Origin of the sequence: Paenibacillus lentus (genome assembly GCF_042714055.1) — a bacterium.
GTDB lineage: Bacteria > Bacillota > Bacilli > Paenibacillales > Paenibacillaceae > Fontibacillus > Fontibacillus lentus_A.
Genome location: NZ_JBHGVC010000007.1, coordinates 113,237 through 170,907 on the forward strand (window position 1 = coordinate 113,237; position 57,671 = coordinate 170,907).

Below are 57,671 nucleotides of genomic sequence, written 5' to 3' on the forward strand. Positions count from 1 at the left end.
AGAACAAAGAGGGAACGATCATCTACGTCGGCAAGGCCAAAGTGTTGAAAAACCGCGTGCGTTCTTATTTTACAGGCAGCCATGACGGCAAAACCCAGCGGCTCGTCTCGGAAATCCGCGATTTTGAATATATCGTTACCGCCAGCAATATGGAAGCACTTATTCTGGAATGTAATTTAATCAAAACGCATCATCCGCGATACAACGTCCTGCTCAAAGACGACAAAACGTTTCCTTATTTGAAAATTACGAACGAGCCCCATCCAAGGCTGGAGGTTACCCGGCGGGTGCTTAAGGATAAGGCGAAGTATTTCGGCCCTTATCCGAACAGTTATGCGGCCCAGCAGACCAAAAAGCTGCTTGATCGCATGTATCCATTGCGTAAGTGCAATGTTATGCCGAAAGAGGTCTGCCTGTATTATCACATGGGCCAATGCATGGCTCCCTGCGTGCAGGAGATTCCCCAGGCGAAATACGATGAAATTACGCAAGAGATCCATTCGTTTCTCAGTGGCGGCCACGAAGAGATCAAGAAAGAGCTGCAGCGCAAAATGCAGGAAGCGGCCGAGGAGCTGTATTTCGAGCGAGCCAAAGAGCTGCGCGACCAAATTATGAATATCGATGCGCTCATGGAGAAGCAGAAAATTACGATGGCCGACGCCAAGGATCGCGACGTATTCGGGTACACGGTCGATAAGGGCTGGATGTGCGTACAGATCTTGTATATGCGCCAAGGGAAAATGATCGAAAGACATGCGTCTGTCTTTCCGTTCTACGGGGAGGCTTATCAGGACTTCCTGTCGTATGTGACCCAATACTATAGCGACAATCCGGCCTTGCCCCAAGAAATATTGCTTCCGGCAGAACCGTCGGGCAAAGGGGCGGAAGCAAACACTGCGGAAGCTGATTCGAAGGATGCGGCGGACGCGATTAACGGTGCGGCGGAGCTCCAGCAGTGGCTGGGGGTTAAAACGCTCGTGCCACAGCGCGGGCTGAAGCGGCAAATGGTTGCAATGGCCGTGGAGAATGCGAGAGTCTCTCTGGAGGAGAAGTTCCGGCTCATTGAGCGGGATGAAGAGCGTACCTCGAAAGCGGCGGAGAACTTGGGTATGGCGATTGGCTTAGAGTCGCTATCGCGCATCGAGGCTTTCGATAACTCGAACATTCAAGGGACCAACCCGGTATCGGCTATGGTCGTGTTTATCGATGGAAAGCCGGCTAAGAAAGAATATCGGAAGTATAAGGTGCGCACCGTCGAGGGGCCGGACGATTACGAGACGATGCGGGAGGTTATCCGCCGCCGATATGAGCGGGTACTGAAGGAGAATTTGCCGCAGCCGGATCTGATCGTCGTGGATGGCGGGAAAGGGCAAATCTCGGCAGCGGTCGACGTGCTGGAGAATGAGCTTGGCCTGTTCATTCCCGTATGCGGGCTCGTGAAGGATGACAAGCATAAGACTGCCCAGCTTATGGTGGGCGATCCGCCCGAGCCCGTTCATCTGCCGCGCGACAGCCAGGAGTTCTACCTCCTGCAGCGGATTCAGGATGAGGTTCACCGCTTTGCAATTACGTTCCACCGTGAACAACGGGCCAAATCTATGGTCACCTCGCGTCTGGATGCGATACCAGGCATCGGGGAGAAGCGGCGCAAGCTGCTGCTGAAGCATTTCGGCTCGCTCAAAAAAATAAAAGAGGCCTCCGTCGAAGACTTTCGGCCTCTGTCGATCGGCGATAAGCTCGCCAATCAAATTATAAATGCCCTTCGGGATGAGGAGACGTGAGCAGCGGCTCCTCTTCTCTTTTGTGTACCGGTGGAATGCTCCTCGGACGGCCCGGCGGGTTGAATAAATAGATAACGAACGCTACGATGGCTGGAAGCACGATATAGAATATACCGGCAGACCAGTTCAGTGCTCCGCCCATCAGCATGAGACTCAGCGACATCAGGATACTGTTGAAGATGACATGCGTGAACATGGCGGTGATATAACCATAGCGCAGGAAAACGAAGCTGAACATCAATCCGATGATCGTCAGCTCGATCGGGCGTGAATAGACAGGATAAATCGGATATAAGGAATGTCCGAACGCCCAGATAATCGCCGATATTAAGCTGGCAATGAACGTGCTGCGGAAAATTTTCTTCAGCATCGGAATGCCGAACAGGCGATATACCGCCTCCTCACCGATTCCCGCCACCCAGGCAAGCAGAGGGAACAGGACGGGATAAAGCATGTTGTAGGCGGACTGCGATGCGTCGGTCGTTGACCAGGTGCCGAATACCCGCTCCAGGATGAAGAAGATAACCGATTGCGTTCCGAGCAGAATCAATGCCCACAAATAGCCGTTTTGCATGGAGGACAAGACATGCCGCCCATATTCCGGTTCTTTGGCGCGGGACCACAGGTTGATCCCTTGCTTGCGCCACAGGCCGTCTCCTCCAACCAGAGAAAAATAGATCGATGCGGCTATAAGCAGGGTGACCACGCCTTGGACTACAAAGCCGACGATCAGGAAGACTGCCTCCAACCCATCCTTCTGCAATAGGGGAAGCATATTTAGCGCTCCTACCATCGAGAATATAAAGTAAATGGAGGACAGAACCAGACCGCGGACAAAAGAAGAGAACGGGCGTGTTTTTACACTATAGACGATGGCTAAAATCCCAAGCACGAAGCTGAAAAGAGCGTAGCCCGCCCATGTGAACCAGTTGGCCAGCTTCTTCTGGCCTTTTACATAATCCGTGTGAGCTGCAGGGACATCGAAGTAAGACTCCATGGAGGATGTTTCTCCATTTTCATAATTGAATTGGATAAGCCCGCGTGACTGGCCAACTTCATAGCCGGTTACTTCGTAGATCAGACCTGGCTTGTTAGCCGTGCTGTCCGGTTTGAGCTTCGCGGGATCAAAGCCAAATGCTTTAAGGTAAGGCTCAGCCAGGCGTTCCTTGTCCTCAAGCGACAAGTTTCCTTCCAATGCTTGCAAGCTCTCGCTGCTCTCTATCCCTTGTTTCTTAAGCATTTCTTTGGTGGTGTTGTTATAGGTTAGGATGCGCTCGAATCCGACGACTCGGCCTCCATACAGATTGACATCTACCGTTAAGGCGTTAAGCACGTCATCAGGCTGCTCGAAACGAACGCGAAACACCTCTAGCGGAAACTGCTCCTCATAGGTTTTGGCGTAAGCTTCCATTAAGTCTTCCCGCGATAAATAGCCATATATGTCTGATCGAGTTTCGTATGTAACTAGAGCATCGTCCGAGGGTACGGGCATTCCCAGCGTGGAACCGGCAAATTCGGCAGCTAATTCTACTGCCTGCTGTTTCGTGATTGTCTTTTTAATTTGCTCTAACGAATCCGGTGTGGCCATCGGCAGAATCTGCATGATAAGAAAAACGAGGAGACCTACGGCGGCTAGCACTCGAACGGTGTTGCGCTTAGGCATTCGTCCTTGGGACGAAAAGACAGAGAACATTCAAAAACCCCTTTGCAATAATGTAAATGGATATCAATGTAAAGATACCATAAGCCTCAAGCAATCGCCAGAATGGGACGGGCGCAGGTCAGAAAATACGCAATAACCCAGTAAAAATACAGCATGGCTCAGAGAATGAAGGATGGCTAGCTCTGTTTCAGGCAGCAAAGGTGATTTTCATCGTATTTCGGGGAAATCAAACTTTGTGGTGAGCGTTAATTAAGCTTATAATCCAATTCATAGAGATGGAATGAAAATGAAATGAAAGAATTGAAAAGAATATCGGCCGAATTTCCACGGGAAAACGGGGGAACCAATTTTTAGGGGTGAATTTCAATTTCTTTGCGGCGGCAAGTCGGGCAAAGGAAGCGAATAGGGCTGTGTGCAGGCCCGAATCCGTCAGCTAACCTCGTAGGCGTTGTTGCGACAGGAACCATAACCGAAAGGCACTCTGGATTTCCAGTGCTTTTTTCTTTTGCCAAAGTGTCCATAATAATGGGGTAAAAAACGTTGAGGGAATGCTGAAGGAAGACGAGGTGAACATGATGTTATCCGGGTGGTTTAAATTATCTCCCCCGCGTATTTTGGTGCTCGGTTTTGCGGCCATTATACTGACCGGGTCGCTGCTGCTTATGACGCCGCTGGCCAATACGACCGGGGAGCCGCTTCCTTTCGTCGATGCTTTGTTTACGGCTACCTCAGCTACCTGCGTGACGGGTCTCGTTGTTCGGGATACGGGTATTTACTTTACGACATTTGGCCAAATCGTGATTATGACGTTGATTCAGGTCGGGGGCCTCGGCTTCATGACGATGGCAACCCTATTCTCTCTTGTATTCAAACGGCGGATTTCGCTGCGGGATCGTCTTCTGCTGCAGGAGGCGATGAATCAAAATTCAATGGAAGGCATCGTGCGTCTTATTCGGAAGGTACTAATGTACTCTTTAATCATTGAGGCTAGTGCAGCGGTATTGTTTACGATTCGCTGGGCTTTCGATATGCCTCTCGGACGTGCGTCTTATTACGGGATTTTCCATGCCGTTTCCCTGTTCAATAATGCGGGGTTCGATTTATTTGGGGAATATCGCAGTCTAACGGGATATGTAGACGATCCGCTCGTTAATTTCGTAGCGATGTTTCTGATCGTATCGGGAGGGCTAGGCTTTATCGTTCTGTCCGAGCTTGTAGATTTCCGCCGCAGCCGCAAGCTGTCACTGCATTCCAAAGTGGTGTTATCTATGACGAGCGCCCTCATCGTCGTTGGGGCTGTAGTTATTTTTGTATTTGAATTTACAAATGCAAAGACGATGGGATCGTTGGATTGGAGCGGAAAAATATGGGGCTCGTTCTTTCAATCGGTGACGTCGAGAACCGCAGGGGCGAATTCGGTGGACATTGGCGCGCTTCGCCAAGCCTCGCAGTTTTTTATCATCATCTTGATGTTCATCGGGGCATCTCCCGGCTCGACCGGCGGCGGGATCAAGACAACGACGTTTATGATTCTCGTGGGGGCGGTCATCTCCATGATTCGCGGACGCAATGACTTGGTATTGTTTCGTTATCGTCTGACCCAGGAGCGGATATTCAAAGCGGTGACGATTACGATGCTTGCTTTATTCCTCATCATTGCGGTGGCGATGGTGCTTGCAACGACCGAAGATGCCAGCTTCCTGAGCATTTTGTTCGAGACGACTTCCGCCTTTGCCACGGTAGGTTTATCGATGGGGCTGACGATGGATTTGACCGATATCGGCAAGGTCATATTATGCTTCATGATGTTTACCGGCCGGCTCGGCCTTTTAACGTTGGCTTATGCGCTTGGGCCGAAAAAGGGTAAGGAGCTGTATCGCCATCCCGAAGGGAAAATGATTATAGGATAGGAGATTGACCATTCCATGAAAATGCAGCAGTTTGTGGTGATAGGCTTAGGACGCTTCGGCTCCAGCCTGGCCCTGGAATTAATGGATTTGGGGTACGAGGTGCTTGGCGTCGACCTGAACGAAGAATTGGTGGACGACATGAGCGCCTATTTAACCCATGCCGTCGTGGCCGATGCTACGGATGAAGAGACGCTAAAGTCCCTGGGCATCCGTAACTTCGACTGCGGGATCGTAGCGATCGGCAGCGATATTCAGATGAGTATCTTGACGGCGATTCTGCTCAAGGATTTGGGCATCAAGACAGTGGTCGCCAAGGCGATCTCCGTGCTGCACGGTCGCGCGCTGGAGAAGCTTGGCGTGGATCGGGTTATTTTTCCAGAGAGGGATATGGGAGTTCGCGTGGCGCATCAGCTTGTTACGCCGAATCTTCTCGATTATATCGAGCTGTCGAAGGAATACAGCATTGTCGAGTTAAGGGTGCCGGGCTGCTTAGCCGGAAAAACGTTAGGGGAGATTAATCCGCGGGTCAATTACAACTGCAGCGTTGTCGCGATTCATAAGCATACGGGAGTCATTGTTGCACCTACCGCGATGGACGCGCTGGATGCCGGTGATATTATGGTACTGATTGGGTCTAATGACAGCATAGATAAATTTGAAGCTGTGATTAACGAGAGCGAGTGACAGTGAATAGGAGGACGCTGCAGAACGCCGCGGTGGTATTATCCCCTCATGGTAGACAGTGAAAAAAGAGTCCATGGATTATGGATTTAAAACTGTTGATCGGAGGGGATTTTTCTATGCCACCAAAGAAAGGCCAGAAGTTCATCCAATACACTAAAAAGATAAAGACTGAGGCCGTTCGTCTTCGTGTCGAGGAAAGATGGTCATATTCAATGATTCCAAACTTATCCATGCTTACGTTGCATATTCCTAATTATGAATGTTAATACTTTAGGCAATGGAATTTTGGTGACATCCAACGCGGTTCCGACACTGTGATAGACTAAATGTCGGCCTTAAGTCAGGTTGTTTGCCTAGCAACTATGCTGGATCAACCACTTCGAGCGAAGGTAGCTGGTTTACAAGTTACGATGTTTTCACCTCGTTAGACTTTTTTTGATGCAGCAAGAGCGTGCCGACAATTTTATTATGCGAAGAAAGAGAATGCATAATGACGTGCTTTATATTGATAAGAAAAGAGGCTTTAAAAGGAATCCATTCTTTTAAAGCTCTCTTTTTTGCCAATTACTACTTGGAGGTTCTCAATATGGATTATATTTCCATAAAAACTAACGTTTATTTAGGAGAGGGCGCGTTGGACCACCTGCTGGAATGGCAGAACAAACGAATTTTTATCGTCACAGATCCGTTTATGATCAAGTCCGGAATGATTAATATGCTGTTTGAACGGCTGCATGCAAGCAATGAGCAATACGTCTTTAGCAATATCGTTCCTGATCCGCCGATCGAGATTGTAACAGAAGGCGTTGAGGCGCTCGGATCTTTCCAGGCTGATCTGATCATCGCGATTGGCGGAGGATCGGCAATCGATGCGGCTAAGGCGATGAAGATGTTTGCCAAAAGAATATTTGATCAGCATGATATTCCGTTCGTAGCTATTCCGACAACGAGCGGAACGGGATCAGAAGTCACGTCTTTCTCTGTTATTAGTGATAAGAACAAGAACGTCAAATACCCGCTTGTGTCCGATGAAATGCTGCCGGAAGAGGCGATATTGGATCCAGTATTAGTGAAAAGTGTACCGGATTTCATTACCGCTGATACGGGAATGGACGTTTTGACCCATGCGATTGAAGCATATGTATCGACGAAAGCAAACGATATTTCCGACGCTTTGGCGGAGAAGGCGATCAAGCTCGTATTTGCTTATTTGCCAAGAGCCTATAAGGATGGAAATGATTTGGAGGCGCGCGAGAAAATGCATAACGCTTCATGCTTGGCAGGGATGTCGTTCAACATTGCTTCACTTGGACTAAATCACGGTATCGCGCATGTGGCCGGAGCGAAATTCAAGATCGCGCATGGGCGGATGAACTCGTTGCTGCTGCCCCATGTCATTGAATTCAATGCCGATTACAAGCCGGGTTACAGCAAAGATGGGGGCAATGAAACGGCTGCCAGATATGCTGAGATCGCCAAGCACTTGGGCCTGCCGGCTCCGAACGCCAGAAGCGGCGTACGCAGTCTTGTGCAGGCGATCAAGCATTTACAGAAACAATTAGGAATGCCGCAAACGCTGCAAGAATGTAACGTGGAGTTAAGCATACTGGAAAAGAGGAAAGAAGAGATTGCTGAAGGTGCGCTGAAAGATGGTTGCACGGTTACCAATCCACGTGTTCCATCCCCTAAGGATGTTGCTGGTATATTGGATAAAATGTTCCAGGCCTAACGTTCATTCAATAAAGGAGACGAAGCCGTTTCCTCTCGCTCTATTTCACCAGTTTTCTTTCAAAGAGATGGGATGATGGTATGGATCAACAACACAACGAAAAACAACGCGTAATTCAAGAATATGTTCCTGGAAAGCAGGTAACACTAGCTCATATAATTGCAAATCCTAACCCGGATATATACAAGAAGCTGGGACTGGGAAACGATGTGCAAGCTGCTATTGGCATTATGACCATTACGCCGAGTGAAGCATCTATCATTTCGGCCGACATAGCGACTAAAGCAGCTGGCGTCCAGATTGGCTTCGTTGATCGATTCAGCGGCTCGCTAGTCATCACGGGTGATGTATCCTCCGTAGAATCTGCCATAAATGAAGTGCTGTTGGGCTTGCAGAGCATTCTCGGATTTTCAGCTGCGAAGATAACGAGAACCTAGGAGACGGTGTTATGAGGAAAATTATTTTTGCCGGAAGCACCGGATCAGGCAAGACGACATTGTGTCAGCGATTGCATGGTCAGGAGATGGCCTATAAGAAAACGCAAGCCGTCGAAAATTTTGAACAAGCTATCGATACGCCGGGAGAATGTTTGGAGAACAGATATTTATACAAAATGCTTCTTGTTTCTAGCGTGGATGCCGATGTGATCGGGCTTGTACAAGACTGCACAAAGGAAGAAAGCTATTTCCCGCCAGGCTTTGCAACGATGTTCGCCAAACCGGTTATCGGAATTGTGACTAAAGTGGAGCTGGCTCAGTCAAATGAGGACATCGCGAAAGCGCGAGAACATCTGCAAGCTGCGGGAGCGGAACAAATTTTCGAGGTTTCGTCCATGGAAAATGTGGGTGTGGAAGAACTGCAAGCTTATTTGAAAACGTAAAAAGCTCGATGTCGATTAAGCTACCAGTGCTACTTTGTGTTAGATATAGAATTTATAAGTTTTCAGCGGAGCTGATGAAATTCTATATCGCAAGAAAACCTACCTTTGAATCGCGGTCGCTCATCTTAGAATTGGCCTCGATATAGGTTTTCTTATCAAAGGGGAACTTTTTAAACAACCTCTAAAAGAAGATTCGCAGCATACAAGCAAATCTAGACAGACTACGAGGTGTATGCATTTGAATGGAAAAATTGTAATAGCCGATGACGAACCTATTACAAGAATGGATATTCGTGGAATGCTGAAAGAGGCGAACTACAATGTAGTAGGCGAAGCCTCTGATGGTTTTGAGGCCATTGAGTTATGTAAAATGCATCAGCCTGATCTGGTCATTATGGATGTTCAACTGCCCATCCTGGACGGATTAAAGGCGGGTAAAAGAATCATAGCGGAGCAACTGACAGATGGAGTAATTTTCTTAACCCGCTTCAGTGATAAAAAAACGGTTAAAAAAGCATCCGCTATCGGTGCGCTTGGTTATTTAGTAAAACCGCTTGATGAGAAATCGTTCATTCCAACGTTAGAAGTAACGATTGCAAGAGGCAAGGAAATACGCAAGCTGGAACAAAATTTGTCGAAGCTGTCGCAAAAGTTCGAAGAGCGAAAAGTGATTGAGAAGGCCAAAGGCATTCTGATGAAGGAAAGCGGTTGTTCCGAAGAAGAGGCCTATCAAACTTTACGCAAACTTAGTATGGATCGACGGTGTCCGATGATGGAAATAGCAACAACAATCGTCATCTCCCATGATTGATTTTATAGATCAGCTGGCCTAGTGCTCGCCATTGCGTCAATTTATGTGACGGGACGACTGCTGCGTTTGCTTTTAAAATATGAATAGTCAGGCTACAAAGTCGTAGCCGTATAAGCAATGAGGCTTAAGGTTATTAATTCCCGCTATTTGCGAGTTGGAATAACTTTAAGCCTTTTTGTTTACATCTATGTTGAACCAAGAGATGGAGGTGAGAGAGTGAGCGAACAATTGTTGAGCGTAGGGATCGATATGGGAACATCCACGACGCAGCTTGTGCTGTCGAAGCTGCATATTCAGAACCTGGCATCCTCTTTTTCGGTGCCTCGCCTGGTTATTACGGATAAGGAAGTTGTTTATCGGAGCGATATTTGCTTTACGCCCGTGCTGGCGGATAACCGAATTGATGTGAAGCAAATTCAGGAGTTTGTACAAGAGCAGTACAGCAAAGCTGGGATTCACAAAGAAGAGATTCAGACTGGTGCCGTCATTATAACCGGTGAGACTGCCCGTAAAGAAAACGCCAACGAAGTGCTGTTGTCGTTAAGCGGCTTTGCCGGAGATTTCGTGGTTGCTACCGCAGGCCCGGACTTGGAAAGCATCATTGCTGCCAAAGGTGCGGGTGCACATACATACTCCAAGGAGCATTCCACTTCTATCGTCAATATTGATATTGGCGGAGGAACCAGCAATCTGGCGTTGTTCTCTGGTGGCGAGCTGCTAGACACGGGATGTCTCGATATTGGCGGGCGTTTGATTAGAGTCAATCCAGAGACGCTCGAGATTACTTATATTGCACCCAAGATCAAATCGCTCGCGGAGCGAAGGGGAATACAGTTGACCCTTGGCCAGCGAGCGACACCGACCATTCTGGCACCGATCATCGGGGAGATGGTCAAGCTGCTCGAAGAAAGCGTCGGTCTGCGTCCGCCAGACGATTTCTACGACACCATCCTTACGAACAAAGGGTTGAAGCTGGATCGGAATATTCCATGCATCTCCTTCTCAGGAGGGGTAGCTGACTGCATATATCAGGAAGTGGAGGGTGACGTGTTTCAGTATGGGGACATTGGGATCCTGCTCGGAAGGGCAATCGCCGATTCCCTGCTGACTCAGCGGATGACTGTAGCCAGACCAGCCGAGACGATTCGCGCCACCGTCGTGGGGGCTGGTTCACATACAACCGAGATTAGCGGCAGCACGATTACTTATACGGAAGAGAGCTTTCCAATTAAGAATATTCCGATTCTGAAGCTCGCAGCTATGGATGAATCGGGAAACGCTGAGGTGCTGGCGCAAGCTATTGCCGCCAAATTGAATTGGTTCAAGCTGAACAATGATCTGCAGCGGGTCGCGATTGCGTTGGAAGGGAAGAGCAATCCAAGCTTTCTTGACGTGCAGAAGTATGCTCATGGTCTGCATCAAGGAATGGCAGAGCTGTTGGAAAGGGAGTACCCGCTTATCGTAATTGTCCATCACGATATGGCGAAGGTGCTTGGTCAGACTCTTTATGCTCTGCTTGGTTACAAGAAGGATGTCGTATGTATCGACAGTATTCAAGTTGACAACGGAGACTATATTGACATTGGCAAGCCGATCGCAGGCGGGAAAGTATTGCCTGTCGTCGTAAAGACTCTCGTGTTTAACTAACCTTAAAAGGTAGTTCAAAAAGTCCGCTTTTGACCACGAAGTGAATCAGGATGTAACTCGGCATCGAATCTTGAATTCAGCCGGGCCTTCCGGTGCTCACGTACCCAAAACGTACGCTCCGCTCCTCAGGCCCTAGCTTCATCCAACCTTCTCGGTGCTGAAAACCGACCTTTTTGAACACGCACTTTAAGTTTTGAATTTGGAAGGAGGATCTTTTGTGATTTTGAAAACTAAACTGTTTGGTCATATATATCAATTCAAAACACTTATGGATGTCATGGCAAAAGCAAATGAGGAAAAATCGGGTGATAAGCTTGCCGGGTTAGGAGCTGATTCGGCAGAAGAGCGTGTTGCAGCGAAGGTAGTGCTGTCCCAAATTAAGTTGTCGGACCTCCGCAACAATCCCGCGGTTCCCTATGAACAGGATGAGGTTACCCGAATTATTCAAGATCAGGTCAATGAGCGCATTTACAGCGAAATTCAGAACTGGACCGTGGAAGAATTGCGGGAATGGATTTTAAGCGATAACACGACGGAAGCTGACATCAAGCGTGTATCTCGTGGACTTACAGCCGAGATGGTAGCAGCAGTTACCAAAATTATGTCCAATCTCGATCTAATATACGGGGCCAAAAAAATTCGGATTACAGCTCACGCCAATACGACGATTGGACGTTCAGGTACATTGTCTGCTCGTCTGCAGCCGAATCACCCTACGGATGATACCGATGGCATTATGGCTTCCTTAATGGAAGGTTTGACCTTTGGTATCGGTGATGCGGTACTTGGACTTAACCCGGTGGATGACTCCGTGGAGAGCGTCATGCGCAACTTGAAGCGTTTTGAAGAATTCAGGCAAAAGTGGGATATTCCTACGCAATCATGCGTGCTGGCACACGTAACGACGCAGATGGAGGCTGTAAGGCGCGGCGCGCCAACAGGCCTCATCTTCCAATCGATTGCAGGCTCGGAGAAGGGCAATACAGCATTTGGCTTCAATGCAGCAACGATTGATGAAGCACAGCAGCTTGCACTGCAGCAAGGCCAAGTGGTAGGGCCAAACGTCATGTATTTTGAGACGGGGCAAGGTTCTGAACTGTCTTCCGAAGCCCATCACGGGGTCGATCAAGTGACGATGGAAGCACGATGCTATGGTTTTGCCAAAAGATACAACCCTTTTCTCGTCAACACTGTGGTCGGTTTCATCGGTCCCGAATTTTTATATGACGCGAAGCAGGTCATCCGTGCTGGTCTGGAAGATCACTTCATGGGCAAACTTACTGGCATTTCGATGGGGTGCGACGCTTGTTATACGAACCATATGAAGGCGGATCAGAACGATCTGGAAAATCTGGCTGTCCTGTTGTCCACGGCTGGCTGCAATTTCTTTATGGGTATCCCGCATGGCGACGATGTCATGCTGAACTATCAGACAACCGGTTATCACGAGACTGCAACATTACGTGAACTGCTTGGGCTGCGTCCGATCCGTGAGTTTGAGCAATGGATGGAGAAGATGGGCTTTATCGAAAACGGCAAGCTGACTAAAAAAGCCGGAGACGCATCTGTGTTTCTTAAGTAGGAAAGGAGGAAGCTCTTATGAATGAAAAGGATCTGAAGTCGATGATTGAATCGATTCTGATGGAAATGGTAGGAGACAAGCCGGAGGAAGCCGCCAAGTCTGCCAGTACTAAGACCCCTACTCAACAGGCCTCGGTCAACCCGGTCTCTTCTGGACATTTGCAGAACAAAACAGCTGTAGATGAGCAAGAAGACATCGGAGAATGTCTGGACGATATTACGGAAATCAACCTTCGGAAGCTGCTTCTGGTACCAGAGCCAGCGGATCGGGAGGGATACCTCAAAATGAAAGAAAAAACACCCGCCCGCCTTGGAGTTTGGCGTGCAGGCCCGCGCTATAAAACGCTTACGTCTTTGCGATTTCGTGCTGACCATGCCGCTGCTCAAGACGCTGTGTTTTCCTACGTGTCCGAGGAGTTTGTGAAGGAAATGAACTTAGTCGCTGTCGAAACGCTGTGCCGGGACAAGGATGAGTATATTACTCGTCCGGATCTGGGCCGTCAGTTCTCTACAGAGACACTTGCCTATATTAGGCAGAATACAGCCCAACAGGCCAAGGTACAGTTAATGGTTGGAGACGGTCTGAGTTCGGCAGCGATTGAAGCGAACTTACGCGACATCATACCTGCCATCGCACAAGGGCTCAAGATGTATGGCATCGAAGTCGGCGACATATTGTTCGTCAAGCATTGCCGAGTTCCTGCCATGGATGTAGTCGGAGAAGTCACCGGAGCGGATGTAGTTTGTCTGCTCGTCGGCGAGCGGCCGGGGCTTGTAACGTCCGAATCGATGAGTGCATACATCGCTTATAGACCGACAATAGGTATGCCAGAAGCGAGACGCACTGTAATCTCGAACATTCACTCGGGAGGAACTCCAGCGGTAGAAGCTGGGGCGCATATCGCCGAATTGATTAAGACGATGATAGACAGACAAGCTTCGGGTATTGATTTGAAATTATAGCAATGCAAGGAGGCTCGTATGAGAAACGAACCCATTCATGCAAAAGTGTTGGGCTTGAAGCTCATTTCCAACGTAAGTCCTGATATGGCTGACAAACTGGAACTGAAATCTCATCACAAAAGTCTAGGGATCATTACTGCTGACATTGACGATGTCACTTATGCAGCGCTAGACGAAGCAACTAAAGCAGCTGATGTAGAGGTTGTATATGCAAAAAGCATGTATGCCGGCTCGGCCAATGCTTCCACGAAGCTGGCGGGCGAGGTCATCGGCATTCTGGCAGGTCCAAGCCCGGCAGAAGTACGAAGCGGCTTGAACGCCGCCGTTGAATTTATCGAGAGCGGCGCTTATTTCGTCGGCGCGAATGATGATAACAGCATCACTTATTTTGCCCATCTAGTCTCCCGTACAGGAACATATTTGTCCCAGACCGCAAATATTAAAGAAGGCGAAGCGCTGGCGTATTTGATCGCGCCTCCGATGGAAGCGATGTTTGCGCTTGATACGGCGCTTAAGGCAGCCGATGTATCGATTGCCGCCTTCTTCGGGCCGCCTTCCGAGACTAACTTTGGCGGTGCTCTGCTGACGGGCAGCCAATCTGCCTGCAAGGCGGCATGTGACGCTTTTGCAGAATCAGTACAATTCGTTGCAGACAACCCAACGAGTTATTAAGGAGCCGCCAATGAGATATAACGCGTTAGGTCTAGTTGAAGTGAAAGGGTATCTAGGAGCAATCGCAGCTGCAGATGCAGCTTTGAAAGCAGCAGGTGTCAACTGCATTGGCTTGGAAGTCATCAAGGGCAGTTTGGTGACGGTCAAGCTGAGCGGCGAGGTCGGTGCCGTACAGGCTGCGGTGGAAGCGGGAGCAGTGATAGCTGCTCAACTGGATGTGCTGTTGACAAGGCATGTCATTCCTAGGATCCATGAGGAAACAGCCGCTTTGGTTGTAAGTCCGGTTGATGCGAGTGGGAACACGGAGCAGCTTGTAGAAGGTATAACGGATCCGCTTGCCGATAATGTAAAACTGCCAGCCGTAGCGGCTACCTCGGAAGCTGGTGAAATCAAGCCCGATGCTGATGAAGGCAAGGCGACTGCCGAAACGATCAAGCAGGCAACCGATAGAAGCAAGCCTTCAGGCCGTAAACGCAACAAGCCCGAACCTGAGGCCAATACTGTTGTGGCTCTTGAGCAAGCAGAGACTCAGGCGGCAAGCCGGGATAAGGCGACACCTGCAGTAAAGCGCAGCAAGAATGCGAAGAAAGCCAGTTTGTAATAATACGTAATAGAGAGAAGGAATGTTGATGGAAACAATGGATAAAGACCTAAGATCCATTCAAGAAGCTCGTAACTTGATTAAGAAGGCCAAAGAGGCGCAAGCCAAGCTGGCTGTAATGACACAGGTACAGATTGACGCCATCGTAAAAGCAATTTCCGATGCTGGTTACAAACAAAGTGAGAAACTGGCGAAAATGGCAAGTGAAGAAACGGGCTTTGGTCGCTGGCAGGACAAGATTATAAAGAACAATTTTGCAGCCAAGCATGTGTATGAGTCGATTAAAAAAATGAAAACAGTGGGCATACTAAAGGAAGACAAAACAAATAAAGTGATGGAAGTAGCAGTACCGGTCGGCGTAGTGGCAGGATTGATTCCATCCACTAATCCGACATCGACTGTCATTTATAAAGCGTTGATTGCCATAAAAGCTGCCAACAGCATTGTGTTCTCACCTCATCCAAATGCGTTAAAGTGCATTATGGAGACGGTGCGTGTAGTCAACGAAGCAGCTATCGCAGCAGGATGCCCAGACGGAGCCATTAGTGTTATTAGTGTTCCAACGATACAGGGAACAGACGCATTGATGAAGCATAAAGATGTCAACTTGATACTCGCAACTGGCGGTACGGCTATGGTTAAAGCAGCGTATTCATCCGGAACGCCAGCTATCGGTGTCGGTCCAGGCAATGGTCCGGCTTTTATCGAGAAGAGCGCCAATATTCCGCTCGCGGTCAAACGCATCTTGGACTCCAAGACATTCGACAACGGTACGATCTGCGCGTCCGAACAATCGATCATTGTGGAAACTTGCAGTAAAGAAGCGGTTATGGCTGAGCTCAAGAAGCAAGGCGCATACTTCCTCTCCACTGAGGAAGCCGAACAACTGAGCAAATTTATTTTGCGTCCCAATGGTTCAATGAATCCACAAATTGTCGGCAGAAGCGTAGAACATATCGCAAAGTTGGCTAAATTGCAAGTTCCGGCTGGAATACGCGTACTTATCGCTGAAGAAACTCGTGTTGGAGAAAATGTTCCTTATTCCCGCGAAAAGCTGGGTCCAATCTTAGCCTTCTATACGGAAGAGGATTGGGAATCGGCATGTGAACGCTGCATCGAGATATTAAAATTGGAAGGCGCCGGACATACAATGATGATTCACTCAGAAAATGACGAGATCGTTCGTGAATTTGCTCTGAAGAAGCCAGTGTCCAGGCTATTAGTTAATACGCCAGGCGCACTTGGCGGAATTGGTGGAACGACCGCACTTCCTCCGGCACTTACGCTAGGATCTGGGGCTGTAGGGGGTAGCTCAACATCTGATAACATCAGCCCGCTTAATCTACTCAACATTCGTAGATTGGCTTACGGGGTGAAGGAGTTAGAAGATTTGATGGAGCCAGTACCGCAATCATACCCTGAAGGCTCTACAATAAATCTCGCCGATAAAGAGCAATTGATTGACATGATTGTAAAACGAATATTGTCAGAAAATGAAATTTCAGGTTTAAATTGTTCAATTGTGCGCTAATCCAAAAAAAACATACATCAAGGAGGAAATTTATCATGGCAAACACTAACGCATTGGGAATGGTTGAAACAAAAGGTTTGGTTGGAGCAATCGAAGCAGCGGATGCAATGGTTAAAGCTGCTAACGTAACATTAATCGGTAAAGAACAAATCGGAGCAGGCCTTGTGACAGTTATGGTTCGCGGCGACGTTGGTGCTGTTAAAGCAGCAACAGACGCTGGTGCTGCAGCGGCAGAACGTGTAGGTGAATTGTTGTCTGTACATGTTATTCCAAGACCACATTCTGAGGTGGACTCCATCTTGCCTAAGACGAAAACAGCAGAATTATAACGAATTCCGGACAGGCCTGACCATCTTGACAGAAGAAGGATGCGGATATCCCGTGTCCGTCTTCCCGCCTGTCGCAATCCTATCGCCAAGCGGCCCCTGATGCCCGAGTGTAAAAGGATGTGAAAATATGGCTGTTATTACGGAAAGCGAACTGCGCAAACACTTTCGAAATCAGAATTTGAAAGATGTTGCGATATACGAGGCTGCGGCTGGAACAATTTTAACACCTTCCGCCAAAAGTTTTTTGACAGATCATCAGATTGAACTTCGTTATGTCGGAGCGACTGAGACCGAAGCCTCTGCACCTAAGAAGGAAGTCAGGCTTCAAATTACTAAAAAACTGGACAGTCTACAAAACCCGGCAGAAGGAAAAAAACGCTTCCGTACCTTGTATGGCGGCTTTTTGGAAACAAAGCCGGAGCACATGACTCATTTGTATGGAAATATGCTTGTATTTAAAGATCACCCTCGGATTGTATTCCGCGGCAAACTGGATTCATTAGAAACGAAAATTTTGGAAGCACAAATTAGCTGCTTTAAGCTCAACATGACCAAGCTTGTCGATGATTTGGAAGAGATTTTACTATTTGTACGGCAAATTGTACGATGCGAAGTGCTGAGTGAAGGTATAGATGAGTTTCATTTGCTTGGGATGTCACCGAAGGAATTGCGTGAAATGTCCCATTTTCCCAAGAAATACTTTGGATTAGAACATTTTCAACCCAGCTATGATATGGGCGAAGCGGTTGTTGTCATAAATTCGTTGCGCACATTGACGAGGGAGACGGAACTGCAGGCTTACCAGGCCTTTAAAAGCGAACACGGGGCCGTAGAGCGCGAGGATATCATCCGGACATTGAACCGGCTGTCTTCGTTATTCTGGATCATGATGTTCCGAATTCGCGTAGGACAGTACAACTGATGAGGTGTGAATGGTGAATAATCAACTGGTAGAAGATATCATGAGTGAAGTAATCAAGCGAGTACAGGGACAAACCTGTATCGAAATCGAAGCATCCGGCAAGCATGTCCATTTGAATCGGGAAGCGATAGATGAGCTTTTCGGGAAAGGCTATCAATTGACGAAAGCACGCGACCTGTCCCAACCTGGACAATATGCTTGCAAAGAGCGTGTTACGCTAATTGGACCTAAAGGCGCTTTGTACAATGTCGTCGTGCTCGGTCCGGAACGTAAAGAATCACAAGTGGAAGTATCGCAAACGGATGCTGTCGTATTGGGGCTGTCTGTTCCCGTTAGAGAGAGCGGAAGGTTGGAAGGAACTCCCGGCATTGTAATTGCTGCTGGGACTAACATAATTCGACTAAAGCAGGGGCTGATTGCTGCCCAGCGCCATATCCATGTGAAAACGGAAGATGCAAAGAAATTCAATGTCCAGAATGGTGAAATCGTGCAGGTGAAAGTATATAGCAACCGTCCCCTCATATTTGACGATGTGCTGATACGAGTGAGTCCCAACTACGAAACATACATGCATATTGATTACGACGAAGCGAATTCATGCGGATTCACGAAAGGCACGAAGGGTCAAATTTTGAAGAAAGGCAACTAGAGGTTGTTTAAAAAGTCCCCCTTTGATCACGAAGCAACACTGGCAGCTTAATCGACATCGAATCTTGAATTCAGCCGGGCCTTCCGGTGCTCACGTACCAACTACGTACGCTCCGCTCCTCAGGCCCTAGCTTCATCCAACCTTCTCGGTGCTGAAAGTCTGACTTTTTAAACTCGCATTACAAGGATCAGGAGTGTGTGAACAAATGGACATTCAAGCTCTGAATCGGACAGCACTCATTGAAGCGGTAGCGGCTGAAGTGTTAAAGAGGCTGCAGCAGGTGCAGACGACCGAGCCGATTGCAAATAGTAAGAAAGCGATCCTTCTGTCCGTGGAGCCTGTTCCTGCGCTGGAGAGTATTCTGAATCCATACTACGAGGTGCGCTATTACGACGAATCGGTCAGAGATTGCGATCTTCTAATTATTCCGAAGATGTGCATTGGGCTGCTGTCTTATTTAGCTAATGGCATAAGCGCAGGTACACGTGAACGATTTGTACTGACTATGCTGCTAAAAGGAAAACAGGTTGTTGTTCTGGAGGAAGGGCTGCTCTACAGGAAATATAAGCAAACATCTCCTGTTATGCTGTACAAGCTGTATAACGGTTTTGCAAATAAACTCCAAAGCTATGGTATTACAACAGTACGGGAATCGGATCTGCTGAGCGCTTGTCTGGAAGATGAACGACTAACAGAGAATCAAGAAGAAGTACACAGCGAGGGTGCTCATGTTGACATGATTTCTCAATCAGAAGTACTAACAAGCAAAGTGATTACCGAAGCTGATGTGAAAAAATACCGCCTTCAAAACGTGAAAGAGATCGTAGTTGGCAGGCACAGTATAATTACACCGCTGGCGCAGGACTATTTGCATACGCATCAGATGCGTGTACGCAGAAGATAATGGGTGGGTGAAACGATGATTGTAGGAGAAGTTGTGGGCAGCTTATGGGCTACCCGAAAAGATAAGAAGCTGAATGGACTGACTTTCCTTGTAATCAAGCGGATTTCCTATGGTAATCCGGTTCAGCACGATTATTTTGTAGCTGCAGATAATGCTGGCGCAGGCATCGGCGACACCGTGCTAGTTACTAAGGGAGGCGCTGCCAGGACATCGCTAGCCACCCCAGACGTGCCAGTTGATGCGGTTATCGTAGGTATCGTCGATTCGGTGGAGCTCGCTCATAGATAAAATGAAAGGAGGATCAGCAATCATGGAAATTAATGAAATCATTATTTACTTAATGGTCATTTTCATGATTCTCGGTGCGCTAGACAAGAGTATCGGGAGTAAGTTTGGGTTAGGTCAGCAATTTGAAGAAGGTATTATGGCCATGGGATCTTTAACATTGGCAATGGTCGGGATCATATCACTGTCCCCCGTTTTGGCCAAACTGTTAAGCCCAATTGTCGTACCGCTATATACCGCGCTCGGTGCAGATCCCTCGATGTTTGCGACTACGCTGTTAGCGAATGATATGGGCGGATTCTCACTCGCTCTTGAACTGGCCCAGGATCCGCAGGCGGGCCTGTTTGCCGGAGCTATTCTGGGTGCAATGCTCGGGCCGACGATCGTGTTTACCATTCCGGTTGCGCTTGGCATAATCAGAAAGGAAGATCAGAAGTTTTTGGCTACCGGAATACTGGCTGGTATCGTGACGATTCCGCTTGGCTGCTTGGCAGGGGGGCTTGTTGCCGGTTTCTCTATCGGCATGATTCTATCCAACCTGGTTCCAATCATCCTTTTCGCAGTATTAATCGTACTTGGTCTTTGGAAAATTCCTAACGGTATGATTAAGGGCTTCACCATTTTCGGAACATTCATCGTCGTTGTAGCAACATTAGGCCTTGCATCCGCCATTGTACAGCAGCTAACAGGGATCACAATCATTCCTGGCCTTGCTCCTATTGGAGAAGGTATCCAGATCGTAGGTGATATTGCGATTGTACTGGCAGGCGCCTTTACGATGGTATTTGTAATTACAAAGTTGTTTAATAAGCCGTTAATGAAAATGGGAAAAATGTTAGGCATGAACGAGATTGCGGCAGCGGGTATGGTAGCAACGCTCGCCAATGTCATCCCGATGTTTAACATGATGAAGAATATGGATGATCGGGGCAAAGTCATTAATGTAGCCTTCGCTGTATCAGCTGCATTTGTATTTGGCGATCACCTTGGCTTTACAGCAGGAGTAGCTAGAGACATGATTTTTCCGATGATTGTCGGGAAGCTAGTGGGTGGTATTACGGCTCTTTTCGTTGCTGTATATATGTCGAAGAGAATGACGTTGAAACCGAAGGCAGATCAGTAGGAGGCCGTATAAGGCCCGTCTTGCTCTCAAACAGGCTTGTGCTGTTTATAATGGATCCGATTGCCGAGAAGAGAAAATAAGCCAATTTTCTATACAGGTTTAATAAAGGCCGCTTAATTGTGGCTTTTTATATTTTTAACGATAAAAGTTGCAATGGGTTGAACAAGAATCATAGGAGCAAGGTGCCCATCCTTCATATGACACTGTCATATCAAACTGCTGACTGCTGTGAATATCGCTTCCTTCTGTTCAAAGCTAAGATACAGATATGAACTGAACGGAAGGGTGATGGATGCATGAAGGGGAATGGCAGCAGATTGCGCTTGCTGGACATTTTAAGAGGCTTCGCCATTATGGGAACACTTGGGACGAATATTTGGATCTTTGCCCATTTGGGGGATCTAAACTATATTTTTACCTTTATTGAAAATGAATGGTGGGCCTCATTTCAGGATTTCATAAGAGTGTTTGTGCTGTTTTTGGTCAATGGCAAGCTGCTTGGCTTGTTGACGATCATGTTCGGGGTTGGGCTGGAGATGAAATACCAGCAGGCATTAAGAAGGGGCCGTCCTTGGCCTGGCCTTTATATATGGACATCTATTATTCTTATGGCAGAGGGCCTCATTCATTTCACGCTAGTGATGGAATATGATATTCTCATGAGCTATGGCTTCACCGCTATCATTACTGCTTTTATTGTAAAAGGCGGAGACCGTGCCATCCGCATGGCGATGAAGATCATAGGTGGTCTGCATGGAGCTATTATGCTGCTGATTTTGGGTTTGGGCATCTATCTCGGCGTAACAGGCGCTCATCTATCTTTAGGCGATATGCAAGGGACAGTGCTATTATATAAGGATGGGAGCTGGCTACAGCAGATAGCGTATCGGCTCGAGAATTTTGCAATGCTGCGGTCAGAGGTCATGTTTGTAATCCCCATGAACATTTTTCTGTTCCTGCAAGGCATACGTATGATGAGATCGGGTTTTTTTGCTTCGGATGAGAAGGGGAAGAAAAAACGAAAGAAGCTTTTACAAATTGGGCTTTCCGCAGGTATTCCGCTTAATCTGCTTATTTTTGTGCCCGGCGGGTACTTTGATTTACCAGTACGTTATTTATTTGCGCCCGTCCTTGCTCTTGGGTATATCGGGTTAATCGCTAAGCTGGTAGAGGCCAATGAGAAGCTATGGCTGTGGAGCAAGCTGGAGCAGGTAGGCAAAATGTCGCTTAGCTGCTATGTGATGCAAAATATCCTTTCTGCATTCATTTTTTATGGTTGGGGTCTCGGGTTAGGCGGCAAGGTGGATTCGGCAGCCATTGTATTTATCTGGTTGGCAATATGCTGTTTACAAATCATCTTTGCTTCTATATGGCTGAGAATATTCAAGTACGGCCCGATGGAATCAGTGCGAAGATTCACGTTAGATATCGTAACGAAATAATAGGATCGATGGTGAACGGATAAGGTGTATGAATGATGTTTAAAAAATGGTATCCTGCTGATCAAATTGAAAAATACTTCTTGATTGATGTGTTTGCAATCATGTTATTAATTTATCAAGTCTTCATTGTACACGGCACCGTCAATTTAGTCATGAAGCTTATGCTCGTCCTGCCGCTGCTCGTCTTCCATTATGTTGGATTATGGTACCGGGACTGGCGTCTCCTCACGGTCAGTCTCGCCGGGTGCTCGCTGCTTGTGGCCCTTGGTATTTATGTCACCAGCGCGATCTTGATGTATGGATTTATATTTGCAGATTTGCTTGGAAGAGCCAATAGGAAGGCGACGATGATTACGGGGATGGGCGGAATTATTGCTATGTTTATCCTATTCGGTTGGATAGATCAGGGAAGTCCGCTAGCTGTCTTTTCAACGGTGTATTTTCCAATAATGATTGCGCAGTTGGCAACACCGATCGTGGTTTATACGAGGGAAAGTGCAAATGTTTTGAAAGAAAAGCTGGATATCGCCAACGCCCAGTTGGAACGGTATATTCAAGAGGAGGAACGAAACCGGATTGCCAGAGATCTTCATGACACGCTCGGCCAGACGTTAACGATGATTAAACTGAAAAGCGAGCTGACGATGAGATTGGTGGAGAAAAATCCTGAGAAGGCAAAGCATGAGCTGCATGATATTCTGAACACCTCGAGGCATGCATTAAAGCAGGTAAGGGAACTCGTTACGGATATGAAATTTGTTTCCCTTCAGAAGGAAATGCAGCTATCAAAAGATATTTTGCAAAAGGCTGGCATTGATTTGGTTGTGAAGGATGAGGGAGCTATGACTCCCTTATCCAACTCGGCCGAAACGGTGGCAGCACTTTCCGTCAGAGAAGCGATTACCAATGTTATTAAACATAGCGAAGCCAATCAGTGTACGATTACACTATATATAGAGCCTGAATATTATTGTATTCAAGTGAGCGATAACGGCAATGGCAGCTTGAGATACGGAGAAGGAAACGGCCTGCAATCGATGAGAGAAAGAATGGCTATGATGCAGGGAGATATGCATATAACGGCAAGTCCGGACAACGGAACGAAGATTACATTTAAGGTTCCACTGACAAGCAGGAGGGAGGGTGCAGCAAGGTGATACGTATAGTTATCGCAGAAGATCAAAAATTGCTTCGTGGGACGTTATCAGCTTTATTATCCATGGAGGAGGACATCGAAGTCGTAGCGGAAGCAGAGAATGGGCATGCGGCTTGGGAGGCTATTGAGAAGTACGAGCCGGACGTTTGTTTGCTCGATATCGAAATCCCCTTCCTTTCAGGGCTTGAAATTGCAGAGAAGCTTAGGAAAGAAGGACGATCCTCAAAAATCATCATCGTAACCACCTTCGCTCGCCCCGGTTTTTTGCAAAAAGCCATGGAGCTAAAAGTAGAGGGCTACTTATTAAAGGATGAGCCGATCGAGCTGTTAATCGATTCCATACGCAAGGTGACGGCTGGTGAACGGGTGGTTAGCACTGACCTGGCAACGGTTCTTTTTCTTAGGCAGGAAAGTCCGCTGACCGATCGTGAAACGGACGTGTTGCGATTGTCCAGATCGGGGCTGTCAACCAAGGAAATTGCCAAGCAATTATTTCTAACGGAGGGGACAGTCCGGAACTATTTGTCTGTTGCGATTCAAAAGCTGGGCGTAGAGACCAGGCAGCAGGCGACTGAAGAGGCCTATGAACGCGGATGGATTCTATAAGCAGCGTGAAGAACGAACAGGATGAAGAACGAACCCTAGAATTGCTTCTAAGGTTCGTTCTTTTCGTTATGGAACTAAAAAAGCATCTATTTACTCATATTTTTCCGATATTCGCTCGGTGTAATGCCCTCCTTGCCCTTAAAAGCACGAATGAAGGTATTTCTGTTATTGAAGCCGACAGCTTCCCAGATGTCGCTGATTTTGCGGTCGGATTGGGTCAACAGCTCCTTGGCTTTACGAATTCTAAGATCCAGTAAATATTCCTGGAAGCCCATGCTAAGCTCTCTCTTTAGTAGACGGGACATATACTGCGCGGAGGTATTGTATTTCTGGGCCAGCATTTCTAAATGAATATCCTCGTAATAATGCTCATCGATAAAGGCTTTGAAGGAACCAACATCAAACTTGGACGTTTCGCCGCACAAGGTTGAAATATGATCGAAATAGGAGAAGATGGATTCCGTGATTTGATCGACGGACAAGGACTCGTTGGAAAGAATAAAGCTCGTATACAATTTGCCGGTCTCCTCATCCAATTCCTTATCTCGCTGCTTTAGAACTTGCAGTCCGATCATATAAAATCTCATGTATAGCTCCTTGAGCAGCGAAGGAGAAATGCGCGCGGACAGGTTGTGATCGAGAATTTCCTTTAGCAGGGCGTGCATTTCCTCCTTCTTGTCGGATAAGAGCAGGTTGAACAGCCGATTCTCGTCCGTCCTGCTAAGCAAATATCGCATCACGCCCGGCTCCTGGTCTCTGTCCGTATACGTATAAACCCGCTTTCCATCGAACGGGGAAATGCGCCAGAGCGCCTTCATCGCTTCAATATACGACTGCCGCATCCCTTTGTATCCATGGCTTACGCTTCCGATTCCGGCATGAACTCTTAAGAAGTCCTCATCCGTACGGAACAGCTCCACAATATCCTCGCCATACCGCTGATAGATCTCCTGAGTGGTTCCCTCTGGAACATTAGCGAGCAAGCAGAATAAATGGGCATCCATTTCCAGGAAGTAACAGGGATGGTCTGCGGGTAACAAGGCCTTTAACAGCTTTGTGAGCGTTCGCGAAGAGTCGCTCTGAAAGGATTCGCTGAAAGAATGATAGAAAGGCTTCCGGAAGCTGAATTGAAACAGCGTGATGATAAAATGGTCGTTTTCGAACGAAAAGCTGCCATTTTGTTGGTTGACGTCTATGCTGACATCATCATAAAGATAGTTGTATTTCAGCATTTTCACCAGAAATTGCTCATTCGCTAGCGGAAGCGCATAGGAAAGCTGTTGATTGAGCGATTGCACATTGTTCATAATACGGCCAATTTCATCGTTCAGGTATTTAAATTCATTGTTACGGGGGCCATTTAGCCGGTCTACAAGCGACTTAATCGGGGCATACAAGTTTTTGCTGAAAGCCACCGATAAAATCAAGGATAGGAACAAAGTAAATATCGTCGATAAGGTTCCTAGCTTTTCCAGTTTGCTTAGGCTGCTGCGAATGTCATTTTCCGGTACGGCAGCAATCATGACGACATCATTATAGAAAAAATTCGTATTGAGGGTGATCACCCTCATTTTTTGTTCTTTATAGACTTTCGGGTTCTTCGAGTTCGAGGTGTCGAGAAGGCTGGCCATGAAAGCCTGCAACTCCCGATTGCGAACGAAATCGGATTCAGAAGAGGAGAGCATCGTCCCTTCCTTATCAGCTATGAACAATATGCTGCCCGGTGTTAATTTGTAATTTTGCAGCAATCGGACAATGGATTGAGCATTCAGATTGATGACGTACAGATTATTGGACCAATATTCCGCAATCTTAGTCTGAACGATCGGGATAATGACCTTGTCTTCATGACGTTCTGACCCGCTGATCTGCGAGGGCGGCAAAATAGAGAACAGCTGGTTGCCGGAATGATGGGATTTCCAGAAAACGGCGGGATACTCCTGGAACCGGTACACCTTATCATAGAAGTAAGAGGCCGAGAAGGTTCCCTCGTTGCTAATGATAAGATCGTCTTTCTTTTTGTAAATATAAGCGCTATCAATAAATGAATCAATATATTTAATCCTTGCTAAGGATCTGACGCTTTGGCTAATATCGGCGTACTTAGCAGTGCCTTTGTTATCGTCTTCTTCCGAGAAAACACTCAGAATGCTCGGATCAAGCGCAAGCAAAAAGTTGGATTGATAGATTCCCTCGAACAGATGGTTAAGAGAAGAAGCCACGTTGGAGAGCGAGTTAACGTAGTTGGTCTCGATGTGGGTGTGCACATATTGCAAATACACATTGTAGGTTACGAAATTAATGATTTGAATAAGCAAGGATATGGAGACAAATAAAATGATGAACCGAAAGAAGATACTCTGGAAACCAACCTTCCACATGTTAGTCAGCCGCCCCATCCCCCAAACCCACCTTTCTTATCTTGCTGCATGACATCTGTCCTAAGTTATGCTGCTTAGACACAAAGAGTATTATGGATGCCCTTTCTTGTCAACAAGTCCAGCTGCCCACTAAGCAAATAGGTAGAAAAGTGTTACAAGATCGTTTTTTGTGACCGCAAGGAAGTAGATTCGTGTGACATTCAGCTTGTTTTGGCTGTAGTAAGCGGTTTTCGGATGTGTTTGGATAAAGGAAGATTACAACGAAGGAGGTTGGTATGCGGGTGAGTCCATACTTCAAACGCTACAAAGCTTATTACATCATGCTCATGCTGCCAATTATTTATTTCATTATTTTCAGATACGGGCCGATTGTCGGTAACGTGCTCGCCTTTAGAAAATATGTAGCGGGCGGGTCAATTTACGGAGAAGAATGGGCCGGTCTGCGGTACTTCAAAATGTTCTGGAATGATCCGACCTTCTGGAAGGCGTTTCAGAATACGATCCTCCTGAGCGTTATGAACTTGGCGATTACATTTACGCTCCCGATTCTGTTTGCGCTCCTGCTGAACGAAATTCTGAATAAGAAGGTCAAGACGATCATCCAGACGATCTCTTATTTCCCGAACTTTGTCGCGGTTGTCGTTGTTGTGGGCATGCTGAAGGAAATCCTGTCTCCCACGAGCGGGATCGTGAATGCCTTTCTAGGATATTTTGGGATCGACCCCATCTTTTTTGTGAACGAGCCCGGCTGGTTCCGGACGATCTACATTACATCCGACATCTGGCAGTTCATGGGCTGGAATGCCATCATCTATACGGCTGCTCTTGCCTCGGTGGATACGCAGTTATATGAAGCGGCAGAGATGGACGGCGCTGGAAGATGGCGTCAAACGTTAAGCGTAACCATTCCGCAGATTCTGCCGACGATCTCTGTCGTGTTGATTATCTCGCTTGGATCCATGCTGACGCTCGGATTTGAAAAGGTGTTGTTGCTGTATACGCCTAGCAACTCCATAACCAGTGACATTATCGATACCTTCGTCTTTCGTATGGGCTTGCAGAATAACAATTACAGCTACGCCACGGCTGTTGGCTTATTCGGCGGGTTAATTGGGCTCATGCTCGTCTCGGCGGGCAACTATATTTCAAGAAAAATATCCGGCTTTTCATTGTATTAGCAGGAAGGAGGACAACTGCGATGCTTTACCGGCGTTCACTCGGCTTCAAATGGTTCATGGTTATTAATTCAGTCATAATGCTCCTTCTTGTGGCCGCGATCTTAATCCCTTTTCTTCATCTTCTCTCCGTGTCATTAAGCAATTCCAGTGCTGTAGTGGGGGGTAAGGTGGGAATATGGCCTAAAGGCTTCAACCTTGACGCTTATGTTCGCGTTTTTCAGCACCCGAGTATTATCGTCGGATTCAAGAATTCTATTATTCAAACGGTGTTAGGAACGGCGATCGGTTTGTTCATGTTGACGATTTGTGCCTATCCCCTATCCAAAAGAATGCTTAAGGGCCGTAAGCTGCTCATTCTCTTCATAATGTTTACTATGTTTTTCAGTGGAGGCTTGATTCCGACATATATGCTGGTCAAAAGCTTAGGGCTGTTAGACAGCATTTGGGCCATCGTGCTTCCCTTCAGCATTACGCCTTATTATTTGCTGTTGATGATGACTTATTTCGGAGGGATTCCGGAGGAAATTGAAGAATCTGCGATGCTTGACGGGCTAGGCCCATTTCGTACGCTTGTAAAGATTGTGCTTCCGTTGTCTAAGCCGATTCTGGCCGCGATTACCTTGTTCCTCATCGTTTATTACTGGAACAACTGGTTCAATTCTATGATTTATTTGAATAACACGGATAAACATCCGGTCATGATGATTGTTCGCAATATTATTGCCGGATCAGATCTGGCGGGAAACGCCGGCTCAGTCGGCGACACGGGGAGCAGCATTTCTTCGGCATCTCTTAAGGCGGCTGCCATAATGTCAACTACACTTCCGATCATGCTCGTATTCCCTTTTACTCAAAAATATTTTGCCAAGGGAGTCATGCTCGGCTCCGTAAAGGGTTGATGGCAGTTCCACTCGCAGGCCCAGCCTGAACAGCTTTTTATGATAGATTTATACCAACAAAAGGGAGGCAGTTGCACAATGAAAGAGGTACAAGGCAGAACAACCAGCAAGTGGTTTGCCAAAGGAATCGCACTCATGCTGGCGATGTCGGTGATTTTATCCGCATGCTCCGGCTCCAACACGAAAGAGAATGGAGGTACCGCCACAGGAAAAGGCGAGGATGAGCCAGTCACGATTACGATGATGTACGACGATAATCCGTCTTATCCTTTCAATGCGTCTTGGCCTGTATTGCAACAATTTCAGAAGCTGGCGAATGTAAAGCTGGAAATCCAGCCGACGCCGGACGCTGATTACCAGAACAAGCTGAATATTGTACTCAGTTCAGGCTCAGCTCCTGATCTTGTCAGCTACGTCGAGCACCCTGTCTATATGAAATTCGCTCAAACCGGGGTGTTATTGCCGATCAGCGACTATATGGACAAGCTGCCAAACTTGAAGGAAAAACTAGAAAAGTACAATATTTCTGAGGAAATCGACAACTGGACATTGAAGGACGGCAAGCTGTACGGGCTTCCATTTATGTTCGAATCCGCGATGTACAACACAGCTCCGGTCATACGAGTTGATTTGCTCAAAAAATACAATCTGGAAGCTCCAACGACAATGGACGAGCTTTACACGGTGTTGAAGAAGCTGAAGGAGGCTGATCCTAAAAGCTATCCGGTGGCCAATCTCAACGGAGCTCTCGGTCTGATGAACTTGTCAGGGGCGGCATGGGGGATCGGTCCTGCCTATAACGGATTCTTGTTCAATTCCGAGACAAACCAGTTCGAATATGCATATACAAGTGAAAACTATAAACAATACGTGTCTTTCCTAAGCCGTTTAATGGAGGAAGGGTTGGCGGATCCGGAAATTTTCACCTCCAGCACGGATCAGTGGAAGCAGAAGATGGCGACAGGACAAAGCGTATTTACGTATACCTGGATTAGCGAGTTAGGCCAGATTAACGCGGACGGCAAGAAGAATGTATCACCGGACTTTGAGCTGGCTCCGCTCCCGCCGATTGCCGGGCCAGGCGGAATGAAGGGGCCTTCTGCGCAGCGCATTAACTTCGCTTATGTCATTCCGGCGAGCGCGGCCAATAAGCCAAACTTCGACAGGCTGCTGGAATACGTAAACTGGATGTACAGCGATGAGGCGATCAATTTAGGAACCTGGGGCATCGAGGGCGAAACGTTTGTGGAGAAGGACGGCAAGCGCGACTTCACCGATGCTGTGAAGGAAAGCGGCAGTATTCAGAAGGCATTATGGAATGTTGGTGCTTCTAACAACAACTTTACAACGGTATTTACGTATGAGTGGTTTTCTAAGGTGTTGAATAATCCGCTTGTCGAATCCTTAACGGCTGAAGCGAATCAGAAGAATTGGTTCCCTTCTGTCGCCAAAGTGCCGAAGTTAACGCCTGAAGACAAGGAAGAAGAGACGATGAGAAACACAACCGTCCATGACTACTTCATGAGAATGCAGGAGCAGTTCGTCTATGGCAAAGCTTCGGTGGATCAGGATTGGGACAATTACGTGAAGGAAATTAACGATAAGGGCGTTACCAAACTGCTTGAGATTTATAATAACACATTGAAATAAGCGACTAGAGTAATGGGATAGCCCCTTGCTTCATGTCAAGGGGCTATCCCGATATGGGGATTGGGATCAAGACATAGTAGGAGGGTGAGAGCCATGAAGGTAGGCATCGAACTGCATCACGGTTATTTGAAGGACGAATATATGCCTGTTGAGGAAGTGCTCCAGAAAGCGAAAGGCGATGGTTATGAGGGAGTGTATTATAAAACTCCATTCTATGTATCCAGGACTCTGGACATCGGCGCTTTGAGGGCAGCAAGGCAATGTGCTCAGCAGCTTGGCATGTTTCTCGATTTTGGCATCGGGCGGGTTAATCCTTATAATACGACGGAATCGCCGGAGATTTGGATGCTCGGCGGAGGCGACTACAAGCTTGCGATGGAGAAGCTAATCTATGCAGCTGCGGAGATGGGGGCCAAGGAGCTTATCGGAGTAACCGCAGGGTGGCGGGGTGAGCACACCGGTTATTTTGTGAATGATCGTTTCCGGACAGACGTCACCTGGGAGGAGCAGCTGCAGGCGACAACCCGTTTCTTGAAACGGCTGGCGCCGGTACTGAGGGACGCAGGGGCGCGGATCAACCTCGAGACGCACGAGGAAATCACCTCCTATGAAGTGCTGCGAATGATTGAAGAGGTGGGAGACGATGTTCTCGGCGTTGCATTTGATACAGCCAATGTGCTGTCCCGAGCCGAAGACCCCGTGGCTGTTGCCAAGCGGGCTGCTCCTTACATTCACCAAATGCATGCGAAGGACGGCATTTTATATTTTTCGGAGAATGGACTTGTTCGTCAGTTGAAGGCCTCCGGTCAAGGCATCGTTGACTATAAGACGATTTTTGCCGAGATTGGCAAGGTCAATCCTGGCCTGCATGTACAGGTTGAAGATCATAAGGGACTGATGCATGTTGATATATACGTAGAGGAATGGAGGAACGTTCATCCCGATCTTAGCATGGCGGAAGTGACGGAATTGGTAAGACTGGCGACGCTCTGCGAGCAGAAAATCGCTTCGGGTGAATGGATGAAGCCGGACGTTTATGAAGCGATCAGTTACTGGGATGAAATGGACGACAGACTGGATTCATCCCGTAAGTACCTTCAGCACGTGTTGAGGGAACTTGGGCTGGCAGGTTGATAGATTGATAGATTGATAGGTTGATTGTAACCCAAAATAAGAAGGAGGCATACGGAATGAAAGAGGAGGTACGTGTGATCGTCATCGGGGCACACCCTGATGAACCAGATATTTATGCCGGAGGAACGGCGGCTTTATTCGCGGAGCTGGGGCATCGGGTCAAATTTCTGTCTCTGACGGACGGATGCTGCGGCCATTACTCGATGAGCGGAACAGAGCTGGTTAAGCGGCGGAAGAAGGAAGCTGTGGACGCAGCCCAGAGGCTGGGAATTGATGAATACGAGGTGTTGAATACGCCGGATGGAGAGCTGCTTCCGACCCTCGAGGTGCGCAACGAGGTCATTCGGCAGATTAGAAATTGGAAGGCGGATGTGGTCATTGCCTTCCATCCCGAGGGAGGTGCTCATCCCGACAACCGTTACGCTGGGAAGGTGGTTAGCGATGCCGTTCCACTCGCTGCCAAGACGCCAAATGCTGTTCCGGAAGCTGCCGCACTGACCCAAAGCCCCGTCGTGCTGTTAATGCCCGACTTTTCAATGAAAGGGCGTTATTTGGCAGACCTGGTTATTGATATAGAGCCTGTCCTGGAGAAGAAGCTTCTTGCCTGTGATGCTCATGCTTCCCAGTTCTATGAATTTGCTCCGTGGCAGGGCGGTTTTTTAGGCGAGGTACCTGACAGCTGGGAGGGTAAAAAGAATTTCCTGCTGAAGTACTGGGCCGAATTCATGAACGTCTCAGACGAAATGAAACCGGCGCTTGAGCGCGGATACGGCAAGGAGCATGTGGAAAGAGTCCGTTATGCGGAGCCTTTTGAAATTGCTTATTATGGCCGCCGACCGAGCGACATAGAATTGCAGCGACTGTTCCCGATGTTGGGACAATCGACCGCAAATTAAGCCTGGAGGAACGATGCTGCTTGCTGCAATTGCCGCTATATTGTTCGTTCTCCAGTCCTTATGTCTTAAAAGGCTGCCTGATCCGCAAAGCAACCGGGCCTTGTTCGGACTTATCGCAGCTTATTGCTCCCTTATCGCCATTGGTTTATGGGTATGGTCTTTATTTACCGCGGAAATGGCGATCAGCACGATGACGTGGCTGCTCGGCTCTCTTTACGGTGTTGTCTTTACTTCAACGATGTTCTGCTATACACGCGCGATGAATACCGGACCGTTATCTTATTCATCCTTTTATTTTTCGGCAAGTCTTATGGTGCCTGTTCTGGCCAGCATGACATTATGGCATGAAAAGGCTGGAGCAACAAGATGGATTGGACTGATCTTGTTCATCCTTTCTTTTTATTTCATCCAGATTTATGGCAAAGATCAGAAAAATACGGGGAAAACAGAAAAGCGTTGGCTTGTTTATTGCCTGCTTGCTTTTCTTTTCAACGGATTTATTCCCGTGGTTGCCAAAACGCATCAGTCGCTGATGGACGGTCGTGAAGCGGCAGAGCTGACACTTGTCGGCTTCGCAGTTGCCGCGCTATGTTCTTTGCTTGGATGGACGTTATACGGCGGCGGGTACAGCAGAATTCGAAATTCGGCTGAATCGTGCAAAAAGAACCCGGTTCATTGGCGTTCTATGCTGTTGATCATCGGTGTGGCGCTATCGACCGGATTGGGCAATGCATTGATGAACGATCTGTCAGGCAAGCTGCCGGGGGCATATCTTTATCCACTCGTCAACGGAAGCATGATCGTCCTGCTTACGTTCTTATCCGCCATCTTCTTCAAAGAAAAGCTGACGCGCGGCGGAGCGATTGGAATTGTGACAGGCATTCTGGCGATCATTGCCGTTAATATATAACTTGATGAATTGGGAAATGGGGGGAGATTTATGCCCAATATAGCCATGCTGAGCTGTTGGAATCATTACCATGCCAGAAGCTTCGTGAGGGATTTGGCCGATTTTCCGGATGTGCGAATCACCGCCGTATGGGATTCTGATATCGAGCGGGGGATGTTTTTTGCCGAGGAATTCGGTACTGATTTCGAGCCCGATTTAGAGAGGCTTCTGGCTAGAGAAGATTTGGACGGGGTCATTATTGACTCTTCGCCCGCAGAGGCTGGTTCATTGATTGAGCTTGCTGCTTATGCGGGAAAACATGTGCTGAGTGATCAAGTGCTGGCCCTTTCGCTGCGGGAAGCGAACAAGGTTTCCGAATGTATTGAACGCTCTAATATTCACTTTGCGATCGATATGTCTCTAAGGCGTTGGCCTGTCAATATGGCTGCTAAGAGAGTGGCGTCCGCAGGCGTCATTGGAGACATTACCAGCATGCGCATTCGGAATGCGCATAACGGGGCGATTGGAGCGACTCCTCTCGATCCGCGCTATTTGAATACGCCTTATGGCGTATTTACCGACCTTGGCGCCCATGGCTTGTATCTGATGAGGTGGCTCTTAGGGCAGCAGCCGGTTGCCGTCACTGCTATTGCGGCTCGTTATACGGGCAGCAAAGCGGAGGATAATGCCGCAGCGCTGTTTGAATTTTCCCGTGGTGCGCTGGCGATATGTGACACAAGCTATGCAGCCGACCAGTCGCCTTTCTCGATCGAGCTGTATGGAACAGCCGGAAGCTTTCTGGGAGGAGGCGTAAATGGGGTGCACCGCAAATTGCTAAAGCCTTCTGACAGCACGGTAAGGGTGTTTGCTCCAGAGGGCCAGGAGGAGGCCCTGAATGAGGCAGCCGAAATGGGCGAAGCCGGGGAGTCTACGCTTTTCGTTATGGTTAAAGGCTATACGAGGCGAAGCGAGCTTGCCGAACGCTATCAATGATGGGATTGCCCTTGCTAAAACGCTCGAAGCGCTTTATCTGTCCTCTCAAACGGGTCAAAAGGTATATTTTGATAGCTTGAAAGCCTAATAGACCATTCATTTTGTAAAAGAAATATTCTACAAAAAGCAACCGGGAGCGGAAGTTCCCGGTTGCTTTTTGCCGATATGATTAGAGAGACATATAACTTATATTCGTTATTGTAATGATTTAAATACATTACGTTATGACGATGATTTCAAATCTACTCCAGCTCCAGGGCATCGATCAGGCTGCCTTTAATATCCTGGATCCATTCTTTGGTCTCGTGGGTCAGCTCCGAGCTGCTGCTATAGATCAGGCAGGTCTCCCGGCGCGTCTGCTCCAGCTCTTTCATCGGCAGAGCCACCAGTTCATTGTCCTTCAGCAGCTGGGGCCTGAGATAGGATTGCGGCAGTAGGGCAGCAGCCCGGCACGTCGGGACGAGCCGGACGATCGCTTCAAAGGAGTCGATCTCCATACGCACGTCCGGAATGATGCTGTAGCGGCCAAACAGATCGTCGATCAGCTTGCGGTACCATGTCCCTTTCGAGAAAATGATCATGGGCAGGCCGTTCAAATCCTCCATGGTAGCAGGACGTCCCGCAGCTAGAGTATGGCTCTTCGGGACGACGAGCTCCAGGTGATCCTGAAACAGGGTGATGCATTTCAAGCCCTGCTCGGAGATGGATGAGGCAACAACGCCAAGATCGACTCTTTTGTCGCGGACGTAGGAGACGATCTCATGAGTTTTGCCCGTAACGAGCTTCACCTCGATGTCCGGCGATTTGTTCATTAGAGCGGTGACCAGCGGGGGCAGGGTCGTCTGAATCGTCGTCAGGCTTGCCCCAAGCGTAACGACTCTGCGCTCGGCCGTCTTGAAGCGGGAGACCGATTGCAGAAATTGCTGGTGGCGCTGGCGCTGCTCCAAGGCGTAGATATAAGCCTCCTGGCCGACGCGGGTCAGCTCCAGCCGTTTGCCCTTGCGGTCAAACAGGGCCACGCCCCATTCTTCCTCCAGCTTGGCTATTTTGCGAGACAGGGCAGGCTGCGATAAATTGAGCAGCTTTGAAGCTTTGTTCAAGCTGGATTGCTCGACGACCGTTGTGAATACGAGTAAATCCTCCATCATAGGTAAGTCCCTCCCGATTGTCGTGTGTAATATATGAAATAGATATAGAAATAGATACAGTACATATATTGGAAAAAACTATATAAGTTGAACTAACCTTATTCTCATATCCGCCTCAAGGCCATCCCATCGTCCTCCACGCTATTCAACTGGTGGTTATACGGAGGAAAAACAATTGGAATCGGATCTTGTCGGCTGCAGTAAAAACTTTGAACGAAAAATCGTACAAGACGCTCCCGAAAGCATCTGCAGTAAGACCTTTGTACGAATAACCGTACAAAAGTGCTGGTGATGCTGTCGTTCTGGGCTATTTTTGTGCGAAAAATCGTACAAAGCGCTCCCGAAAGCATCCGCAGCAAGACCTATGTACGAAAAATCGTACAAAGTAGCTGCTTGATGCTGTCGTTTTCGGCAGTTTTGTGCGAAAAATCGTACAAGGCGTGCGCAAGGCGGTCTGGTACTATCATTTTGTACGAATAATCGTATAATTTCGAAAGAACATTTCACACGGCTGCTTTACCGTAATATCTATAGTCCAAGTTATATAGAAATTAAAATAATTTCTGAAATAGAAATAGAATTTTCGTAATGGATATGGAAGCTTGTATTGTTGTTATGCATAAATGTTATAACTATTAATAAGTATATTGCAATTCCATTATAAGATAAAAAGGAGTAACATTGAAAGTGACACAAGATGTTCACATGTTATTTTAATCACATGGACTATGGGCCGTTTTGATGTGGGATTTATCATATACATTTTTGGCGGCCGGTGTTGAATGGTGTCATTAAACAGGGAACGATGGAAACGAGAAAGGGGAACACGCACTTATGAAAGGGTTTTATTCCAGAAAGCTGCACTCGCTCTTGGGTGTCATTCCGCTCGGATTTTTTATTCTGGAACACATGATTACGAACTTTTCAGCCGTTGAAGGCGGAAGGCAGGGATTCGCTGATGCTATTGCATTTTTGAATAGTTTGCCACTTTTAATTGTTTTGGAGGCTTTATTAATTTGGCTGCCGTTGCTGTACCATGGCGTATACGGTATGTATATCGCATTTCAGGCGAAGCCGAACAATGGAAGATTCCGCAATGAGCGGAACCTGCGTTATTTGCTCCAACGGATTAGCGGTGTAATCGTTTTTGCGTTTGTGATCTGGCATGTTTGGGAGACCCGGGTACAGCTCGCGCTGGGGAATGTGACGCACGAGGAGATGGGCTCGGTTATGCACGGCATCGTTACGCAGCCGATCTTCTTCGCTCTTTATTTTATCAGCGTCATTGCGGCTTCGTTCCACTTTGCCAACGGCATGTGGTCTTTCTTCGTAAGCTGGGGAATTACGGTCGGTCCGCGTGCGCAGCGCGTTTCCTCGAACATTTTCATGGGATTGTTCGTGATCGTATCTGTGATGTTCGTTTGGTCGCTGTTTGCATTCCGCAGCGCTGAATTTGCAGCAGAAGGAACGGCATTGCTGCAGACGCTGAAGGCGTTCGTAGGCTAATCGGAGCTTAATTAAAAGACGATGTTGGAGGCGGTAACGCTGTACAAAACTAAGTGAATGCTTTCGAAGCAAGTTTTGTCCGAAGTATTCCGATGCAGTAACGCTGTACAAAACTAAGTGAATGCTTTCGAAGCAAGTTTTGTCGAAGCATTCCATGCAGTAACGCTGTACAAAACTTAAGTGAATGCTTCCGGAGCAAGTTTTGTTCGAAGCATTTCGATGCAGTAACGCTGTACAAAACTTAAGTGAATGCTTCCGGAGCAAGTTTTGTTCGAAGCATTTCGATGCAGTAACGTTGTACAAAACTAAGTGAATGCTTTCGAAGCAAGTTTTGTCGAAGCATTCCGATGCAGTAACGCTGTACAAAACTTTTAGGAGTTGAAACATATATGGCTAAACAAAGCATTATTGTCGTAGGCGGCGGCCTTGCCGGGCTTATGGCTACGATCAAAGCGGCGGAGGCCGGGATCCAGGTGCATTTGTTCTCGCTGGTTCCGGTCAAGCGTTCTCACTCCGTCTGTGCGCAGGGCGGCATTAACGGAGCCGTCAACACGAAGGGCGAAGGCGACTCTCCTTGGGAGCATTTTGATGATACGGTATACGGCGGGGACTTCCTTGCGAATCAGCCGCCGGTTAAAGCGATGTGCGAAGCGGCTCCAGGCATCATCCACTTGATGGATCGGATGGGTGTTATGTTTAACCGTACGCCGGAAGGCTTGCTTGATTTCCGCCGTTTCGGCGGTACGAAGCACCACCGTACGGCGTTTGCCGGGGCAACGACGGGCCAGCAGCTGCTGTATGCGCTCGATGAGCAGGTTCGGCGCTATGAAGCAGCGGGATTGGTTACGAAGTACGAGAACTGGGAATTCATGTCTGCAGTTCTAGATGACGAAGGCGTATGCCGCGGTATTGTGGGGCAGGATCTTCGCTCGATGGAAATCGTTACCTTTGCATCCGATGCGGTTATTCTGGCGACAGGCGGCCCGGGTATTATTTTTGGAAAGACGACGAACTCGGTCATTAATACAGGTACTGCGGCAAGTGCTGTGTACCAGCAAGGCGTCCATTACGCGAACGGCGAGTTCATCCAAATTCACCCGACGGCGATTCCGGGCGATGACAAGCTGCGCCTGATGTCGGAATCTGCTCGCGGCGAGGGCGGACGGATCTGGACTTATAAAGAAGGCAAGCCTTGGTACTTCCTTGAGGAGAAATATCCGGCGTACGGCAATCTGGTGCCTCGTGATATTGCTACCCGGGAAATATTTAACGTCTGTGTAGAGCAGAAGCTGGGCATTAACGGCGAGAACATGGTATATCTCGACTTGTCTCACAAGGATCCGAAGGAGCTTGATATTAAGCTAGGCGGAATCATTGAGATCTATGAGAAGTTTATGGGGGATGACCCTCGTAAAATTCCGATGAAAATATTCCCGGCAGTCCACTACTCCATGGGCGGCATGTGGGTCGATTACAACCAAATGACCAATATCCCGGGATTGTTCGCTGCTGGCGAATGCGAGTATCAATATCATGGAGCGAACCGGCTTGGAGCCAACTCGCTGGTCTCGGCGATTTACGGCGGTATGGTCGCTGGGCCGAAGGCGGTAGAGTATATTCGCGGGCTGAAGACATCGGCTGAAGATATCAGTTCTGCTGTATTCGAGAGAAACCGCAAGGCCCAAGAGAATAAGTTCGAAGGCCTGCTGGCGATGAACGGTACGGAGAATGCTTATGTCATCCATAAGGAGCTTGGCGAGTGGATGACCGATAATATGACGGTTGTGCGTCACAATGATAAGCTCGAAGCCACGATCGGCAAAATTAAAGAGCTGAAGCAGCGTTACCAAAACATTAACATTAACGATACGTCCCGCTGGAACAACTCCGGTGCGGCATTTACCCGTCAGCTGTGGAATATGCTGGAGCTGGCCGAAGCGATGACGCTGGGCGCCCTGCTTCGTAACGAGAGCCGCGGGGCTCACTACAAGCCGGACTTCCCGGATCGCAACGATGAGGAATTCTTGAAGACGACGAAGGCGACATGGACGCCGGACGGACCGCAGATCTCGTATGAGGAAGTGGATGTTTCGTTGATTCCACCGCGGATTCGCGACTATTCGAAGGAAAAATAGGAGGGGAATGTCATGGCAATTGCGGAAACAGCGGCCAAGAAGGTAAAGTTTATTATTACGCGCCAAGACAAGCCGGAATCGGCTCCCTATACGGAAGAGTTCGAGCTGAATTATCGTCCTGGCATGAACGTCATCAGTGCCCTGATGGAAATTCAGCGTAATCCGGTAAATATGAACGGTAAGGATACGGCGCCGGTATGTTGGGATTCCAACTGTCTGGAGGAAGTATGCGGTGCCTGTTCGATGGTGATTAACGGCAAGCCGCGTCAGGCTTGCGCTGCATTGATCGACAATTTGGAGCAGCCAATTCGGCTGGAGCCGATGAAGACGTTCCCGGTCGTTCGGGATTTGGTCATTGACCGCAGCCGTATGTTCAATGCGTTGAAGCGCGTCAAAGCGTGGATTCCGATTGACGGCACGTATGATTTGGGTCCAGGCCCGCGCATGGCGGAGAAGAAGCGTCAATGGGCGTATGAGCTGTCCAAATGCATGACGTGCGGCGTATGCTTGGAGGCATGCCCGAACGTGAATGAGAAGACCGATTTCATCGGCCCGGCAGCGATCTCGCAGGTGAGACTGTTCAATGCGCATCCAACGGGCGAAATGAATGCAGAAGAGCGCCTGGATGCGCTGATGGGAGACGGCGGAATCGAGGGCTGCGGCAACTCGCAGAACTGCGTACGCGCTTGCCCGAAAGGCATCCCGCTCACGACATCCATCGCCGAGATGAACAAGGCTACGACGAAGCATATGTTCAAAAGCTGGTTAGGCGTGTAACGTGACTTAACTCAGCTTAACTTAGCTTAGCTTAGGCTTAAGGCTTCATGCTTCATGCAAAGGATAGCGAAACATTAAAGGGACTTATTCTTCACCCATTGGGTGGGAATAGGTTCCTTTTTCTATTGAACGGATTAGGAAGCAAGCATTCGCTGGTAATGAGGAACTCTTGTTTCCCCTTGCAGTGAAGCTGTTAATTACTGAATTTTACAAATGATTTGATATTATCAAAACTGATTCGACGATATAAAATAATTCTTGCTTTTCCAAACAAAACCCCCATAATATAATCCATACTTAACTTATAGGATTAATTTTAATAACTAAGGGGGATCAACATGAAGAGGTCTTTTTTGGTAGTTATTTTGACGGGATTGCTTGTCGGTCTGTTGGGCGGATGCGCCGCAAATGACGGATCGCAGGTTAAGAGCGATACAATTCGAATTGGTCTTGCCGCACCGATTTCCGGTACGCAGGCCCAGTATGGACAGGCCTTCAAGAATGGCGCCGAGCTGGCGGCAGCTCAAATCAACGAGGCAGGCGGAATCGACGGCAAGCAGGTGGAGATCGTCGTTCAGGACGATAAGGGGGATTCCAATGAAGCTGTCAACGTAGCCAATAAATTTGTTTCGGACAAGAATATTTTGGCTGTGGTTGGCCACTTCAACAGCTCGGCTACGCTGGCAACGGCACCTGTGTACAACAAAAACAAAATCGTCGAAATTTCACCGTCTTCCAGCGCGCCTGGCGTAACGGATGCAGGAGAATACACTTTTCGCGTAATTACGACGGATGCGTTCCAGGCCGACTACTTGGCAGATTGGTCTAAAGAACTCGGCTACAGCAAGGTCGCATTGATTTATGAGCAATCGGATTTCTGCCTTGGTTTGCTGGATGTTTATCAAAAATCAGCTCCAGACAACAATATCGAGGTTGTGGCTGCAGAAGCCTATAACCCAGGCGACAAAGATTTCAGCACGATTCTGACGAAGATTAAGGACAAGCAGCCGGAGGCCATCTTTATTGGCGGCTTCTACAATGAGGCGGCTCTGATCTCCCAGCAGGCGAAGAAGCTGAACTTGAGCGTAGACTTTATCGGCGTAGACAGCCTTTATTCCGAAGCTCTGCTTGAGCTGGGCGGTGAGTCCGTGGAAGGCTTTAAGCTGATTGGATTCTTCTATCCGGACGGAGACAATGAGGAAGCAGCGAAGTTTGCCGCGGATTATGAGGCAGCATACAGCAGCAAGCCGGATACGTACGCAGCTTACTCCTATGTGGCTGCTTCGGTTGTCATCAAGGCGATCAAGGAAAAGGGCGCAGACCGGGAGAGCATCAAGACTTACCTGGAAACCTTGAAGGATTACAAGGGAGCGACTGGGGTGCTGAGCTTTGATGAGAACGGCGACGTAGAGACGATTCCTTCGAAATTGACAATTCAAGGCGGAAAGTTCGAACTTTTTAAATAATCAGCAAAACCTTTACGGTCGATGATCGTTTGTCGCAACCACCATTCTAAAGTATTCCGGAGCAGGATTGAGCTTTATTCCTGCTCCCTGGCTTTGAAAGGATGTTATTATGCTCCTTCAACAATTGACTAACGGCTTGACGATCGGAATGATTTACGCCCTGATTGCACTGGGATATACGATGGTCTATGGCATACTGAAAATCGTGAATTTCGCGCACGGCGATATTTTTATGATGGGCAGCTTCCTGGGGCTTTTTTTTATGAAAGAGCTGGAACTGCCGTTATATTTGTCTTTTCTGCTGTCGGCCGTGGTGACCTCCGGGATTGGAATTATGATCGAGCGCTTGGCCTATCGGCCGCTGCGAATGGCGGATCGAATCGTTCCTTTGATCAGTGCGTTAGGGGTGTCTACGTTACTGATCAGCTTGGCCCAAAAATTATGGGGAACGGAAATGCGTCCTTTTCCGACGACGTTCGGCAGCCGCACTTATTCCCTGGGCAATATTACATTTTCCGAAATACAAATTTTAATACTGATTCTGTCATTTATTTTAATGCTTGGCTTACACCTCTTCGTCACGAAGACAAAGACCGGCACGGCGATGCGCGCGACTTCTATAAGCCTGACCAATGCGGCGCTGATGGGCATCAATACGAACCGCATGATCAGCCTGGCCTTCGGGATCGGCTCTGCGCTTGCAGCCTGTGCGGGTATCATGGTCGGCATTTACTATAACGCGGTGTATCCGACGATGGGATATATGGCGGGGATCAACGCTTTTACGGCGGCGGTGCTTGGCGGCATCGGCAGCATCCCTGGAGCAATGCTGGGCGGTGTGCTGCTCGGGCTGGTGGAGACGCTGGGCGGTGCCTATATTTCCACGCGTACAAGAGCGTCATTTCGTTCGCGATCCTCATTATCGTGCTGCTGATCCGTCCTTCCGGCATACTCGGCAAAAAAGATATCAACAAGGTGTAGGTGATGAGCTTGAGGTTAAGGAAAACAACGGCCGTATGGGCAGTGGCTGCATTGCTGGTCGCTTTGCCCCTGGTTCTGCAGCAGGTCAACGATTACTGGATGCATATCGTGATCATGATCGGGATTTTCTCCATCCTATCAATGAGCCTTAACGTTATTATCGGATATGCTGGGCAGTTTGCGCTTGGACATGCTGCCTTTTATGGCATCGGCGCTTATTCTGCGGCCCTGCTCATGATACATTTTCATATTTCGTTCTGGATCGCGCTCCCTGCTGCCGCTATTATTGCAGGATTTTTCGGCTTTTTGTTGGGAACTCCGGTCATTCGCCTGCGGGGAGATTATCTGGGGATCGTTACGCTTGGTTTCGGAGAAATCGTACGTTTGATTTTCGTGAATTGGGTGGATGTGACGCGCGGCCCTATGGGGCTTCCGGGAATTCCTGCTCCTACGCTGTTTGGCTTCACCTTCAGCGGTAAAACGGAGTTTTACTATTTGATTTTAGCGCTTGTGCTGCTGACGTGTTTGGTCATTCATCGGATGGTTCATTCCGGTGTCGGCCTCAGTTTGCTGACCATCCGCGAGGATGAGACGCTGGCGCAATCGATCGGGATTCGTCCGAATAAATACAAGCTGCTCGCGTTTACCGTCGGGGGATTCTTTGCCGGGATCGCCGGGGCGTTCTGGGCCTCCTACATTTCCTTTGTCAGTCCGGATGCCTTCCGCTATCTGGATTCGGTCAATATTTTGGCGATGGTCATTCTGGGGGGTTCCGCCAGTCTGCCGGGCTCGATGCTCGGGGCGGTCATTCTCGTGCTGGCTCCCGAGCTGCTGAGATATATGAGCGATTACAGAATGATGCTGCTGGGACTCGCCATTGTTCTCATGATGATCTTCAAGCCAACCGGATTCTGGGGAGAGAAGCACCGTAAATATAATTTCTACGGCATGGTGCGGAAAAGTGAGGGCAAGTGATGGAGAAGGTATTGGAGCTGGAGAAGGTATCGGTTAGATTTGGCGGGCTGGTTGCCTTGAACAACGTCGACATGACGGTGCGCCGGGGCGAGATTTTATCGATTATCGGGCCGAATGGAGCGGGGAAGACCACACTTTTTAACCTGCTGACAGGCATTTATCAGCCGACCTCCGGCAAAATCGTATATAAGAACCGGGTGATTAATAAGCTGAAGCCCTTCAAGCGGGTAAGTCTGGGCATTGCCCGTACCTTTCAAAATACAAGATTGTTGAAAAATATGACGGTGCTGGAAAATGTGCTTGTGGCGCATGCGGAGTGTCACGGCGAGGGCTTGCTGCAATCGATATTTGCCCGTGGCTCCACGGCTAGACGCCGTGCGGAAATCGTTGAGGAATGCACCCGGAAGCTGGAGGTAGTGGGGCTCGCGCACAAGCTGGACGTCCTGGCCGGAAGCCTGCCTTACGGAGAGCAGCGACTGCTGGAGATTGCCAGGGCGCTGGCTACGGGCTGCGAAATTCTGCTGCTGGATGAACCGGCGGCAGGAATGAATGCGGCCGAAAAAGCTGAGCTCGTCAAAAAAATACGGCAGCTCTCCAAGGAGTTTCACATCGAGATCATTTTGATCGAGCATGACATCGGGATGATCATGGACATTTCCGATCGCATCGTTGTCCTGAATTATGGGGAGAAGATCGCCGAAGGCAGCGCGGAGCAGATTCAGAATAACCCTGACGTCATTCAGGCTTATTTGGGCGGGGAGGTCGAGGAATTTTGACAAGCGATAGCCCATTTATTTTGGAAATTGAAGATTTAAGCGTGAATTATGGCGTGATTTCGGCCGTGAAACAGATGCAGCTCCAAATTCGGCGAGGGGAGATCGTGGCGCTCATCGGAACGAACGGCTCGGGAAAAACCTCGGCGCTGCGCAGCATTTCCGGTCTGAATAAGAATATTCAAGGACAAATCCGATTTGAAGGAAAAGAGATTGCGAAGCTGGAGGCGCATCAGATCGTAGAGAGGGGCATTTCTCAGGTTCCTGAGGGCCGAGGTGTGTTTCCAGACTTGACGGTGCTCGAAAATTTGAAGCTGGGCGCCTATGTCCGGAAGGACAAAGCTGGGATTGCTGCTGACATCCAGAGCATGTTCGAGTTGTTCCCGCGGTTGAAGGAGCGCAGGAAGCAGCTGGCCGGGACGATGAGCGGCGGGGAACAGCAAATGCTGGCGATCGCCCGTGCTTTAATGGCCAGGCCGAAGCTGCTGCTGCTCGATGAGCCATCGATGGGGCTAGCTCCGCTGATCGTGAGGGAAATTTTCACGGCGATCCGCAAGGTGAATGAGGAAGGCGTATCCATCCTGCTGGTGGAGCAGAATGCTAAAATGGCGCTGGCCACAGCCCATCGCGGGTATGTGATGGAGACAGGCAGCATTGTCGTAGAAGGCGAAGCGGCGGAGCTGAGGAATAACGACGTGGTCAAATCCGTTTATTTAGGAATCGGGTAGCAGCAAAAATAGACAGAGTTCAAATTTTTTATAGATGGATTTATAGTAGTTAGTTTCTACGGCAAAGAAGGGAACGTAAAATTAAATGGAATTCATGTCGTTAGAGGAGAGGAAATGGCCAGTTCTGGGTAGAATTCTTGGTTTTAGGTGCATAAAATCCATCTAATCCCCTGAAACATTCGTATAGAGCGTAATTAAATCATGAATTCCATTTAGTGTACGACAGACAGCTTATATAAGATGAACTAAAGGACGTACTTGATTTACATTCATTTCAATAGTTCAACCTATATAGTTAGATAATATTGCATCGACTGCAACTTGGCTGTAATGGGCAAATGTTGAAGTTCAGTCAGTGGTCAGTACAGATAGATTAATAGAGGAGGCGTCTGGTGATGAGCCAAGATAAACAGGACAAAATACAAGAGGATTCCCAGCAAAAGCTGAATCATGACGAAAGTTTGGAGCCCGTAACTCCTTATACGATCATGGCGAAATTGTTTGCCCATCTCTCGAAAGCGGTAGTGGATCGCTTCGGAGAAGAAGGAAAGGACGCGATTCGCGAGGGAGTTCGTACCTTTGGAGAAGAACGGGGCCGGGACATTGCCCGCCGTGCTGCTGCTGCCGGACAGCTGAATGATATTCACAGCTATTTGCCGAACTACGATATGGGGCGCAGCGACCTGTTTGAATACGAGACAGAATACCACCCGGTTGAAATCGAGCAGAACTTCACGAGATGCGCGTTCGGGGATCAGTGGAAAAAAGATGGCATGGAAGAGTACGGGATACTTTATTGCGAAATGATCGATCCGGCAATTGCCAGGGGCTATAATCCCAACTTTGAAGTCGTACACGATAAATACTTGCTCAAAGACGGCAATTGCCATTTTAGGTTCCAGATGAGATCATCGGAGAAGGAGCCTGGAGGTGAGGAGAATGGAGATCAATAAGGATCGCCTGTGGGCAAGGTTGATGGAGCTGGGGGAAATCGGGAAGCAGGCTAGCGGGGGAGTTACCCGCTATTCGTTTACCCGCGATGAATCCCGTGCCAAGAATTTGGTTACCGCTTATATGAAGGAAGCCGGGCTAGCTGTCCGTGAGGATGCTGCCGGGAATATCATTGGCCGACGGGAAGGGGCGAACCTCTCGGCTTCCGCAGTTCTGACGGGATCTCATATCGATACGGTTCCCGATGGCGGAATGTTCGATGGGGCGCTCGGTGTGCTCTCGGCGATCGAAGCGCTGCAGCGAATGAATGAGCAGGGAATATACGAAACGTTCACCCGATTGAAGTCATCGCTTTTACGGATGAAGAGGGCTCCAGGTTCGGATTCGGGATGATCGGCAGCCGGGCCGTAGCCGGAACCTTGCAGCGAAAGGATTTGGAGCAGCGGGATGAACAGGCCACTTCGATTGCCGAAGCGATGCGGGCAGCGGGAATAGAGCCGGAGCGGATCGGCGAGGCAACCAAGCCGTCCCACGAGGTCAAGGCTTACGTAGAGCTGCATATTGAGCAGGGGCGGGTATTGGAGAATCTGGGTGAGCCGGTAGGCCTGGTCACCGGCATCGCCGGCCCGCTATGGCAGCAGTTTGCGCTACGTGGCCAGGCAGGCCATGCCGGGTCAACTCCGATGCACCTGCGGAGAGATCCCATGCAGGCTGCCGCGGAAATTTTAAGCTATATCTATTTGGAAGCGAAGAAATTCAAGAACGCGGTGGCTACGGTAGGGAAGCTGCGGGCTCTGCCGGGCGGCGTAAATGTCATTCCCGGCGAGGTTCAATTCTCGCTCGATTTGCGGGATATCGATGAAGCGCAGCGGGATCAGCTGGAGGCAAAAATTCACGCATACAGCAAGCAGGTGTGCGAGAAGCTGGGGATCGAGCTGCAAATCGACCTGCTGCAAAGGGTAGCGCCTGCTCCCAGCTCCCCGGCAGTGCAGGAGGCTGTGGCTCAGGCTGGCAGGCTGACCGGCCTGCCGGAGCTGCCTCGCTTAGTGAGCGGTGCCGGCCATGACGGGATGCAGTTCAGCTCTCTATGGCCGCTCGGAATGATCTTCGTGCGCTCCCGGGACGGCATCAGCCACAATCCCGAGGAATGGAGCTCGCCCGAGGACTGCGCGGCGGGAACGGAAGTGCTGTATCATACCTTGCTGAAGCTGGCAGGTCGAGATGAATAGGAGACAGCGGCACTGCATCCCCTTTGTTAGACACGATCTAACATTGGGGATGCCGTTTTTTTATGGCGCTAATTTTTATTCGTTGATAATTTTACTTCAAGCAGATAAAATATTATCATTCACTTTCATATAAAATAAGATCCCTCATTTGACCCATTCATTCCAGATTATCGGAATCAAAGCCAGGGCAAAGGGGGATTCTTTTGTATTAACAACTTAGAGGATATGGGGGAGTACGATGAAATGGCTGAAAAGAAGCTTATTTAGAAAATTGCTGGTCGTCATGCTGTGCGTGGCGATTCTGCCCTTCCTGCTGGCGAGCGTGTTTGCTTACCGCACGATTTCCAGCTCTATGGAGCAGCAGGTGATTGACGTAAACCAGAATGCGATGGAGATTATTTCGAATAACCTCAAAATCTATTTCGAGGATTTGAATATGCTGACAGGCTCTTTTTACGTAGACCCCCAGCTCATGAAATACCTGCGTTCCACGGAAATCTCTGCCCTTCAGAAGCTGTACATCTACAATAAAGTGAATGCCATGTATATCAGCCGCCCTGAATTCCATGGAGTTCAGTATATCAGCAAGACCAAAAATCTAACCTTTACCTCTTCAGATGTGGGCAACAATGAAATTAAAAAAATGCTCGGCGATTATGATGAGATCGAGGGCGAAGCTACGGTTTACAGTGTAAAGAGCTTGGGCGGCAAGAACATTTTATTGATCCAGAAAAATCTGGTGGATTATCCCGGAGCGACGGTTCTCGGGACGATAAACATTTATGTGAGCCTTAGTGAAATCGATAAATTGATTCATACCCAGCTTCTGCAGGACAGCGCTTATTTTTTGATGATTAATGAACAGAAACAGTTCCTGTACAGCTCGCTTGAGCAAACAACCGGGGTCGGTTCTATTCAAAGCAAGATGACGGGCAGCAAGGGATCATTTGCAGGGGAGATGAACGGTAAAAAAGGGGTATTCATCTATTCGAACAACGCGAATAAAAATTTGCCCTTTACCCTGGTGAAGTATGTATCTGATTCGGTCATTAATGCCTCTGCTTACACAACGTTGAGCCAATCGGTTGTCATCTTGCTGATTGCGATTATCTTCGTCATCATTTTAGCCGTCATTTTGTCTTATTTCATTATTCTTCCGATTAAAAGATTGCTTCGCAGCATGGTGCGCGTCGAGCAGGGGAACTTTGACATTGAGAAGGAGAGCCAGAGAATAGACGAGCTCGGTATTTTGGAGGATCGGTTCTATACGATGGTAAGAAATCTGGATGAGTTCATGAATCGGGAATACCGGTACAGGCTGGAGCTGTCTACGGCACAATTGAAAATGCTGCAGGCCCAAATCAACCCGCACTTTCTGTACAATACGATGCAGTATATTGGCACGGTTGCGTTAAAAATGAAGGCTTATGAACTTAGTGACAAGATCGCCGAGCTGGGATCGATCCTGCGCTACAGCATGGATTTCCGCACCGACGTCGTCATGCTGAGCATGGAAATCAAGCATATCGAAGACTACATGTCCATTCAATTGGGGAGGTTCAAAAATAAGTTAACCTATTCTATGACCTGTCATCCTGAAGCAGCTTCCATTGAAGTGCCGAAGATGCTGCTGCAGCCTTTGATTGAGAACAGCATCGTGCACGGGATCGAAAAGGGCCGCGGTTACGGAAGCATTCGGCTCGAAATAGATTTAAGCTCAAACGAGGAAACTGAAAATCATGTTCTGCTGATTCGCGTAATCGACAACGGGAAGGGAATACCGGCAGAGAAAATCGAGGCGATCCGCAGTGATTATTTAGAAGATAAGCTGCATTACGGTCAAAACGGGATCGGTTTAATTAACGTACTACAACGGCTGCGGCTGCTATACGGCTCCGATTTTACGTGGGATATGACCAGTGTGCCTTATGAGGCGACGATCATTTCATTAAACATCGTATTGGACAAGACAGAAGAAAGGAAGGAACAGCAATGAGAGTATTGATTGTCGATGACGAAGAGCATGTCAGGGAAGGAATCGATCTGGCGGTAGATTGGGAACGGTTCAATATTGACGAGCGATTCCAGGCCGAGAATGGCAGCCAGGCATTGGAGCTGATACGCCGGCATAAGCCGGGAATCGTGTTTTGTGATATGAGCATGCCGGAGATGAACGGGATTCAACTGCTGGATCTCATTCGCCGTGATTTTCCGGACATTCAGATTATCGTCGTTAGCGGATACGATGACTTTACTTATACCCAGGCTACGATTCGCGCTAAAGGCGTGGATTATATATTGAAGCCATTTAAGAAACGGGATCTTGAGCAAGCGCTGTCCCAGGCCGTGGCTTTGTGCAAGCAGCGTGAGAACAGTATGCGGGTTGAACGGGATACGGGCTTTCTTGTTCAGCAGGCCGATTATGTCGTAATGGAACAGAGGATGTCCCAGCTGTTAAAAGGGGACGATGCATCCTTGCCCGAACTGGAGAATTATTGCCGCAAGCTCGGCATATCGCCGAACTGCATCAGAATTTCCCTCATATTGATGAGGAATGGTTCCGGATTGATGAAGCAGCGCTATAACGGAGACACCGGACTGTTCTCCTTCGCTGTAAAAAATATAGCTCAAGAATCGTTAGCGGGATATGGAAGCCATCTTCTGTTCCATTTCGAGGAAGAACTGTGGGTATTGGTTACAGGAGAAACCCCGGGCAGCGAAATGACGAGCTCATTGAATTTTTATATCGATAAAATGACGGGGGCATGGAATTCGACGATCGGGCTCGAGACGTTCACGGGAGTCAGTCAGCATGTATCCGATTTGCTGAACGTTCAACAGCAGTACTTGAGTGCAAGGGCTGAGCTAATTCAGTCCCCGATTATTGCCGGGCAGCGGACAGGCCTTGATAAACCCGTATTGTCCGATAAAGAATTGCAGTTGAACATCGCTCTGGAGAATGGCGACAAGCTCCGGGTCGAAGAGGTGATCAAAGGGTTTACGGCTGAGCTTCAGCAGTGCGGGAATGTTAGTCTGGCCGATCTTCAGCGTTATACCAAGGAAGCCAATTATATGATCGAGCGGGCCAGCCTTCAGATGGACAAGGACATTAACGTCTTATCCCTTTCCATATGGATCAGCTATATCGAGGAGTGGGGAATCAAGTGGATTCAGCAGTGGTGGCGGCTGATTGAGGAATGCGGGAATAACGGCTACGAGGGCAGGAGCATTCAACTTATTCATGACTATATTGAACAGCATTTTCATGAGAACTTCTCCCTGAATGAGCTGTCGGAGAGATTTCACTTTAGTCCGCAGCATATCGCGAGGAGGTTTAAAGAGAAGTACAACATGACCGTCATTACCTACCAGACGGAGCTGCGCATGCAGAAGGCCAAGTCATTGCTTGAGCATACCGATCTGCCGGTAGTGAAAATCTCGGAAATGATCGGTTACCAGGATGAGAGCTATTTCAGCAAAGTGTTCCGCAGGCAGCATGGTTTGTCCCCGTTAAAATATCGCAAGATGGTACGAGGTTCATAAAGTACTAGTTTCAGCGAAGATCGTCTATGTTTCGACATAGGGGAAACTCATAGAATAAAGTTGTAGCAAACAACAACTTAGGGGGTATATAAAGATGCGCAAGGTTATGTTAATGCTTCTCACCAGTGTTGTACTTTTGTCCCTGATCAGCGGATGCGCTGGCGGAAGCAGCCCGAAAACCAATGAGGGTTCAGGAACTGATTCAGGGAATTCGAACGACAAAGTAACGATTAAAATTATGGATTTCAAGACCGAAATCACGGATAAAATCAAAGCGATGGCCGCCGACTACATGGCTGAAAATCCAAATGTCACTATTGAGGCTCAGGTTACCGGCAATTACGATACGCTGGTGAAAACCCGTTTTGCTGCTGGGGACGGCCCTGATATTTTCATGACGAGAGCTTATACCGACATTCAGGATTGGTCGGAAAGACTCGTTGATTTGTCCAATGAGCCGTGGATGGACAAGGTTATTCCTTCGTCCGAGCCAGGGATGACCGTCGATGGCAAGAAGTATGGCTTCCCGCTTGCGGTCGAGGGCTACGGATTTATTTACAACAAGGATATGTTCGCTCAAGCAGGCATCGAGAAGCTGCCTACGACATTAACAGAATTGAAGGAAGTTAATGAGAAATTGAAGGCGGCAGGCATTTTATCTTACTCTGAAGGCTATAACTCGTTCTGGGTGCTCGGCCAGCATTTGTTCAATCTTCCGTTCGCTTATGAGCCGGATTCGGAAGGCATGATCGAGAAAATGTACAAAGGCGAAGCCCAAATTGCCGATCTGAAAAATTTGGACGGGTTCTTTGATGTATTGGACATGACGGTAGATTACGGTAAAGGCACGGATACGATCGGTCTTAACTATGACAATCAAGTGTCCGACTTTGCCTCCGGGAAAACGGCCATGATTCAGCAAGGCGTGTGGGCGATCGATTCGATCACGAAGATCAATCCGGATATGAACCTCGGGATGTTCGCGATTCCTTTGAATGACAATCCTGAGGATACGAAAATGCCTGTAGGCGTGTCCACGTATTACTCCATCAACAAAGATTCCAAGGTAATCGACGAGAGCAAGAAATTTTTGATCTGGCTGCACGAAAATGGCCAGAAGTATATCGTGGATTCTTATAAGATGATTCCTGCTTTTACGGATTTGGAAACGACGTCCGATCTGGGGCCTTTGGCAGAAGATCTCGACAAGTATTTGAAGGATGAGAAAACGCTGATCTGGTCGTTCCAACTGTGGCCGTCCGGGATTGCGGAAGACTTCACAGTACCTCTTCAAGCCTATGTCGGTGAACAATATGACAAAGATCAGGCCATCAAAGAACTGCAAAGCATCTGGGATCAAAAAGTCAAAAAATAGGAATGATTGGACATGGCGATTAAATCACGCGGATGGTTGATATATGCAGCTTTCGTTGCGCCGGCTATCCTGTTCTTCACATTGATTATTCTTATTCCATTCCTGAGAGCGATTATCTTCAGCTTTCAGGATTGGGATGGAATTAGCAGCAACATCAGTTGGGTCGGGTGGAGCAACTATCAACAGCTGCTCCACGATGCCTCCTTCTGGAGGTCTTTCAAATTTACGGCCAAGTATGTCGTAGCGACTACGATTCTGCTGAACGTTTTTGGATTACTGCTAGCCCTTGGGCTGAACCGGGCGATCAAGCTCAGAAACCTGCTGCGGACGGTCTATTTCTTGCCCTATGTCATGGGCTCGGTCATTGTAGGCTTCATCTGGAAATTTATCATTACGAATTTGTTCGGCCAAATCGGAGCGGCTACCGGCTGGTCTATTTTTCAAAAAAACTGGCTGAGCCTGCCTGATTATGCGTTCTGGTCCATTGTTATGGTTGCCGTATGGCAATCTGTTGGTTACTTTATGATCATCTATCTATCTGCCTTGCAGGGCGTACCGAAGGATTTGATAGAAGCTTCGGAAATTGACGGAGCCGGATATTGGAGCAGAATGCGAAATGTCGTATTCCCGCTGATCAGACCGGCGATTACGATTAATCTGTTCCTGGCTATTGCCAATGGCTTCAAAGGATTTGACCTGAACTACTCGTTAACGGGCGGGGGGCCCTTCGGAACCACGCAATCATTGGCTTATCACATTTATACCGAAGGCTTCGGCAGAAACCTGTTCACCTATGCTTCATCAAAGGCGGTTATATTCTTCCTTATTCTAGCTACCGTTACTATTGTTCAGTCCCTTGTACTGAAACGTAGGGAGGTAGAGATGTAATGAAGAAACGAGACAAGAAATTGAATTGGATTATATTTACAATCTTATTTGTAATTGCTATATTCGTTTTCTTTCCATTGTATGTCACGCTGGTGAATTCATTTAAATCCTATAATGAAGTTGTTTCATCGGTAGCATCATTGCCAAGTATTTTGCACTTTGATAATTTCAAGACGGTATGGAATCAATTGAATTTCGGCGGCGTATTCATGAACTCTTTAATCATCACGGTCGTTTCCGTAGTCGGGATCTTATTGATCAGTGCGCCTGCCGCGTATCAGTTTGTACGGCGTCCCGGATGGGTGAGCACGGCATTGTTCATGCTGATCCTGTCATCTCTGGTCATCCCGTTCCAGTCGTTGATGATTCCGCTGGTGAAGGTAGCGAGCGATCTGCACATGATGGACTCAATCGTCGGGGTGATCATCATGTACTGGGGCTTCGGCATCCCGTTAGCATTGTTCCTGTACCACGGGTTTATCAAATCGATTCCTCGTGAGCTGGAGGAAGCCGCCTTTATTGACGGCAACGGGATTGTAGGCGCATTCTTCCGCATCGTGCTGCCGCTGCTTAAGCCTATTACGACAACGATTGCCATTCTGCATTCCTTATGGATCTGGAATGACTTCCTGCTTCCATTGATTACGCTGAGCTCCAAGAAGAATCAGACGATTCCGCTTGCTTCGTCGGTTTATTTCGGGCAATACATGAATGAATGGCACTTGGCAATGGCCGCTCTGACGATGGCGTCGATCCCGGTCATTATCTTCTTCATTATCATGCAGCGCAACATTATAGATGGAATCACTGCGGGCGCGGTCAAGGGTTAAGAAGCAGCTTGCACGGATCATTCGAATGATTGATGCCCGTATTTCCCTTTTTTTCGATGGGAAAACGGGCATTTTGTTTATGCATTTTGGGTCAACAATCAAAGAAATAAATGGCGATGCGGGAAACGGCATCGGATTGGAGGAATTTAGCGTGGGGATGAAATATGATTTAGGAACGGGCGAGGAGAAGAACTGGATTGTAGCCGAATCATCTTTCTCCAGCAATTTGCTGGGAAAGGCCGAGGCGATCATGTCTCTTGGCAACGGATATATGGGTTTACGCAGTGCTGCGGAGGAGCCCTATGTCGGCGAAGTAAGGAATCTGTTCGTCGCCGGAACCTTTAACAAATCGGATGCGCAGGAAGTATCGGAGCTTCCGAATGCCGCCGATGTGACTCGGATGAATATTTTTATTGATGGAGAACGATTGGACGCATCCGTGCGGACGGAGGATTACGTTAGGGCGCTGAACCTGAAGACTGCGGAGCTGAGAAGATCGTTTATTTGGACAACCTCCGCTGGGAAACAGGTGGCATTGAAGTTTAGAAGGTTCGTGTCGCTCGACAACCTGCACGTTATCGGCATGCAGATGGAGCTGGAGGCATTGAGCGATGACGTGCATGTGAGCGTGGAGAGCGGCGTGAACGCCCAGGTATCCAACAGCGGGGCGCAGCATTTCTTTGAAGGCGAGAAGCGGATCTACGACAAGAAGTATGTGGAGATGGTGGCGAGAACGAAAGAATCCCTTATCGACTTTATGTTCCATACGGTGCATCACGTTACTCTTGCGGGTGCGGAGCTGAATGAGCCGTTTATGCGGATGGATCGCCGGCTGATTATGCTCAGCTATAAAGGTACCCTCGCGAAGGGGCAGAAATTCTCGCTTGAGAAATTGACGACGGTGCACACCTCCCGGGATAAAGCGTTCGACGGCTTGACGCTGCAGGAGATGCGCGATCGAGCCCTGTCAACCTTGAAGCAGTGCGCAGCCAAGGGTTATGAAGGTTTGTTTGCGCAGCATGTGCAAGCGTGGGAACAGAAGGTGTGGAAGCAATACAAGCTTAACATTGAATCCGAAGACGCCTTTGACCTTCTGGCGGCGCGCTTTGCACTCTATCATTTGACTATTATGACTCCGGCCCATGATGAGCGGATGGGGATTGCTGCCAAGGGGCTTAGCGGCGAGGGCTATCAGGGTCACTCCTTCTGGGATACGGAGATGTTCATTCTTCCGTTCTTTATTTATTCCAATCCTGAGGTGGCGAGATCGCTCTTGATTTATCGTTATTTAGGTCTTGAAGGGGCGAGAAAGAAAGCGCGAAGCAACGGCTACGAAGGGGCCATGTACCCCTGGGAGGCTGCCTGGCCGAGCGACGGCGAGATGGCCCAGGAATGGGGGCGCGTGGATATCGTCACCGGCAAGCAGACGAAGATCTGGACCGGCTTTATTGAGCAGCATATTACTGCTGATGTAGCGTTTGCGGTATGGCAGTATGAAATGGTTACCGGCGATCAAGCCTTCATGGACGATTATGGCTATGAAATTATTTTTGATACGGCCAGGTTCTGGGCCAGCCGTCTGGAATGGGATGAAGACAGAGGACAGTATTGTATTAATGACGTGATCGGCCCGGATGAGTACAAAGAGCATGTGGACAACAATGCGTTTACGAACTATTTTGCCCATTTCAACATGCAGCTCGCCATCAAGTACTATAGCCATCTGAAGGAGAGCGATTCTGCCGTATTTCACCGTTTGAATGAAGCGCTGGATTTGGATCAGGCGATGGAGGCCTGGATGAAATGCATTGATAAAATTTATCTTCCGCAGCCGGGAGAAGATTTAGTTATCCCGCAGGATGATACTTACCTGACGAAGCGGATTATCGATTTGACAAAATATAAAAACCAGGCGCATGTAAATACGATTTTCGAGGATTACAGCTTGGAGCAATTGAGCGATATTCAGGTATCCAAGCAGGCCGATTTGATGATCCTATTCTATTGGCTCGAAGACAAGTTTACGCATGATGTGAAGATTGCCAACTACAATTACTACGAGCCGAAGACGATCCATGACTCCTCCTTGAGCCTGTCCACGCATGCGATACTCGCCAATGACTTGGGTGATGGTCAGCTCGCTTACCGATTATTCAGGCAGGCTTGTGAGATCGATTTGGGGCCGGAAATGAAATCCTCCGATTTAGGGATGCATACGGCTTCTATCGGCGGCATCTGGCAGGTGATCGTGATGGGCTTCGCCGGAATGCGCATGCTGCATGGCGAATTAAGGATGGATCCGAAGCTGCCGGAGCATTGGAGCAAGCTGGAGTTCATGATCAATTGGCAAGGGCAGCGCCTGAAAGCGGAGATCACGAAGGATCGGCTTGTGATAGAGGCGACGGATCGCGTCCCGGTTAAGCTGGAGGTTTACGGGAAGAAATATCGCTTTAGCGATGTGTTGACGATTAACCTAGCAGAAGCGAAAGGGGACAGAGACTGACATGAAACTGCAAGCTGTATTATTCGATCTGGATGGTGTCATTACCGATACCGCAGAGTATCATTACATGGCATGGAAGCAAATGGCGGAGCAGATTGGGATCGATATCGATCGTGCTTTCAATGAGCAGCTCAAAGGGATTAGCCGCATGGAATCTCTTGAGCGGATCCTGGTCCATGGACGCAAGGAGCAGCAGTATACAATGGAGCAGAAGGAGCGATTGGCTGCAGACAAGAACAAGCATTACGTATCACTGCTAACACAGCTTGCACCTGAGCATGTCTATCCGGGAATTCATGAATTGCTCGATCAACTGGCGGAGCGCCAAATCCCCGCCGTGCTGACATCTGCGAGCAAGAATGCGCCGCAAATTTTAAGCTCTTTGGGTCTTGCTGAACGCTTCCACACAATTGTGGATCCGGACGGCATTCCCGGCAAGCCGGCGCCCGACATCTTCTTGAAGGGAGCGGAGGCGGCAGGAGCGGACCCCGCATGCTGCATCGGGATTGAGGATGCGCAGGCCGGCGTCGAAGCGATTAAGGCGGCAGGGATGTTCGCGGTCGGGATCGGAGAGCAAGAGCTGCTTTGTGCCTCCGGTGCGGATATCGTGTTCGACAGCACGGCTAAATTGAATTTAACATCGGTGCTGCAAGCGGCCAATCTGAATTAATCGAAGGCGGAGATCGGTGTATTGCCGAGCCGATAATGTTAGTTAACCCCGCTGATAGCGGGGTTAAATTATACAACCAAGTTATACCATAATAGAACCCTTCGGGGTTCTTTTTGTCTATGATAATAGAAATGGCTCAGCTCCGCTGCACTTTTTTTACCGCATGCCCCTCCCGACGCGAGTGTAATGATGGCTGCTGCACGATGATCATCGTTGATGCACGGTCGACGCGCCATGCCTACCCCCAAGATACGATATGTCTTCTTCTATGAAAGGGCTAGTAGACTTTTTTTGTTATGCTCAGCCTTAAACGGGCTTGACCGGATAGCCGAACTGGCCTGAAATTTCCTCCGCAGCAGCGAGCAAATCCGTGAGGATCTGCTCCTCATTCTCTTTGATTCGCTTCAGCGAGCCGATAACGCTGATCGTACCGATGGTTTTACCGCCGGCGTCCTTTACGGGTGCGGCTATGCTATAAGCGCCTGTCTCGATTTCCTCGTCCTCAATACTGTATCCCTGTTCCCGAATTTGCTGCAGGCTGTTCAGCAGCTTCTTCTTATCCGTTATCGTTTTCTCCGTCAGCATGGTTAACTTATAGTTCTGCAGCAGGCTTTGCAGCTCAAGCTCCGGCATATGGGCCAGAAATATTTTGCCCGAAGCAGAGGCATGCATCGGCAGCTTGCTGCCTGCCCGCGAACTAACGATGAAGTAATTGTTAGGGGACTCCACCTTGTCTACGCAGAAGATTTGCTCATGCTGGTAGACGTATAAATGAGAGGTCTCATGAAATTTTTTAGTCAGCTCCGTTAGATAGGGATGCCCAATTTCCTTGAGATCCAGGCTTTGCGATACTAGATTGGCCTTCAGCAGAAATTCGAGGCCGAGCCGGTATTTGCCGTTGTTCGGGTTTTTATCGATGTATGAATAAGCGCAGAGCGTATTGATCAGACCATAAACGGTACTTATGTTCAAATTCAGCTTCTCGCTGATTTCAGTAAGCGACAGCTGCGTATGCAGCGAATCGAAGCAGTTTACGATATCAAGCGCCCGTTTCACGGATTGAATCAGGCGGGGATTTTTCTCGTTCAATACTATAACCTCCACTATGTATAGCAGTAATTTACTTCTCTAGCCACTATGTTCGGGGGTTTATCCGACAATGTCAATAGGGGTTTGATAATGTAGCAGTCAATTAATCTAGCTTTTGATTAGCTTGCGGGCCCGGGCGAAAATATTTTCACCATAAGTAATAGCTGAACTGTTATGCAGATAGGGAGGTAAAGTTGTCTGATGTATGACAAGAA

Annotated in this window: 49 protein-coding genes, 2 pseudogenes and 2 riboswitches (1 of these 53 cut by a window edge); of the genes and pseudogenes, 46 read left to right on the plus strand and 5 right to left on the minus strand. The window is 48.4% G+C overall.

Annotated features, from left to right (window positions below):
• Positions 1–1,781: the 3' portion of an excinuclease ABC subunit UvrC gene (gene uvrC, locus ACE3MQ_RS17240; RefSeq protein WP_379394832.1), read on the plus strand. It extends 103 nt beyond the left edge of the window; only the last 1,781 of its 1,884 coding nucleotides appear in the window; its start codon lies off the left edge, out of view; it ends in the stop codon at positions 1,779–1,781.
• Here uvrC and ACE3MQ_RS17245 read toward each other — a convergent pair.
• Complete coding sequence (locus ACE3MQ_RS17245) at positions 1,750–3,474, minus strand: CPBP family intramembrane glutamic endopeptidase (RefSeq protein ID WP_379394834.1); 1,725 nt, start codon at positions 3,472–3,474, stop codon at positions 1,750–1,752. The genes uvrC and ACE3MQ_RS17245 overlap by 32 nt on opposite strands.
• A gap of 274 nt (positions 3,475–3,748) precedes the next feature.
• Positions 3,749–3,907: riboswitch (cyclic di-AMP (ydaO/yuaA leader) on the plus strand.
• A gap of 112 nt (positions 3,908–4,019) precedes the next feature.
• Here ACE3MQ_RS17245 and ACE3MQ_RS17250 point away from each other — a divergent pair.
• From ACE3MQ_RS17250 to ACE3MQ_RS17350, 21 genes are all read left to right on the plus strand, one after another.
• Positions 4,020–5,354: a TrkH family potassium uptake protein gene (locus tag ACE3MQ_RS17250; RefSeq protein WP_379395114.1), complete on the plus strand. Its 1,335-nt coding sequence runs from the start codon at positions 4,020–4,022 to the stop codon at positions 5,352–5,354.
• A gap of 15 nt (positions 5,355–5,369) precedes the next feature.
• Positions 5,370–6,038, plus strand: a complete 669-nt coding sequence (locus tag ACE3MQ_RS17255; RefSeq protein WP_379394836.1) for a potassium channel family protein — start codon at positions 5,370–5,372, stop codon at positions 6,036–6,038.
• A gap of 257 nt (positions 6,039–6,295) precedes the next feature.
• Positions 6,296–6,441, plus strand: a riboswitch (adenosylcobalamin (AdoCbl) riboswitch).
• A gap of 183 nt (positions 6,442–6,624) precedes the next feature.
• Positions 6,625–7,767: a 1-propanol dehydrogenase PduQ gene (locus ACE3MQ_RS17260; protein WP_379394838.1), complete on the plus strand. Its 1,143-nt coding sequence runs from the start codon at positions 6,625–6,627 to the stop codon at positions 7,765–7,767.
• Between the two features lie 80 nt (positions 7,768–7,847).
• Entirely contained in the window at positions 7,848–8,204 is a 357-nt protein-coding gene (locus tag ACE3MQ_RS17265; protein ID WP_379394840.1) for a BMC domain-containing protein, read from the plus strand.
• An 11-nt stretch (positions 8,205–8,215) separates the two neighbouring features.
• Complete coding sequence (locus ACE3MQ_RS17270) at positions 8,216–8,647, plus strand: EutP/PduV family microcompartment system protein (protein WP_379394842.1); 432 nt, start codon at positions 8,216–8,218, stop codon at positions 8,645–8,647.
• 238 nt (positions 8,648–8,885) lie between these two features.
• A complete protein-coding gene (locus tag ACE3MQ_RS17275) occupies positions 8,886–9,458 on the plus strand; it encodes an ANTAR domain-containing response regulator (RefSeq protein ID WP_379394844.1) in 573 nt (190 codons plus the stop codon).
• Positions 9,459–9,674: 216 nt separating this feature from the next.
• Positions 9,675–11,105, plus strand: coding sequence for an ethanolamine ammonia-lyase reactivating factor EutA (gene eutA / locus ACE3MQ_RS17280; protein ID WP_379394846.1), 1,431 nt, complete (start codon positions 9,675–9,677; stop codon positions 11,103–11,105).
• Positions 11,106–11,322: 217 nt separating this feature from the next.
• Complete coding sequence (locus ACE3MQ_RS17285) at positions 11,323–12,687, plus strand: ethanolamine ammonia-lyase subunit EutB (protein ID WP_379394848.1); 1,365 nt, start codon at positions 11,323–11,325, stop codon at positions 12,685–12,687.
• A 17-nt stretch (positions 12,688–12,704) separates the two neighbouring features.
• Positions 12,705–13,649 (plus strand): ethanolamine ammonia-lyase subunit EutC, encoded by a 945-nt coding sequence (gene eutC, locus ACE3MQ_RS17290; RefSeq protein WP_379394850.1) that lies wholly within the window; start codon positions 12,705–12,707, stop codon positions 13,647–13,649.
• 18 nt (positions 13,650–13,667) lie between these two features.
• Positions 13,668–14,321 carry an ethanolamine utilization microcompartment protein EutL gene (gene eutL / locus ACE3MQ_RS17295; protein ID WP_379394852.1) on the plus strand — a complete coding sequence of 218 codons (654 nt, stop codon included), beginning with the start codon at positions 13,668–13,670 and terminating at the stop codon, positions 14,319–14,321.
• Positions 14,322–14,331: 10 nt separating this feature from the next.
• Positions 14,332–14,922, plus strand: coding sequence for a BMC domain-containing protein (locus ACE3MQ_RS17300; protein ID WP_379394854.1), 591 nt, complete (start codon positions 14,332–14,334; stop codon positions 14,920–14,922).
• Between the two features lie 28 nt (positions 14,923–14,950).
• A complete protein-coding gene (locus tag ACE3MQ_RS17305; RefSeq protein ID WP_379394856.1) occupies positions 14,951–16,453 on the plus strand; it encodes an acetaldehyde dehydrogenase (acetylating) in 1,503 nt (500 codons plus the stop codon).
• A 35-nt stretch (positions 16,454–16,488) separates the two neighbouring features.
• On the plus strand, positions 16,489–16,782 hold the full coding sequence (locus ACE3MQ_RS17310; RefSeq protein ID WP_379394858.1) for a BMC domain-containing protein: 294 nt from the start codon (positions 16,489–16,491) through the stop codon (positions 16,780–16,782).
• Positions 16,783–16,909: 127 nt separating this feature from the next.
• Entirely contained in the window at positions 16,910–17,704 is a 795-nt protein-coding gene (locus ACE3MQ_RS17315) for a cobalamin adenosyltransferase (protein ID WP_379394860.1), read from the plus strand.
• A 13-nt stretch (positions 17,705–17,717) separates the two neighbouring features.
• Positions 17,718–18,353 (plus strand): ethanolamine utilization phosphate acetyltransferase EutD, encoded by a 636-nt coding sequence (gene eutD, locus ACE3MQ_RS17320; protein WP_379394862.1) that lies wholly within the window; start codon positions 17,718–17,720, stop codon positions 18,351–18,353.
• A 205-nt stretch (positions 18,354–18,558) separates the two neighbouring features.
• Positions 18,559–19,257, plus strand: coding sequence for an ethanolamine utilization protein (locus tag ACE3MQ_RS17325; protein WP_379394864.1), 699 nt, complete (start codon positions 18,559–18,561; stop codon positions 19,255–19,257).
• A 15-nt stretch (positions 19,258–19,272) separates the two neighbouring features.
• Positions 19,273–19,545 (plus strand): EutN/CcmL family microcompartment protein, encoded by a 273-nt coding sequence (locus tag ACE3MQ_RS17330; protein ID WP_379394866.1) that lies wholly within the window; start codon positions 19,273–19,275, stop codon positions 19,543–19,545.
• 22 nt (positions 19,546–19,567) lie between these two features.
• Positions 19,568–20,665, plus strand: a complete 1,098-nt coding sequence (gene eutH / locus ACE3MQ_RS17335; RefSeq protein ID WP_379394868.1) for an ethanolamine utilization protein EutH — start codon at positions 19,568–19,570, stop codon at positions 20,663–20,665.
• Positions 20,666–20,961: 296 nt separating this feature from the next.
• Positions 20,962–22,107, plus strand: coding sequence for a DUF418 domain-containing protein (locus ACE3MQ_RS17340; RefSeq protein ID WP_379394870.1), 1,146 nt, complete (start codon positions 20,962–20,964; stop codon positions 22,105–22,107).
• A 35-nt stretch (positions 22,108–22,142) separates the two neighbouring features.
• The gene (locus ACE3MQ_RS17345; RefSeq protein WP_379394872.1) at positions 22,143–23,264 is read left to right on the plus strand and encodes a sensor histidine kinase; all 1,122 of its coding nucleotides are present in this window, start codon (positions 22,143–22,145) and stop codon (positions 23,262–23,264) included.
• Positions 23,261–23,869: a response regulator gene (locus ACE3MQ_RS17350; protein ID WP_379394874.1), complete on the plus strand. Its 609-nt coding sequence runs from the start codon at positions 23,261–23,263 to the stop codon at positions 23,867–23,869. The genes ACE3MQ_RS17345 and ACE3MQ_RS17350 overlap by 4 nt, the downstream gene beginning before the upstream one ends.
• Before the next feature lie 86 nt (positions 23,870–23,955).
• Here the strand turns inward: ACE3MQ_RS17350 and ACE3MQ_RS17355 are convergent, their stop codons facing one another.
• Positions 23,956–26,268 (minus strand): helix-turn-helix domain-containing protein, encoded by a 2,313-nt coding sequence (locus ACE3MQ_RS17355; RefSeq protein WP_379394876.1) that lies wholly within the window; start codon positions 26,266–26,268, stop codon positions 23,956–23,958.
• Between the two features lie 257 nt (positions 26,269–26,525).
• Between ACE3MQ_RS17355 and ACE3MQ_RS17360 the strand changes: the two genes are divergently transcribed.
• The 7 genes from ACE3MQ_RS17360 to ACE3MQ_RS17390 all read left to right on the plus strand — a co-directional run bounded on the left by ACE3MQ_RS17360 (position 26,526) and on the right by ACE3MQ_RS17390 (position 33,889).
• Complete coding sequence (locus ACE3MQ_RS17360; RefSeq protein ID WP_379394878.1) at positions 26,526–27,428, plus strand: ABC transporter permease; 903 nt, start codon at positions 26,526–26,528, stop codon at positions 27,426–27,428.
• 20 nt (positions 27,429–27,448) lie between these two features.
• A complete protein-coding gene (locus ACE3MQ_RS17365) occupies positions 27,449–28,327 on the plus strand; it encodes a carbohydrate ABC transporter permease (RefSeq protein ID WP_379394880.1) in 879 nt (292 codons plus the stop codon).
• Between the two features lie 78 nt (positions 28,328–28,405).
• A complete protein-coding gene (locus ACE3MQ_RS17370) occupies positions 28,406–29,977 on the plus strand; it encodes an extracellular solute-binding protein (protein ID WP_379394882.1) in 1,572 nt (523 codons plus the stop codon).
• Positions 29,978–30,070: 93 nt separating this feature from the next.
• Positions 30,071–31,111: a sugar phosphate isomerase/epimerase family protein gene (locus tag ACE3MQ_RS17375; RefSeq protein WP_379394884.1), complete on the plus strand. Its 1,041-nt coding sequence runs from the start codon at positions 30,071–30,073 to the stop codon at positions 31,109–31,111.
• 56 nt (positions 31,112–31,167) lie between these two features.
• Positions 31,168–32,007, plus strand: a complete 840-nt coding sequence (locus tag ACE3MQ_RS17380; protein WP_379394886.1) for a PIG-L deacetylase family protein — start codon at positions 31,168–31,170, stop codon at positions 32,005–32,007.
• Between the two features lie 13 nt (positions 32,008–32,020).
• On the plus strand, positions 32,021–32,917 hold the full coding sequence (locus ACE3MQ_RS17385; RefSeq protein WP_379394888.1) for an EamA family transporter: 897 nt from the start codon (positions 32,021–32,023) through the stop codon (positions 32,915–32,917).
• Positions 32,918–32,947: 30 nt separating this feature from the next.
• Positions 32,948–33,889, plus strand: a complete 942-nt coding sequence (locus tag ACE3MQ_RS17390) for a Gfo/Idh/MocA family protein (RefSeq protein ID WP_379394890.1) — start codon at positions 32,948–32,950, stop codon at positions 33,887–33,889.
• Positions 33,890–34,131: 242 nt separating this feature from the next.
• Here the strand turns inward: ACE3MQ_RS17390 and ACE3MQ_RS17395 are convergent, their stop codons facing one another.
• Complete coding sequence (locus ACE3MQ_RS17395; RefSeq protein ID WP_379394892.1) at positions 34,132–35,037, minus strand: LysR family transcriptional regulator; 906 nt, start codon at positions 35,035–35,037, stop codon at positions 34,132–34,134.
• A gap of 834 nt (positions 35,038–35,871) precedes the next feature.
• On the opposite strand from ACE3MQ_RS17395, the gene ACE3MQ_RS17400 reads away from it, so the two are divergent.
• The 17 genes and pseudogenes from ACE3MQ_RS17400 to pgmB all read left to right on the plus strand — a co-directional run bounded on the left by ACE3MQ_RS17400 (position 35,872) and on the right by pgmB (position 56,367).
• Positions 35,872–36,543, plus strand: coding sequence for a succinate dehydrogenase cytochrome b558 subunit (locus ACE3MQ_RS17400; protein WP_379394894.1), 672 nt, complete (start codon positions 35,872–35,874; stop codon positions 36,541–36,543).
• A 389-nt stretch (positions 36,544–36,932) separates the two neighbouring features.
• On the plus strand, positions 36,933–38,678 hold the full coding sequence (sdhA, locus tag ACE3MQ_RS17405) for a succinate dehydrogenase flavoprotein subunit (protein ID WP_379394896.1): 1,746 nt from the start codon (positions 36,933–36,935) through the stop codon (positions 38,676–38,678).
• A gap of 12 nt (positions 38,679–38,690) precedes the next feature.
• On the plus strand, positions 38,691–39,455 hold the full coding sequence (gene sdhB, locus ACE3MQ_RS17410; RefSeq protein WP_379394898.1) for a succinate dehydrogenase iron-sulfur subunit: 765 nt from the start codon (positions 38,691–38,693) through the stop codon (positions 39,453–39,455).
• Between the two features lie 338 nt (positions 39,456–39,793).
• Positions 39,794–40,921 carry an ABC transporter substrate-binding protein gene (locus ACE3MQ_RS17415; protein ID WP_379394900.1) on the plus strand — a complete coding sequence of 376 codons (1,128 nt, stop codon included), beginning with the start codon at positions 39,794–39,796 and terminating at the stop codon, positions 40,919–40,921.
• Positions 40,922–41,030: 109 nt separating this feature from the next.
• Positions 41,031–41,902 (plus strand): annotated as a pseudogene (locus tag ACE3MQ_RS17420) (branched-chain amino acid ABC transporter permease).
• 3 nt (positions 41,903–41,905) lie between these two features.
• The gene (locus ACE3MQ_RS17425; protein WP_379394902.1) at positions 41,906–42,877 is read left to right on the plus strand and encodes a branched-chain amino acid ABC transporter permease; all 972 of its coding nucleotides are present in this window, start codon (positions 41,906–41,908) and stop codon (positions 42,875–42,877) included.
• Positions 42,877–43,653 (plus strand): ABC transporter ATP-binding protein, encoded by a 777-nt coding sequence (locus tag ACE3MQ_RS17430; protein ID WP_379394904.1) that lies wholly within the window; start codon positions 42,877–42,879, stop codon positions 43,651–43,653. Before ACE3MQ_RS17425 ends, ACE3MQ_RS17430 begins: the two co-directional genes overlap by 1 nt.
• 17 nt (positions 43,654–43,670) lie before the next feature.
• Complete coding sequence (locus tag ACE3MQ_RS17435) at positions 43,671–44,378, plus strand: ABC transporter ATP-binding protein (protein WP_463140295.1); 708 nt, start codon at positions 43,671–43,673, stop codon at positions 44,376–44,378.
• A 395-nt stretch (positions 44,379–44,773) separates the two neighbouring features.
• Complete coding sequence (locus ACE3MQ_RS17440; RefSeq protein WP_379394908.1) at positions 44,774–45,331, plus strand: L-2-amino-thiazoline-4-carboxylic acid hydrolase; 558 nt, start codon at positions 44,774–44,776, stop codon at positions 45,329–45,331.
• A pseudogene (locus tag ACE3MQ_RS17445) lies at positions 45,318–46,558 on the plus strand (hydantoinase/carbamoylase family amidase). Before ACE3MQ_RS17440 ends, ACE3MQ_RS17445 begins: the two are co-directional and overlap by 14 nt.
• A gap of 238 nt (positions 46,559–46,796) precedes the next feature.
• On the plus strand, positions 46,797–48,554 hold the full coding sequence (locus ACE3MQ_RS17450) for a sensor histidine kinase (protein ID WP_379394910.1): 1,758 nt from the start codon (positions 46,797–46,799) through the stop codon (positions 48,552–48,554).
• Entirely contained in the window at positions 48,551–50,101 is a 1,551-nt protein-coding gene (locus tag ACE3MQ_RS17455) for a response regulator (RefSeq protein WP_379394912.1), read from the plus strand. The genes ACE3MQ_RS17450 and ACE3MQ_RS17455 overlap by 4 nt, the downstream gene beginning before the upstream one ends.
• Before the next feature lie 94 nt (positions 50,102–50,195).
• Complete coding sequence (locus tag ACE3MQ_RS17460) at positions 50,196–51,476, plus strand: ABC transporter substrate-binding protein (RefSeq protein ID WP_379394914.1); 1,281 nt, start codon at positions 50,196–50,198, stop codon at positions 51,474–51,476.
• Positions 51,477–51,488: 12 nt separating this feature from the next.
• Positions 51,489–52,364 carry a carbohydrate ABC transporter permease gene (locus ACE3MQ_RS17465; protein WP_379394916.1) on the plus strand — a complete coding sequence of 292 codons (876 nt, stop codon included), beginning with the start codon at positions 51,489–51,491 and terminating at the stop codon, positions 52,362–52,364.
• Complete coding sequence (locus ACE3MQ_RS17470) at positions 52,364–53,194, plus strand: carbohydrate ABC transporter permease (protein ID WP_379394918.1); 831 nt, start codon at positions 52,364–52,366, stop codon at positions 53,192–53,194. The genes ACE3MQ_RS17465 and ACE3MQ_RS17470 overlap by 1 nt, the downstream gene beginning before the upstream one ends.
• Positions 53,195–53,351: 157 nt before the next feature.
• Positions 53,352–55,697: a glycoside hydrolase family 65 protein gene (locus ACE3MQ_RS17475; protein WP_379395116.1), complete on the plus strand. Its 2,346-nt coding sequence runs from the start codon at positions 53,352–53,354 to the stop codon at positions 55,695–55,697.
• 1 nt (position 55,698) lies between these two features.
• Positions 55,699–56,367: a beta-phosphoglucomutase gene (pgmB, locus tag ACE3MQ_RS17480; RefSeq protein WP_379394920.1), complete on the plus strand. Its 669-nt coding sequence runs from the start codon at positions 55,699–55,701 to the stop codon at positions 56,365–56,367.
• 68 nt (positions 56,368–56,435) lie between these two features.
• Here pgmB and ACE3MQ_RS17485 read toward each other — a convergent pair whose 3' ends face one another.
• Positions 56,436–56,603: a hypothetical protein gene (locus tag ACE3MQ_RS17485; RefSeq protein ID WP_379394922.1), complete on the minus strand. Its 168-nt coding sequence runs from the start codon at positions 56,601–56,603 to the stop codon at positions 56,436–56,438.
• A 70-nt stretch (positions 56,604–56,673) separates the two neighbouring features.
• Positions 56,674–57,456, minus strand: a complete 783-nt coding sequence (locus ACE3MQ_RS17490; RefSeq protein ID WP_379394924.1) for an IclR family transcriptional regulator — start codon at positions 57,454–57,456, stop codon at positions 56,674–56,676.
• Between the last annotated feature and the right edge of the window lie 215 nt (positions 57,457–57,671).

Excerpts from the sequence above, each read along its gene's own strand:
- ACE3MQ_RS17370 (WP_379394882.1), top strand. The coding sequence starts at position 28,406 with ATGAAAGAGGTACAAGGCAGAACAACCAGCAAGTGGTTTGCCAAAGGA.
- ACE3MQ_RS17365 (WP_379394880.1), top strand. The coding sequence starts at position 27,449 with ATGCTTTACCGGCGTTCACTCGGCTTCAAATGGTTCATGGTTATTAAT.
- ACE3MQ_RS17355 (WP_379394876.1), bottom strand. The coding sequence starts at position 26,268 with ATGGGGCGGCTGACTAACATGTGGAAGGTTGGTTTCCAGAGTATCTTC.
- ACE3MQ_RS17270 (WP_379394842.1), top strand. The coding sequence starts at position 8,216 with ATGAGGAAAATTATTTTTGCCGGAAGCACCGGATCAGGCAAGACGACA.
- ACE3MQ_RS17455 (WP_379394912.1), top strand. The coding sequence starts at position 48,551 with ATGAGAGTATTGATTGTCGATGACGAAGAGCATGTCAGGGAAGGAATC.
- ACE3MQ_RS17450 (WP_379394910.1), top strand. The coding sequence starts at position 46,797 with ATGAAATGGCTGAAAAGAAGCTTATTTAGAAAATTGCTGGTCGTCATG.
- ACE3MQ_RS17400 (WP_379394894.1), top strand. The coding sequence starts at position 35,872 with ATGAAAGGGTTTTATTCCAGAAAGCTGCACTCGCTCTTGGGTGTCATT.
- eutH (WP_379394868.1), top strand. The coding sequence starts at position 19,568 with ATGGAAATTAATGAAATCATTATTTACTTAATGGTCATTTTCATGATT.
- ACE3MQ_RS17255 (WP_379394836.1), top strand. The coding sequence starts at position 5,370 with ATGAAAATGCAGCAGTTTGTGGTGATAGGCTTAGGACGCTTCGGCTCC.
- ACE3MQ_RS17460 (WP_379394914.1), top strand. The coding sequence starts at position 50,196 with ATGCGCAAGGTTATGTTAATGCTTCTCACCAGTGTTGTACTTTTGTCC.
- ACE3MQ_RS17440 (WP_379394908.1), top strand. The coding sequence starts at position 44,774 with ATGAGCCAAGATAAACAGGACAAAATACAAGAGGATTCCCAGCAAAAG.
- ACE3MQ_RS17250 (WP_379395114.1), top strand. The coding sequence starts at position 4,020 with ATGTTATCCGGGTGGTTTAAATTATCTCCCCCGCGTATTTTGGTGCTC.
- sdhB (WP_379394898.1), top strand. The coding sequence starts at position 38,691 with ATGGCAATTGCGGAAACAGCGGCCAAGAAGGTAAAGTTTATTATTACG.
- ACE3MQ_RS17310 (WP_379394858.1), top strand. The coding sequence starts at position 16,489 with ATGGCAAACACTAACGCATTGGGAATGGTTGAAACAAAAGGTTTGGTT.
- ACE3MQ_RS17465 (WP_379394916.1), top strand. The coding sequence starts at position 51,489 with ATGGCGATTAAATCACGCGGATGGTTGATATATGCAGCTTTCGTTGCG.
- ACE3MQ_RS17340 (WP_379394870.1), top strand. The coding sequence starts at position 20,962 with ATGAAGGGGAATGGCAGCAGATTGCGCTTGCTGGACATTTTAAGAGGC.
- eutL (WP_379394852.1), top strand. The coding sequence starts at position 13,668 with ATGAGAAACGAACCCATTCATGCAAAAGTGTTGGGCTTGAAGCTCATT.
- ACE3MQ_RS17385 (WP_379394888.1), top strand. The coding sequence starts at position 32,021 with ATGCTGCTTGCTGCAATTGCCGCTATATTGTTCGTTCTCCAGTCCTTA.
- pgmB (WP_379394920.1), top strand. The coding sequence starts at position 55,699 with ATGAAACTGCAAGCTGTATTATTCGATCTGGATGGTGTCATTACCGAT.
- ACE3MQ_RS17475 (WP_379395116.1), top strand. The coding sequence starts at position 53,352 with ATGAAATATGATTTAGGAACGGGCGAGGAGAAGAACTGGATTGTAGCC.
- ACE3MQ_RS17390 (WP_379394890.1), top strand. The coding sequence starts at position 32,948 with ATGCCCAATATAGCCATGCTGAGCTGTTGGAATCATTACCATGCCAGA.
- ACE3MQ_RS17260 (WP_379394838.1), top strand. The coding sequence starts at position 6,625 with ATGGATTATATTTCCATAAAAACTAACGTTTATTTAGGAGAGGGCGCG.
- ACE3MQ_RS17375 (WP_379394884.1), top strand. The coding sequence starts at position 30,071 with ATGAAGGTAGGCATCGAACTGCATCACGGTTATTTGAAGGACGAATAT.
- ACE3MQ_RS17380 (WP_379394886.1), top strand. The coding sequence starts at position 31,168 with ATGAAAGAGGAGGTACGTGTGATCGTCATCGGGGCACACCCTGATGAA.
- ACE3MQ_RS17315 (WP_379394860.1), top strand. The coding sequence starts at position 16,910 with ATGGCTGTTATTACGGAAAGCGAACTGCGCAAACACTTTCGAAATCAG.
- sdhA (WP_379394896.1), top strand. The coding sequence starts at position 36,933 with ATGGCTAAACAAAGCATTATTGTCGTAGGCGGCGGCCTTGCCGGGCTT.
- ACE3MQ_RS17265 (WP_379394840.1), top strand. The coding sequence starts at position 7,848 with ATGGATCAACAACACAACGAAAAACAACGCGTAATTCAAGAATATGTT.
- ACE3MQ_RS17305 (WP_379394856.1), top strand. The coding sequence starts at position 14,951 with ATGGAAACAATGGATAAAGACCTAAGATCCATTCAAGAAGCTCGTAAC.
- ACE3MQ_RS17300 (WP_379394854.1), top strand. The coding sequence starts at position 14,332 with ATGAGATATAACGCGTTAGGTCTAGTTGAAGTGAAAGGGTATCTAGGA.
- ACE3MQ_RS17245 (WP_379394834.1), bottom strand. The coding sequence starts at position 3,474 with ATGTTCTCTGTCTTTTCGTCCCAAGGACGAATGCCTAAGCGCAACACC.
- ACE3MQ_RS17360 (WP_379394878.1), top strand. The coding sequence starts at position 26,526 with ATGCGGGTGAGTCCATACTTCAAACGCTACAAAGCTTATTACATCATG.
- ACE3MQ_RS17430 (WP_379394904.1), top strand. The coding sequence starts at position 42,877 with ATGGAGAAGGTATTGGAGCTGGAGAAGGTATCGGTTAGATTTGGCGGG.
- ACE3MQ_RS17345 (WP_379394872.1), top strand. The coding sequence starts at position 22,143 with ATGTTTAAAAAATGGTATCCTGCTGATCAAATTGAAAAATACTTCTTG.
- ACE3MQ_RS17415 (WP_379394900.1), top strand. The coding sequence starts at position 39,794 with ATGAAGAGGTCTTTTTTGGTAGTTATTTTGACGGGATTGCTTGTCGGT.
- ACE3MQ_RS17325 (WP_379394864.1), top strand. The coding sequence starts at position 18,559 with ATGGACATTCAAGCTCTGAATCGGACAGCACTCATTGAAGCGGTAGCG.
- eutC (WP_379394850.1), top strand. The coding sequence starts at position 12,705 with ATGAATGAAAAGGATCTGAAGTCGATGATTGAATCGATTCTGATGGAA.
- ACE3MQ_RS17485 (WP_379394922.1), bottom strand. The coding sequence starts at position 56,603 with ATGGCGCGTCGACCGTGCATCAACGATGATCATCGTGCAGCAGCCATC.
- ACE3MQ_RS17470 (WP_379394918.1), top strand. The coding sequence starts at position 52,364 with ATGAAGAAACGAGACAAGAAATTGAATTGGATTATATTTACAATCTTA.
- ACE3MQ_RS17425 (WP_379394902.1), top strand. The coding sequence starts at position 41,906 with ATGAGCTTGAGGTTAAGGAAAACAACGGCCGTATGGGCAGTGGCTGCA.
- ACE3MQ_RS17395 (WP_379394892.1), bottom strand. The coding sequence starts at position 35,037 with ATGATGGAGGATTTACTCGTATTCACAACGGTCGTCGAGCAATCCAGC.
- ACE3MQ_RS17330 (WP_379394866.1), top strand. The coding sequence starts at position 19,273 with ATGATTGTAGGAGAAGTTGTGGGCAGCTTATGGGCTACCCGAAAAGAT.